Here is a 57,671-nt window from a genome sequence, read left to right as displayed (position 1 = left end):
ATCAATGTGTATTCATATTGTACTATACTGCTGTAAATACGTTGTGCGGTAATGGTTTCGCTACCAAATGCCTTTGTAAAAAGATCTTTATATTCGGTATCGTCTTGTATTTTAGCAATAACATCTAAAATAGATGAGTCCATTTCTTCATGGGTTATAATGGGTACCAATGGCTGGTCTTCAAGTTTTAGCTTGCTACCATCCCAATTGTAGAACTTCATAAACGCCATGTTTTGTACAGGAGGCACATTCCTTAACCCAATCCTGCTTTCAATGCCCACACCCTGTACGTTGTTGTCCGAAAAAGCAGTGCGCTGAATATGGCAACTGGCACAGGCAATACTGTTGTCTGCACTAAAGCGTGTATCGTTAAAAAGTTTTTTACCAAGTACCACACCATATTGGGTAGGGAGGTTATTACTTACCGCATTGTTCAGTTCAGGAAATCCCTGTGGGATAGCTAATTCTATCACTGGGTTTGTGTAAGTAATAGGCTTGTATTCATCGTTACTGCACGAAACTAAGCCGAATAAACAACTAACTATTAAAGCAATTTTCTTCATACAAACTTTAATTGTTTATAAAAGAGCCGCCTCACTAATAAGCAAGGCTGCCCAGAGTTTATGTTAGTTTTCTACGCTGATAATGGAGAACATTCCGTTAATATCGCTTGTGCCGTTACCACCCAGGTTATCTACAAACTTAACCATCTGTACAGCAGTGTGTACATTTGGTGTAGCATTGTCGTCCATGCCTGTACCTGTAGATAGCGTAATGGTGTTACTTGCCCCGCTTAGCAGTTTATTAAAGTCGGCTTTAATATTTATTTTTGGTGCTGTATTACCTACTTTGGCATTTGTATCAAGGTTTAATGTAATATCCCTGTACGCATCTACACCCTGGGTATAGCTACCTTCAGAACCTTCTACAGTACTGCCGGTATGGATAGACATCTCCTTATTATCAGTATCATAAAAACCTTCAATTTTAGTAAAACGGTATCCGGTACCCCATTCCCACATCATCTCAGTGTCATTGGCTCCTGCTGCGGCGTAGAAGTTAGGGAACCTGGTTTGGTCAAGCGTATTAAGGTCGGTCTTTATACCTAAACCAAATTTGATTTGCTTATACGTACCCGATGGTATATTGCTTAATACATAGTTAAGTGATGCTGTATTTGCCTGGTTTATAACTGTAGCACCATTGTCCAGGTCGTTTATGTTGTACGGAATTTCGGTACCGTCGTCTTTAATAAGGCGAATGTTGCTAATAACATATTTTAGTTCAGAAAAATGGTGTACTTGCCCTGCAGCCGAAGTATTTATTGTAGCATCGGCAGAGGTAGCGTCACCCAACACAATGGTGGTATTGTTAAATGTGTTTGTAAATGCAAGCGTTACATTGTTAGCTGCCGGTGTATCATCGTTAGAACATGAGGCAAGCGTTAATGCAGAAACAGCAAGGAAAAGGCATTGTTTTAGATTTTTCATTTTTATTAATTAAGATTGTTTTAAAGATTGAATTTTAATGATGTAAAAATGTTTCGACCCATACGCGGAATGTTACCCCAATCGGCATAGGTACTGTAGTAAGCATCTAAAAGGTTTTCTGCGCCCAACTGAACGGTAGCAGAAACATCTTTTATTTTAAAGGAATAATCGGCGGACAGGTTGCATATTGCATACGCAGGGGTTTGGTCCTCGCCATATTCCGGGCTGAAGTTTATTTGGGCAAAATCTCCATTTACCGAAGCCTGTACACTAAACTTCTTATACATATAATGCAGGGAAGTCTGGTAACTAAGCGGACGGATAAAAGGCAGGTTACCGCCTTTGTTATCCTGGGCGCGGGCATACGTAAGCACGCCTTTCCAGTGCAGGTGCTCTAATATGCTGTAGGTACTGTTTAACGAAAAGTTGAACAGTGTGGCATAATCAAGAGAGGTATAGCCTTTTACGCCTACCGACTGGTAGTTCATAGGACTACCAAGGCTTAGGATACGGCCGATGATATATTTTTTAATGTAGAAATAGTTCGCTTTGGCCTGCAGGCTGAACTTCTCATTTTTGAATCCTGCCGAGGCATTTACCTCATGCGAAATTTCATTCTTCAGGTTAGGATTGCCAATGTAATCATAACGGTCGAAGCTGTTATATATATAATACCCGTAACCTTCAGATACCGATGGAGCCCTATGCCCATAACCTGCACCCGCTGAGAAATTAAATTTGTTCAGTGTAAGGAGATAGCTACCATGAAGCCCGGGTAATACCCTGGTTTTTTCCTGTGGGGCACCCGGATGGAAAATATGGTTGAACTCTACATACTTTGAGTAATTGTAATTCACAGCTAACGAACCCCCAAAGTTTAGCTGGCTGCGGTCGGATATATCATAGCTGTTGTTCATTGACAGCCCACCAAAACGCGTGGTTACCCAGGGCCAACTGTATGCAAACATGGTTTGCTTACTACGGTCTTGCGGATACATACGCATTTCTGCGATAGACAAGTTATCATATGCATTCAGTTGTATTTCCGAAGCATATCTGTCGCTGTTTAAGTTGGCTTTGCTTACCAGTCCGTAGGTGGTGCTCCAGCCCGGCATATCCATGTGTACCAGGTTTTCGGGGCGCTTAGTATCGTCCATATAATGCTCTATGGCATTAAAATACGCTTTGGTATCCCAGGCTTTTACCAGTCCTTCCTGAAATAACTTTTTATATGTAACCGAAGTAATGATGGCTCTTGAAAGCCATAAATCCATAGGTAGGGCAGGGAAGCCCACATTTTTGGCCATATCAAAAATAGCATCGGCGCGTAACGATGACAATTCACCGGTTTTGTAAGCCAGCCCCAGTGAACTGTTGAATTTACTGTACTGAGAATGCTTTACTTCCCTGTTGTTTCCGGCGGTATAGTTATCTGCTTTCCTATACGATGCACTACCTTCAGCCACAAATCGCTCTCCTGAATAGGAAACATTACCCAGGTTAAAACGCTGTTTGTTGTTCAGCTCGAAACCGCTTTGATAAGCACCGTTCCATTTTTTTGCCAAGCCAAAAGGTGTGCTCTTCCTTTTAAGGTCGATACTACCTCCTACAGTAGCACCGTGCATGCTGCCAGCCTGACCTGATTTTACATCGATAGTCGAAAGGTTATTTACTTCTACATAGGACGTGATAGGATCCATCTTATCAGTACAGGCACCAAAAACATGCATACCGTCTATGGTTAGGGTAGAACGCTCACTACTCATGTTGTTTAGCAAGGGTTCCCAGGCATATGCCCCCCGTTTTATAAAACTGATATTAGAGGAAGATGCCAGGAATTCATCAACAGAAACCGCCATTTTCATGTCCGTTTCAATTTTTTTCTTTACCTCGGCATTTACATTTACCTCCTGTAACTCCTTGATGCTGTCGTTTTGAGCCATAGCACTTATCCCAGAGAATAGCAGTATTATAGTAAGTACTTTCATGTTCTTTAGAATAATATGTCTATGTACAGCTCGCTTTTTACGCCATCTACACCGGGAGTAAATGTTGTAGGTACAGTTGTGCCCTTTACTATAAAACCGTTTTGGTTCACCAGAATGAAATTCAGCGTCCAGTTACCGGTCATGGTATAGTTTACTACTCCATAATACAGTCCGTCATCATGTTGCGTCAGGTCCTGGTTGTTAGGCGAAGTATGGTTTCCCATCGAAGGTTCGGGCATACGTGGATCCAGCTTTAGGGTATATCCGGCCACTTCCTCATACGAAAACTGTGTTTCATCAGGAAATGTACCCGCCGGGCTGTCAGGTTCAGTATACTTATAAATTCCGGCTACGAGTTCGTTCTCGGAAACGCTGGGCTTTTGTGGTGCTACTAACGCTATTACATACTGTGCACCATCGTTACCGGTAAAAGTGGTCATGTTCAGGTTTTTATTTGCCTGTTCCGCTACGGTAATATCTTTATTAACAGTAGTAACCTGATTGTTATTTGTAATACCCAAATACAGTTTCCAGGTATTTGTACTGCTGCTAACATCAGTAAATACTACATAACCTTTATAATAACCGTTTTCGGCATCGTATGCCATATTGTATTTGTGCGGACACGATGAGGCATCACCTGATTCGTTAGTAAGAATAGGTAAGAAAGTAATATCTGCACCATTCTGTTCTTCGTTGGTTTGAGTATTAGTCACAGTTATGTGTACCTCATTATACCCTTTATAAAAAGTACCGTTTAGTGCTTCTATACTTATATGGTATGCACCGCTGTTTAATGAGGCTGCTTCTTTAAACTCGTAGTATTCAGGTACTACCGTGTTTATTTCTGCCTCATAATCTGTTTTATCAAGCGTGCAGGATGTAATGGCAATAAAAATTACCATTACAAGACTATAAGAAAATTTCATTGTAAATGAATGTGTTTGGGCTGCAACACTGCACGGGTAACCATTTACTCCATAACAACACAACATACCTGTGGTTATTGATAAACGAGTATCAATACCAGGTTGTTTGCTATAAGGAATATAGGATATTACGGTGCGTGTAGTAAATGTATTAAGCACATAGTGTTACATACTTACGGCTGTCTACCGTTAACTATGAACATTTTGTACACAATACAATTACAACAGCTTATTTGCTTTTATACTATAATAAACTATTGGGATACCCTTTACTGAGTCCCAACAATCAGCAATAAAAGTAATTAAGCTGCTCCCGGCGGTCTGAAAGAAACTGGGCTGAAGATATAATGATAAAGATTGTTGTAAACGGTAGCGGTTGCAGTGTTGTAATACACAACCGGAGTAAGTGAAAGTGAAAGCGGACTGTCTACTATGGCAAGAATTTCAAACTGGGTACCTGATCCTTTTTTTTCTGATGAAGGATTTTCTTCGGCAGCTTTTTTGGCAAGCTCTTTCATAAGGTGGCACTTACCGTTACAGTGCATCTTAGGCTTGTCCTTGTTTACGCAGAGTTCGTTAGCTATGTAGTTATAATTAAATACATATTCCCCCAGGGGTAATATGGGCCTTACCAATAAAAACAGCGCTATGATTACTGCGATTTTTTTCACGAAACAAAAATACTCAGCTAAAACGATACTGAGAAGTAAAAGTGTACATTTTTTTAATGAATGGAAAATTCTGACGTATCTTTGCTACACTTTTTTAGGGTTTTTTCCGTTCGGAAACAATGTCGTTAAGTACAGGTGAGCCGAAAGGAGATTTCTTTTAGGAGTATTTATGTTCCCCATAGTATTTCACCCCAGGCTAAGTAACACATTTCACAGTATTTGAATCTAAATAAAAATGACATTAGAAGAAAGAATAGAAAATTCTGAAACCCATATTTTTAAGGCGATATTCCCTAATACCACTAATCATTACGATACGCTTTTTGGCGGCAACGCTATGCAGCTTATGGATGAGGTGGCTTTTATAACGGCTACACGTTTTAGCAGGCAGCGTGTGGTAACGGTAAGCAGCGATCGTATCGATTTTAAGAAACCCATACCGGGCGGTACGTTTGCAGAGCTTATAGGAAGGGTTATACATGTAGGAAACACCAGCCTTAAGGTCCATGTAGAAATATATGTGGAAGATATGTACTCTGAAAGCCGTGAGAAAGCAATCACAGGCAATTTTACATTTGTGGCAATTGGCGAAAACAAAGAACCTGTAGCTATTATTAAGTAACACAACAATGACAAATCTAAATAAAGCAGCCATAACGGCTGTAGGCGGGTATGTGCCTGAAACCATACTGGATAATGCACAGCTTGAAAAAATGGTGGACACATCTAACGAATGGATAGTGGCACGCACCGGCATAAATGAAAGAAGGATTTTAAGTAATCCTGAAAAGGCTACCTCTGATATGGCTGCCGAAGCGGTAAAGAACCTTTTGGCTTCTTCCGGAATAAATCCTGCCGAAATAGAATGTTTAATCCTTGCTACCTCTACACCCGATAAATTACTGGCTCCTACAGCCCCGGTAGTATGTGATAAGGCAGGACTTACAAACGCATGGGGATTTGATCTTAATGCAGCTTGTAGCGGATTTTTGTATGCGCTTTCTGTAGGCAGCTCACTTATAGAATCGGGCAGGCATAAAAAGGTACTGGTTATAGGTGCCGATGCCATGAGCCGTATAGTAGATTATACTGACCGTAATACCTGTATCCTTTTTGGTGATGGGGCAGGGGCAGTACTGCTGGAGCCATCTGCTGATTATGGGCTTCAGGATTTTATCCTTAAAACCGATGGTGCCGGCAGCGAGTTCCTTTCTATAGCCGTAGGAGGTTCGCTAAATCCGTTCCACGAAGATACACTGCAAGAACGCCAGCACTTTGTAAGGCAGGACGGTAAAACGGTATTTAAAAATGCCATTGCGGGAATGACGGGCGTATGCACTGAAATTACTGACCGCAATACTCTTGCAGCCGAAGACATTGACTGGGTAATACCGCACCAAGCTAACATACGTATTATTAATGCGGTGGCCGATAACCTGAAAATGCCTATGGATAAGGTAAAGGTAAACATACAGCGTTATGGTAACACTACTGCGGCTACAATTCCGCTATGCCTTTGGGATTTCCAGGCCGATTTTAAACCCGGAGACAAGCTGTTGCTTACAGCCTTTGGTGCCGGATTTACCTTCGGTAGCAGCTACCTTGTATGGGGTAATTAAATATTGATAATATTCATTAAAATGCTCATATCCCTTAACAGTAGGGGATATGAGCATTTTTTTGTCCTGTTTTATTTTTAGTAGTTATATTTGATAATCAGGAGCCTGTAAGGTTCGAGCCAAACCGTTAACATCAATCTCAATCAATATGAAACAAATCATTCCTGCACTTTTAGTTGTATTTACAATTTACAGTTGCAACAATCCTAAGGCAAATATTACGGTTACTACAACGGACAACGAAAAGCTTGTTAAAGAATATTTTGATCATTTTAACCACCATCATTGGGATATGATGGCAGGGATGTATACTGAAAACGCTGATTTTAAAGATCCTTCATTAGGACAGGGAATTGTAAAGCAATCCAGGCAGCAAGTCGTAAACAAATATTCTGAGCTGAACAAGGTATTCCCGGATATCCACGACAGCATAGTTAACATATATCCTTCGGGCGAAAAGAATGTGATTGTAGAATTTGTGTCAACGGGTACGGCTCCGGACGGTTCAAAGTTTGAATTGCCTATATGTACTATTTTTACCATAGAAAATGGACTTATAAGCAAGGATTTTACCTACTATGATAATTTTGAAGATGCTGAATAACACGCATATGTTTTGTTTTTCGGTTTAATACAGACTGTTCTTATTTTTACTGAGCTACTATGTATGTTGTTTACTCCTTTTTAAATTTATATTTTTACCTCATATACAAATCACACCGCAATTATGGAGCTCAGCATACAAACCCCGGCACTTTTGTTTTCTGCCACGTCATTAATCTTGTTAGCGTATACTAACCGTTTTCTTACCATAGCGGGTATAGTACGTGGGCTAAAGGTGAGTTATGAGCAAAACCAAACCAAAAGTATATTGCTGGAAATAAATAACCTGAACCTTCGCCTTACGCTTATCAGGCATATGCAAATGTATGGTGTGTTAAGCCTTTTCTTTTCCGTATTTGCCATGATGCTGTTGTTCTATGGTATTGACAACTGGGGCGCTTATACTTTCGGGCTGAGTTTATTGCTGCTACTTGCTTCATTAGGAGTTTCGTTCTGGGAGATAAGTATTTCTGTAAAGGCACTGCGCATACACCTAAGCGACCTTATAGAAGAAGCAGAACAGCAGAAAAAGTAATTTTAAGCTATAGAGATTACTCCACAATCCACAGTAATACTGGCTTTTTTGTAGCCTTTAGTTTGGTATCGAGCGTACGCATAAAATTATTACTCACTGCCGGGCAACCCCAGCTTAGTGGCGAGTAGTTAGGGTAAATTTCAGTATCCTGTACCGCTTCCCATGAGTGTAGTACTATTACCCTGTCACGGACATTGTTATTAGACTCTTCCAGCCCCTCAAGCCAGTATTTTACATTAATACCCCACGAACTATAGTCGCGGCTGCCCACTTTATACTTTCCGCTGGAACTGCAATGGCTGTCTACCCTGTTACTGAATTTTACCTTTTCATACATACTGCTGTTTTGCTCAAAGGCATCGCAGGCGCCATGCGTTACCAGGTTTTGTGCCGTTATTTTCTTTTGGGTAAAATCATATACAAAAAAGCGGTTGCGCCCCGAATGCACATTAAGGTCTACTAAAAAATAATATTCGGTACTAAAGCCATTCGCTTTACAGTAGGCCAAGGCTTCATTATGTTTTTGAGAGTAATCTTTAGTGGCAATTACCGTTTCTTTTGGTTCAGATGCATTGCCGCAAGCCAGTAATATGGTACAGAAAAGTAAGGTCAGCCGGAACATGGTAGTAAGGTTTTATATATAAACTGCTTACTACTGTGTTTTATTGTAGCTCTTTATCTCTATCCAGTTACACTTTACGTCCGTTCTTTTTATTATTCCCGGTTTATCTATATCAGGATATGCGGCTACAAGGCTATCGTCTGGGGTATCAAAAATGTAATTTGTGCCATTAATACTGTCCGGCATAAACTCACCTCCGGTTAGGTAATCCATGCGAATGTTTATTTTGCCATTCTTTTCTTTGAGCTGTGCAACGGTGCTGCCCGGGTGTATACCGTTTTTCATTTTAAAGTCTTTATCTATAACCATTATGGCAATGATACTGTCAGAGTCCATAGCGGGCATTAGGGCAAAAAGCAGCCTGCCTTTATAGCGGTATTCATACGCAGGTCCGCCGCCATCGTATTTGTATTCATAACAGTCCACCCTTGTGGAATCCAGTCCGGTAAATTCAGTTTTATAGTCACTTATATGTGTACCGAGCTTTATCGGTCCCAATGCTCAAAGTTTAACGGCATATCCTCTTTTGCAATAGTTTCCTTTTTGCTGCAAGATGAGAGAGTTACTATTGATATTAAGATAAAAATGTACTTATTCATGAAATTGTGGTGGGTTTACTTTGTTTCAAATGTAACATTAAGTTTTAAAAAATATCAATTTTGCAACGAAAAATTAAACTTAGCAGAGTAAATTTGCCCGCTTTTTAAATTTTTAGCATTATGCAAAACAACAATGTCCTTAAAGGAGTAATACAGGTAGGCCTGGGTGCTGCAAGCTACGGTATGCTGGCTACGTTTGTAAAACTGGCTTATGGAGAAGGCTATACCACTGCCGAAGTTACAGGGTCTCAAATGCTGCTGGGTATACTTAGCGTGTGGATATTGCATATGTTTCAGAGGAGTAAAACAACTAATGCTGCAATGGCAACGGTAAATAATAAGCTGTACCTGGTGCTTTCGGGTACTTCCATGGGGTTTACCAGTGTGTTTTATTACCTTGCGGTAAAGTTTGTACCGGTTTCGGTAGGTATTGTTTTGCTTATGCAAAGCGTATGGCTTGGTGTACTGGCCGAATGGCTTCTGGATTGTAAAACACCCGAACCCAAAAAGCTGATGGCTGTACTTGTGGTTCTTGGCGGTACGGTGCTGGCTACAAACCTTATTGAGAGCAGTGCCTTTCCGGACTGGAGGGGTATAGCCTGGGGAGTGCTCGCTGCAATAAGCTATACTATAACCATGTACGCCGGCAATAAAATAGCTACCCACCTGCCCAGTACACAGCGTAGCCTGTATATGCTGCTTGGTGGTGGGGTAGTAGTATTGGTGTTTACTGCTATAACATGGCCGGGGAGTTTTAACTTTAATATTGTGTATACCTGGGGTATACCTTTAGCACTGTTTGGTACCCTGTTACCGCCATTGCTTATGAACTCCGGTTTCCCGAAGGTAAGTATGGGGCTGGGCAGTATTGTTTCGGCATTAGAGCTGCCTGTATCGGTTACTATGGCTTATTTTATTTTGCACGAAACCGTATCGGGTATACAGTGGGCAGGTATAGCGCTTATACTTGCGGCTATAGTGCTTATGAATGTATCCTTGAAAAGAGAATAATGGCTGGTAGAGTTATACTGTTACTATTAATAAATGAGGTAATATTAATGCAAGGTGAAGTAAAAACTACGTAATTGTTAGTTGTTATACATAATAATCCTTTGTCGGAAATATTAAAATTCTGATTTTTTACCCTTAAAATCTGCCTGCTTACAAAAAGAACTTTAAAAACCTGAGGGCAGCAACTACTGTTTTTAGCATTTTTTGAAAAATAATGGTACACTGCGAGGCGACTGCTTTTTTTATTAATATTGAAATAATCAATGTTTAAAAAATAAAATAAGTATTACCTGATTTAATTTTTTCACACGATGAAAAAGAGTAGCCGTCCCGAATTGGACAGGGAAGCGTTAGAGAGGATAGTAACGCTGGCCCAGGAAGAAAGAAAGCCCTTTGAGGAGATAAAAGCCCAGTACGGCCTTTCTGAAAAGGAAGTGACCGATATTATGAAATCAAGGTTGTCTCATGATGGCTTTGAACTGTGGAAAAAGAAAACGGCTGCAAAAAAGCCGAAACCAAAACCTATAAATACCCTTGAAGACGACGAACTCGATTCCAGGTATTACTTTAACCGAAGATTTTAAAATCAAAAGCAACTGTATCAACTTTCATTTCGAACGAAACGTAGTGAAGCCGAGAAATCTAAAGATTATATTCTGAGATTTCTCACTACCGGTCGAAACGGAAGTTGACACAGTCCGTTTTTATACCCCAAGCCTGACGGCTTATTTTATGTACTTCTCATAGTTGTAAATGGTTATTTCGGCACCTATATCAAACAACAGGCTGTACAGCCCGAAGAACGTACGGTTTACATAAATAAAATGCCTGCTACCCCTATTACCGTTCATTTTACGAAGTACTTTGTCATTAGCAAATTTTTCGCTTAACCCCGCTATTGCGTTACTGAAAGCCGGATTACCAAAATCAAATTGCTGGTGCCTGTAGGGCTCTACAAATACGTCCAGCAATTCCCTGAACAGATTAAAGAAATAGTCTTCCTCATCAGGTGTATCGTCATTTCGTAGCACTTGTAATTCATGAAGCAGGTCTTTAAACTGTACGGTGTTAGCTATCGTGGCAGGCTGTATTATTTTGTAATACGGCACATAAAAGTCTGAAGGCAGCTGTTTCATACAACCAAAATCTATGGCTATAAGATTAGCACCCTCATCTACAAGAAAATTACCCGGATGCGGATCGGCATGAAATTTATGCAACCCGTGTATCTGGTACATATAAAAATCAAAAAGCGCCTGACCCACTTTATTGCGTTCCTCCTGCGTATGTTCCTCCTTACACCATTCAGATAAATGCTTGCCCTGCATCCAGTCCATGGTTATAATCTTTTCGCAGCTCAGCTCCGGGTAGTATTTAGGAAAACGGATATTTTCCAGCTTGGCACATTCTATGCGCACTGCTTCACTCTGCATAAGTTCTAATGAATAATCGGTTTCCTCCATGAGTTTTCCTTCCACTTCATCAAAATATTCGTCGCTTGTGCCTTGCAGGTTAAACATGCGTATGGCTATGGGTTTTACCATGGCTATATCGGTGCCTATGCTTTCGCGTACGCCGGGGTATTGTATTTTTACGGCAAGCTCCTTACCGTTTTTATTAGCCTTATGTACTTGGCCAATGCTGGCGGCATTAATACTTTCGGGGTTAAAGGCATCAAATAGCTCGTGTGGCTCTTTACCGAAATACTTCCTGAATGTTTTTGTAACTAACGGGCCGGATAGCGGCGGTACCGAAAACTGGCTAAGCGAAAACTTTTCTACATAGCTTTGCGGCAGCAAGTTTTTTTCCATGCTCAGCATTTGTGCTACCTTTAGGGCACTACCTTTCAGTTCCTTGAGGCTGTCGTATATGTCGGCTGCGTTGTTTTCGTGTAATGATTCCTTGCTGGTGTCGGGGGTAACCATTTTTTGCCCGTAATATTTCAGGTAATTGCCCCCTATTTTTACACCTGTGGTTACAAGCTTACTTACCCGCTCAATCTTATTGGTGGGTATACTGTCTAATCGTTTCATAAGATGGGCTTTAAGCGGTAAACTTTTCTTTCCAGAGGAATTTCCCCAGATCTACAAGGCTGCTCAGGGGTGAGTTATAAACCAGGTCATTTGAGGCTTTAACTGATTTTTCAATGAATACATCAGTCTTTTCAAAGCTTGGCGACGTATCTGTCATCCAGAATTTAAAGATACTCAGGAACTGTATCCAGGCACCTTCTTTAAGTGCTTCTTTCTGGGCTTTTTCGGCTTTAGGGTGTTGCAGGTCTATGGGGTTTTCTAAGATTGTGCCGGCATATTCTGTAAATGCCTTACGTAGCTCACGTAGCTTAAGGATATTTTTTAGTATGTTACTTCCTTCGGCCAGGCTGTATACCACAAAACTACGGTTAGCGGTAGCAATTTCAAAAAAAGTGAAGTATATGGCTGACAGCTTTTCTACACCGCTGTAGGCAGCATACGAAGGCGACTGCTCCTGGAGTTCCAGCGCGTGGGTAAACATCTCTACAAAATAAGATTGCTCCAGCACTTCAAATGATGGGAAGTGTTTATAGAACTCGGCCTCGCTATAGCCATTGTCTTTAGAAAATTTATACACCGTTGCAGGCTTGCTGCCATGGGTAAGGCAGTAGTCGGCATATTGCTCTATGATTTCAGCACGGGTAGGCAGGGTTGGTTGTTTTAGTTTCTTGGTTGCCATAACATTACTCATTTAATCATTAAATACAAATTTAACAAGTATGGCGCTAAGCAACAGATAGACGTCTGTTAATAATCGTTCAAAAAAAATGAAAGAATTATACAGCCTAATAGCTAAATAACATTGGGTAGACCCTGTGCAAATTTGCAATCATTGATGATTACATTACTCCACATGGTATTAAAGCACTGAAAAGTAACGTTCCGGTTTACAGTTTAGGCTACTTTTCTTTTACGATGGGTTTTAATTGCGGTGGCATAGCCAATAAATGGCAACGAAACAGTAGCTATAAGGCATACCTGGGCAGCAAGCACATCGCCTTCGATATTAAAAACAACATAATTAAGCAGCAGGGTAGGAGCCTCCAGATAATAACAGGCAAGCCTGGCATCACGAGGTGCCAGTTTTAGTTGTTTCCAGAAAAGGCTGATTACAACGGCTGCTAACATTAGCCCCATCATAATCCCTCCGGGATAGTACAAACCGTCTTTAATTAGTAAAACTGCCCTGAACATTAATACTCCGGTTAAAAGTGCATGGAGCAGCATCTCTATTTTTCGGGCAATTTTTTTCATAGTAGTAAGGTGTGAGGCTGTAAAATTAGTGAATTGATTTCTTACAAAAAACGAACAAATGTTAAGTTTTGGTACAAAAAAAGCCTCCCGAAAAACGAGAGGCACTTCAAAATAAATATCTAAAAATAAAGAACTGTTATAGTATAAAGCGTAGTACCTGCCCGTCTTTACTTAGCAGTTGTACCGGCATACGCTGGCCTTGCTGCTTACGCGAAAGTATTTCAATAACGGTATCTATATCGGTAGCCTTAGTGTTGTTTATACTAAGTATGATGCCGTCTTTCAGTTCGTTGTAGTACGGCAAAAAGTCGCCGTCAGTAATTTCCTTAATACGTATGCCGTAGTTAATTTTCAGCGTTTTCTTTTCGGCAGCGCTCAGGTCTTCCAGCTCCAGGCCTTCGTAGGTAAAACTGTTGATTTCGTTTTTGGTAAGCTTCACCGGCAGGTTTATGTTTTTACCATCGCGGTTAACCAGTACCTGTACCACGTCGTTTGGCCTTTTGGTAACAATAGCTGCATTAAGGTCGCTAAAGCCATGTATGTCATGGCTGTCTATTTTCTTAATAATATCGCCTTTGCGTATACCTGCTTTTTCAGCACCGCTTTTGCTTACCACGCTGTTTACATAAAAGCCTTGCGTATCGTTTACTCCTAACTCTTTGCTGAAGGCACTGTTCAGTTCGCTACCCTGTATGCCCAGGGCGCCACGCTGTACATTACCATACTCCATAAGGTCTTCTACAATTTTGCGGGTAATATTACTTGGTACTGCAAACGAGTATCCTACATACGATCCTGTTGTAGACGAAATCATGGTGTTTATACCCACCAGCTCGCCACGGGTATTGACAAGGGCACCACCACTGTTGCCGGGGTTTACGGCGGCATCAGTTTGTATAAACGATTGTATGCCTTCCTTACTCAGGTTCCTTGCCTTAGCCGATACGATACCGGCAGTTACGGTACTATTTAGGTTATAAGGGTTCCCTACAGCAAGTACCCATTCGCCTACCTTAATATCATCGCTATTTCCAAAGGTAGAATACGGAAGTTTTTCGTCAGCGTCTATTTTAAGTAGGGCTATATCCATTTTACTGTCAGTACCTACCAGCTTAGCCTTGTAGGTTTTGTTGTTGTTCAGGGTTACTTCCAGTTCGTTAGCATCCTGAATTACGTGGTTGTTTGTTACAATGTAGCCATCTTCGGTAATAATAACACCGCTACCGGTGCCTACCTGTGCCTGTGGCTGTCCGTTACCACGGTACCCAAACATATAGTCCATCATACTTACAGGAGCCTGCCTGTAAATGGTGTTTTTTACGTGTACTACAGTATGCACGGCTTTATCGGCAGCCGAAGTAAAGTCGATGTTTTCGGCACCGGAGCCATAAGCTACGGTATGGTTGTTTGATGTTTGTGGAGCTGCTATAGAAAGTGGTGAACGGAATGAATTGCCTTCAAATACCAGTTTATAAGCTCCAAGGGTAATGGCGCCGCTTAAAAGCGAAACCACAAGCATGCTTGAAAAATTTTTCATAAACAAAAAGTATTCAATTTTAATGTTAAACTATCAGTTAAAGTGCTGCGATAGCTATTACCTGAATGTCGTTTATATTCGTACTTTTGTGCTACAATATCTGCTTTAAATGGAATCCACTTTTTACAAATACCAGGGTACGGGTAACGACTTCGTGATGATAGATAACCGCGATGAAACCTTTCCCAAAAATAATACCAAACTTGTAGCGCAACTGTGCGATCGCAGGTTTGGCATCGGGGCCGATGGCCTCATTCTTTTAGAGAACGACGGAAGTACTGATTTTCGTATGGTATATTATAATTCAGACGGTAATACCAGCACTATGTGCGGTAATGGAGGACGCTGCATAGTGGCTTTTGCTAATTTCCTGGGGATTATAGACAATGAAACTGAGTTTCTTGCAGCCGACGGACGCCACCATGCTACCATTAGCGATGATGGAACCGTATCACTACACATGAAAGACGTAAATACGGTTTCAGTGTACGAAAATTATGTGTTTCTTGATACAGGTTCGCCGCATCACGTAGAAATTGTAGATGATTTGCCAAATATAGATGTAAAGCATATAGGGGCAAGCATACGCTATAGTGGCCTATATGGCACTGCGGGAGCTAACGTAAACTTTGTAAACCAGGAAGGTGCTGACAGATTTTCGGTACGTACCTACGAAAGGGGAGTAGAAGATGAAACCTATTCATGTGGTACCGGTGTTACTGCTGTGGCTATAGCCATGAAGGTTTTAGGTAAGACGGACGCTGATACCATTCACTTACAAACACCTGGCGGACAACTGAAAGTGTCTTTTGTGCAAGAAGGCAAGCAGTTTAAGGAAGTGTACCTTACCGGCCCTGCCGACTATGTGTTTAAAGGCGATGTAGAATGGTAACCCTTACCGGAAATACCATATACCTGCGCGCACTGGAACCTGAGGACCTGGAGTTTATTTACCGTATAGAAAACAATGAAAACCTATGGGAGGTAAGCTATACGCAAACCCCCTACAGCCGTTTCCTTATACGGCAATATCTGGAAAATGCCCATCAGGATATTTATGAGGCCAAACAGTTGCGCCTTGCCATTTGCCTTAAAGACAGTTTTGAAGCCGTGGGTTTAATAGACCTGTTTGATTATGACCCTGCTAATGCGCGTGCGGGCGTAGGCCTTATTGTTGCCGATGAAACCCAACGCGGCAAAGGCCTGGGAACCGAAGCGCTGGGGCTGGTAATACAGTACGTTTTCAGTACGTTACGCCTTCACCAGCTCTATGCAAATATAGATACTGAGAATATTGCAAGTAAAACGCTTTTTACTAATTTTGACTTCAATTTGATAGGGGTTAAGCAGCAATGGAACAGGCGCGGAAAAGCCTGGGCTGATGAGGCTTTGTACCAATTGATAAACAAACAATAACTGTAACCTTTTGAAAACAAGAAAAATTATCGGGATTTTTTCGCTTGTAGTAATACTGGGCGGAACCATAGCATGTTATATCTTTTATAAAAAGATTTTAGCTTCAAATACAAAGTTTGAAGACAAAGAGATGGCTGTATTTTTACCTACAGGTAGCTCCTTTGAGGATGTAAAAAAAGTAATGAGCCCGCTAACTGAAAACCCGGAAAGTTTTGAGTGGGTAGCCGGACTTAAAAAATACGACCAGAATGTAAAATCGGGCAAGTTTATCATTACCAAAGGGATGAGCAATAACGATATTATTGTAGCGCTGCGAAATCCCGTAACCGTAAAAGTTTCTTTCAATAATCAGGAAACCATACAAAACCTGGCTGGCCGCCTTTCGCACCAGCTGGAGCCGGACAGCCTGGCCATACTTACAGCTTTTACCGATAAAACATTTCTTGATGAAAATGGTTTAACGGAAGACAATGTGCTGAGTATATTTATACCAAACTCTTATGAGTTTTACTGGAACACCACTGCCACTAAGGTACGCGATAAAATGATTAAGGAATACCGTAAATTCTGGAATCCTGAGCGTACTGCTAAAGCCGAAGCACTGGGGCTTACACCGCTACAGGTATCGGCATTGGCTTCTATAGTGCATAAAGAAACCGTTAAAACAGATGAAAGACCACGCGTGGCAGGTGTGTACCTTAACCGCCTAGCCAAGGGCATGAAACTTGAGGCAGATCCTACTGTGATTTATGCTATAAAGAAAAGTTCAGGCGATTTTAACCAAGTTATAAAAAGGGTGCTTTACAAAGATCTTGTAATAGATTCTCCATACAATACCTATAAAAATAACGGACTTCCGCCAGGGCCAATAGCCATGCCCGATGTTACGGCTATAGACGCTGTACTTAACGCTGAAAAACATAATTATATTTACTTCTGTGCCAGTGTAACCAATTTCGGTTACCATGAGTTTGCTGTAACTCCGGCACAACATGAGGTGAACCGTCAAAAGTATGTTGCCTGGGTTGAAAAGATGGGTATAAAGAGGTAAAATCCTACAAAATATTTTATTAAATGCCCCTTGTTATACCAGCAAGGGGCATTTTTTTCATTACAAAATACCACTTTTTCATTACAATGCTTCATCCCGAAAAAGCTTCGTTGAATGTTACGGGAGTCCCTGTGTTTAAGGGTGTTTACGACGTTTTTAGGCCTTTTTTTCGGCTCTTAAAGTTAAGTTAAAGTAAAATTTGTGTATAACTATCTGTTTATCAGGCTTAGGTTTTTTCGTATATTTGTCCCCTGTGAAATTCATAAGGTGACAGATTATGAGAAATAATACTGCATGATAAAACGACAATGGATCTACTTTTCCGGACTTGCACTGTTCATCGTAACTATAAGTACCGGTTTTAAGACCAAAGAAGAAAAACAGTTCGGAAGGATAGAAGGTTTTCACCTGGCCGAAGACGAAATCACTCACTACTCAGTTCCTACAATTGATGAAACCGCTAAGGTAAATTTTAATTTTCCCTCTACAGGAAAATCGTATGTAGGCTTTAAACAGGCAATAGCCATTAAAGAGAGCCAAGGCATGTACACGCTGGTAAACCGTTATGGTTACATGGGCAAGTACCAGTTTGGCAAATCTGCCCTACGTTCGGTAGGTATTACAAACACTAAAGGGTTTCTTACTAACCCGGGCTTGCAGGAGCGTGCTTTCCGTGCGCTGCTGAGCAAAAACAAATGGGAACTCCGTAAAGAAATTAACCGCTACGAGGGTAAGGTAATGAAAGGCATTACCATTACAGAATCGGGCATACTGGCAGCAGCTCACCTTGCGGGAGCAAACTCTGTAAAGTTATTTCTTAACAGCAACGGTAAAAATGGTTACCGCGACGGTTTTGGCACTTCATTGCGCAGTTACATTAAAAAGTTTGGCGGGTATGATACTTCAGGTATTGTAGCGCATCCCAGCCCACAAGTGCAACTTTAATCTTTAAGTACAGCATTTATTTTTCCCTCGGCTTCAGCTAATAATGCCTGTTGCCCGGAAATCATATCTTTGGCCTGCATCAGGATAATACGATTATTTGTATTCTTGATTCGGGCCATGTTTTTGTCTGATAAGTTATGAACATGATTCTTCTGGAGGGTTTTAAGATATTCCTTAAATGTGTATCCTTCATGAAAAATGTCAGATGCTGCATTCTTAGACAATATATGGTTGCTAAGCCTTTCTTGTAGCTTTAAAGATTGAGCCCTTGTGCTTTGTAATTGTTCTATAATTTCCTGTTTTCTTGATGTGTGCTTCCGACTTTTGTTAAGCAGAGAAAACAGCAGATACAATAACAGTAGCACGGCTAATATGCCTGCTATGTAAAACTCTGGTAACATGTAAGTGATTTAAGAATACGTCAAATTTAGGGAATAATCCTTAATGGTTTTAACGTTTTTTAACACTTAACGAATAAAAAACGATTTTGTAAAATAAGGGTGTTTATTTTAATGAAATGACAATATTAGGGAGAAGTTTATTTAAAAAATAGTCTTCAGTTACAATTGAACATGGTTTTTAATGGGGGGAGGTGATAGTTTTTTCGATGTTTTTGTGCTCTATTCCCTTTTGTTAAGACGGTATAGAAAGAAATAGCCAGTACACCCTGATATTACAGAAGCTACAAGTATAGCCGCTTTGGCCTCATTTTGCAGCTCGGTATTGTTTATAGATAACAGCGCTATGAATACACTCATTGTAAAACCTATTCCTCCTAATATACCTGCACCGGTAAGGTGAAGCCAGCCGGTTTCTTCGGGTAATTTTGCCAGTTTTAGTTTTACAGCAGCCCATGAAATTCCTAATATCCCAATAGGCTTGCCAAACATAAGTCCTAATATAATCCCTAACCCCATGTTATTTACAAGCCCACCTGTCATACCTTCCATAAAGGTAATATTAGTATTAGCCAATGCAAATATGGGCATAATGATAAAGTTTACAGGATTGCCAAGCAAGTGCTCCAATCGTTCTAAGGGCGATTCGGTATCATCTGGGGTAGTTGGCAGGGTAAAAGCAGTTAATACTCCGGCTATGGTAGCATGTATGCCTGAATGATGGATGAAATACCACATAAACACTCCCGGGATTATATATAGCCATATGCTTTTTAACTTCATTTGATTAAAGAGCAGTTGTAGGGCAAATACCCCTGCTGCATATAGCAGGTATTCTGTATGTAATTCTTTTGTGTAAAAGAAAGCTATTACCAGTATGGCCATAAGATCATCGGCAATAGCAAGCGCGGCAAGGAAAATTTTAAGCTGATGAGGCACTTTATTACCTAAGAGTGATAAGATGCCTAGTGCAAAAGCAATATCAGTAGCCATAGGAATGCCCCATCCGGCCGAAGTTTCGGGGGTGTTGAGGTTTATAACACCGTATATAATGGCTGGTAATATAGCGCCGCCCAGTGCTGCTAAAACCGGTAAGGCCGCCTGACTTAGTTCAGAGAGTTCGCCTTCAACAACTTCACGCTTTATTTCGAGGCCTACTAACAGGAAAAACACAGCCATAAGGCCGTCGTTAATCCAAGAGTTTACAGAATAGTTAAGGTGTACGTTTTGGCTTTCAAACCCTATCTGAAAATCGAGTAGTTTTTGGAAATTATCGGCTAAACCGGTATTGGCTATAATTAATGATATTACAACGCTGATAAGCAGTAGTATACCACCAGCCGATGAGGATGCGAAAAATTTACGAAATGCGTGTAGATTGATAAGTTTTGCCATATTTACAAATATAGCCCATTACTAATCTTTTTGCACGCTTTTTAACAGCTTTATGGTTTCATAACCCTGTATTCCGGGTCTTCGGATATGTTTACTTCAATTATTCCGGAAGCATTACAAAGCAGTTCTTTACAGTCCGGGCTAAGGTGTTTCAGGCGCACGGTTTTGTTTATCGCGGCGTATTTTTTTGTAAGGCTGCTCAGTGCTTCTATGGCCGACATATCTGCAACGCGGCTTTCCCTGAAATCTATGATTATTTCGTTAGAGTCGTTGTTGATATCAAACAGGTCGTTAAAGGCGGTTATTGAGCCGAAGAATAACGGTCCATATATTTGGTAGTGCGTAGTTCCATCAGTGCCTATTTGTTTCTTTGCCCTTATGTGTTTGGCGCTTTCCCATGCAAATACCAGTGCACTGATGATTACACCAATAAGTACTGCCAGTGCCAGGTTGTGTAAAAATATGGTAACAGCAGCCACAAGTATGCCGGTTATAATATCTGATTTGGGCATTTTGGTAATAATCCTGAAGCTTGCCCATTCAAAGGTTCCTATGGCTACCATCATCATTACCCCGGTAAGCGCCGCCATAGGCAGTTTGCCAATTATCGGTGCGCCAAAAAGTATAATTACTAATATTGTTAATGCCCCTATAATCCCTGCCAGTCTTGCACGAGATCCTGCATTAAGGTTTACCATGGTTTGAGCAATCATGGGGCACCCACCCATACCGTTAAAAAATCCATTGGCTATATTTGCGGTTCCCTGTGCCAGGCATTCGCGGTTGCTGTTGCCGCGCGTACCGGTAATTTCGTCTACAAGGTTAAGAGTTAAAAGGCCTTCGGTAAGGCCTACTGCAGCCATAACCAGTGAGTATGGGAAAATAACTTTTAGAGCTTCAAGGTTAAAAGGGATATCCGGAATATGAAAAGGAGGGAAACCGCCTTTTACTGAGGCTATGTCTTCTACAGTTCTTGTTTCTATACCGAAAATAAGTACCACTGCAAATACTACTATTATAGCTACTAATGATGCAGGTACAGCTTTAGTTATCTTAGGGAAGCCAATAACGACTGCTATTGTTAAGGCTACAAGACCCAGCATGGTATACAGTGCTGTGCCGGCAAGCCATGTGGTTTCTCCGTTTATTACGGTCTTAAACTGTTCCAGCTGCGACATGAAGATGATTACCGCGAGGCCGTTTACAAAACCGTACATAACGGGCTGTGGTACCAGGCGGATGAATTTTCCCAGTTTAAACACGCCAACAAGTATTTGTATTACCCCGGCCAATGCTACGGCACCAAAAACGTATTCCAGCCCATGCGATTTCATTAAAGCTATAAGTACTACAACAGTAGCGCCTGCACCACCGGAAACCAACCCCGGGCGTCCGCCTAGTATAGCGGTAATAAGCCCCATAATAAAGGCGGCATACAAGCCTGTAAGCGGAGGGAACCCTGCCAGTATGGCAAAGGAAAGCGACTCGGGTATCATGGTCATGGCTACGGTAAGCCCCGCCAGTATCTCATTTTTATAGTTTATCTTTTGGGAAAAATCGAAGAATTTCATTTTACGAAGATAGTGGCAAAGTTGCTAAGTAGCAAAGTTTAATGGATAGGAGTAAAGCCTAATCTAAATCTATCCTCTAAAAACAGAAATGCTCTTTTAAAACCTATGCACAATAAAAATAGCCGGCCTGTTGTGTAAATCAGGCTTTTCTTTTTTCCACTGGGCTACGGTTTTGGTCTTAATGTATTCCGTATCAAGAGTAATATCAGCAGCTACGCACAGGTGGGTGTTAGGTTGTAGCATAGCTAAAAGATCTTCCATCAGCTTGTTGTTGCGGTACGGTGTTTCTATAAACAGTTGCGACTGTCCGCGCTCCTGCGATGTTTTCTCAAAATACTTCAGGGCGTTTTTCTTTTCGCCTTTATCTATAGGAAGGTAACCGTTAAAGGCAAAGCTTTGTCCGTTCATGCCACTGCCCATCATAGCCAGCAGGATAGAAGAGGGGCCTACAAGCGGCACTACCTGTATTCCTTTTTCGTGTGCCAGCTTTACAACAGCTGCACCGGGGTCGGCTACACCTGGGCAACCGGCTTCACTCATTAACCCTACGTTTTTACCTTCCATGCAGGGTTGTAAAAATCCTGCGTGTTCAGATGTTTCGGTACGTTTATTAAGTAACGAAAGCTTCAGGTCGGGCTGTTTTTTGGTAGGGAGTATTGCCTTTATAAAGCGGCGTGCTGTTTTTTCGTTCTCAACTATATAGTGGTCTATGAACTCAATAGAGCGTGCTACCGTTTCGGGTAGTACATTTTTTGGGTCGGCATCTTCACCAAGAGGAACGGGTAGTAAATACAGCTTACCGGTAGGCATTACTTATGGTTTTTAAGAATTTTTGTAGCGGCAACAGTACAAGCTTCGTCGAGCATGTCGTATACATCTTCAAAGCCTTGTGGGCCGCCATAGTATGGGTCGGGTACTTCTACGCCCAGTTCAGGATGAAGCTCGTCCATAATCATTTTTACTTTATGCTTTTGGATGGCGGGAGCAAGTTGAAGTACATCACTCAGGTTGCTTCGATCCATTACATATATATAGTCAAAAGTATCAAAGTCAGATTTTTTAAGCTTTCGTGCCCTTTGTTTGCTAATGTCCAGTCCGCGTCCTTTGGCTGTGCTTACCGAACGCTTATCAGGGCCTTCGCCTGCATGCCAGCCGCCGGTACCGGCACTGTCTACTATAAATTTATCCGATGGAAGCTTACTTTGCATAATACCCTCAGCCAGAGGTGAACGGCATATATTACCCAGGCAAACCATCAGTATCTTTACAGCCATTAAACCGAAAGTTTTTTGTTGATGTCGTCTACAAATTTACGGAACTGCTTATCGGTAGTAACCAGGTTATCTACGGTTTTGCAGGCATGTAGCACGGTAGCGTGGTCGCGATCGCCTATTTGTGATCCAATGTTTGCCAGTGAAGACTTAGTGTACTTTTTGGCAAAGAACATGGCCAGCTGCCTTGCCTGTACCACATGGCGCTTACGTGTTTTAGACTTCAGCGTATCTACATCAAGCTGGAAATAATCGGATACTACTTTTTGGATATAGTCGATAGATATTTCGCGCTTTATGTTCTTTACAAACTTTTCAACTACCATCTTGGCAAGCTCAAGGGTTACCTCGCGGTGGTTGAATGACGACTGTGCTATAAGTGAGATAATAGCGCCTTCAAGTTCGCGCACATTACTCTTAATGTTACGGGCCACATATTCTATAATTTCCTGAGGCATTTCTACACCGTCGCGGTACAGAATGTGGTTCAGGATAGATATACGAGTTTCATAATCAGGCTGGTGCAACTCTGCTGAAAGCCCCCACTTAAAGCGAGAAAGCAGTCGCTGTTCTATATCCTGCATGTCTACAGGTGCCTTGTCTGAGGTAAGGATAACCTGCTTGCCGTTTTGGTGCAGGTGGTTAAAGATGTGGAAAAACACATCCTGTGTACCGGTTTTACCAGACAGGAACTGTACGTCGTCTATAATAAGTACGTCTATCAGTTGATAGAAGTGAATAAAGTCATTACGGGTGTTGCGCTTTACCGAGTCTATATATTGCTGGGTGAATATTTCAGCCGAAATATACAGTACGGTTTTTTCAGGGTACTTCTCTTTTATCTCAATACCTATAGCGTGTGCAAGGTGGGTTTTGCCCAAACCTACACCGCCAAATATAAGCAGCGGGTTAAATGAAGTACCTCCCGGTTTGTTAGCTACAGCCATACCTGCCGAACGGGCAAGACGGTTAGAGTCACCCTCAAAAAAGTTATCAAAACTGTAATTAGCGTTCAGTTGCGATTCTATTTTAAGGTTGCGTATTCCCGGTATAACAAACGGGTTTTTAAGCTCGGGATTTTTATTTTGTACAGGTACATCTACCTCCTGTGGTTTTACAGGGGCGCGATGTGCACTTGGTAACTGTTCTGTAAAGGGTTGTTTGTTGCCGTAAGTGTTTTCCATTTTAATTTTATAGAGTAACTTAGCGGCCTGTCCCAGTTCTTTAGTAAGGGCTACCTTCAGGAGTTTTACATAGTGTTCTTCCAGCCATTCATAAAAGAATTTGCTCGGTACCTGTATGTACAGTGCATTGTCTGAAAGTTCTACTGCTCTTATCGGCTCGAACCAGGTTTTGTATGCCTGCTCCTGAATATTGTCCTTTATGAACGACAGACAGTTGTCCCATACCGATTGCGCAGTTTTTGTCATATCCTGAATTTTAGGTGTTTATAATTGTTGCTTTTACTAATGCGGAATGCACAGGTTCATTCCTTTTCGGGAGAACAAATATGAACACAAAATTCCTCAAAAAAAAACTTTAGGCATATTGATTTTAATAAAAAAAAATTGTAAGCATCTGTAACGAAAATTTAGATAAAAATTAACATTAAAAAAATATGAAATTTCACGAATTTACTGTACGGGTAAGATACGCTGAAACCGACCAGATGGGAGTGGTTTATCATGGTAATTATGCGCAATATTTTGAAATGGGGCGTGTGGAATGGCTTCGTAATCTTGGGGTTAGCTATAAGTCTATGGAAGAGGCAGGGGTAATGCTGCCTGTGGTGTCGTTAACAATGAACTACAAAAAACCAGCCCTTTATGACGATCTTTTAAGGGTGCGTACCATACTAAAAAAACAGGAAGGAGTTAAGATAGAATTTGACTACGAAATATACAATGAAAACAATGAGTTATTAACAACTGGCTACTCAATGTTAGTATTTGTAGACATGAAAACCAAGCGCCCCACAAGCCCACCAGAATATGTAAGAGAAAAGCTCGTTTTTTAGTTTAAGGTTTCAGGTTTAAAGTTTTTTTTAAAGTTGTTTGAACATACAGAACGGTCAAAAACCTGAAACTTTAAACCTGAAACTATTTGATAGAAATCGTATAAAGACTTTCAAATGCCTCGAGTACCATCGGGGCATTTTTTTTGCGTGTAGCCACTACCATTTCGCAGTCCATTTCCATTTTTTGCGAAACCACTTCCAGGTTCTTTTCCTTAATTACCCGCATTACGCGGTTCATGTCCTGGTAGCCAAATTTAAGGGTGTAGTGTACGTCTATGGTTTTTTCTATAATTTCGCTGGCTTCGAGCGCCAGCTGTGCTGAAAGGCGGTATGCCGATATAAGTCCGCCTACGCCCAGCTTTACTCCACCAAAATACCGCACTGATACCACCAGTACGTTAGTTACCCCAAAACTTTGTATTTGTCCGTAAATGGGTTGGCCTGCAGTATTGCTTGGTTCGCCATCGTCGTTAGCGCGGTAGTAAACGTTCGGCTCGGTACCCAGCTGAAACGCATAGCACCAGTGGCGCGCCTGCGGATGTTGTTTTTTAATATCGGCCAGTATGGTTTTTACCTCGGCTTCATCGCGTACAGGAAAAGCATAGCCAAAGAACTTGCTGCCTTTTTCTTTAAAAAGGGTTTCTTCGCCGGGGGCGGCCAGTGTATTGTACGTGTCTTTTTCCATGCCGGGAGCAAAGGTAGGGCAAGTATTTGTAAACGAAAAATTGTGTAATATTGTGGTAAAGCCAACTGATTTTTATGAAGACACTTCTCCATGTTGTTTTACTCTTGTTTTCTGTCTTTGCGTTAGCACAAGATGAACATTCATGTGTACATATCAATAAAATCATTAGAATTCCTGATTCACTTAATGAATTGGAAATTAGAATATATAAGCGTTATTCTATAACTAATGGTACTGAAGTCTTCAGGATGTATCAGGTAAATAAAGATCTTTGGAGAGCGGAGTTTTATGAGTATTACAGTGCTGTGCCTTCTGCAAACGTAAAAGAACATTTTACAAAAAGAGAATTGCAAGCGTTAGAGGATATTGAGTTAACATGGTACAAAATTTTAGTCCAAAATATTCTTTATTTACCGAGTGAAGATGCTATAGCATATAAATTCCAGCCGAAATCAATAGAGTGTGATGAACGTAGTGACAGTTATACTTATTGGATCAGACGCGGAAGTTTTTTAGATGGAACATCATTTAAAATTTCAATACGGGATATGGATAAAAAAAATATTATTGTTTACAGCAACCCTGATTCTTACCTGAAACGTTATCCTGGTGTAGATGAGCTGATTTCCGTACATGAATTACTGGAAATAATCTGCAATAATTTTGGGGTGTGGAAGGAGTAGAGGGCTAGAATTATTTTACCCGTCCTGATATAACACGGGGATTTCTGCTGTTATGAAGTACACCAAAAATAATTACTTGCTTAAGGTTTTCATCGGTAATAAAGAAAATGCTGTAAGGGAAACGTTTTACAACAGTTTGTCTCAGTTCTTTAAAATAGATTTGATAATGTTCTGGATTATTTGAAAGACGTTCAATTTCTGAATTTATTTCCGTTTTAAATTCATCGCCCAAAAACTCGCGCTGGGTGTTATACCATTTGCCTGCATTTATAAGGTCGTTGTAAGCAGCGGGCAATAGCTTTATTTTATATGCCATTACCAGTTATCCTTTAAAGCATCCCACTCCAGCAGGTCGTCCGGATTTTTTTGGTAATCATCAAGTCTCTGGTTTAGTATCTCTTTGTGAAAAGGCAGGGTGTTTTTTCCGGATTTTAGTATCTGTTCCAGTTTATCCATAACAACCTCACTTTCTACCTGTAAGAGCGCTTCTATTAAATGATATTTCCTTGCTGCCAAATCCATTGCCATCTGTTTTATACAAAGATAGCTATAAAATGCAAATTTTGGTATTCATACAGTTTAAAAGCTATAATGAATTTTGTACCTTAGTTTTTCCAAATAAACTCAAACAAAAAATCTGAAAACAACAATTATGAAATTACCTATCCTAACATCAGCGTTAGCACTACTACTATTAGCTTCATGCGGGCAAACCGAAAAACCTAAAGAAATGTACTGCGGCATAGGTATGAGTGGCTTTGAGGTGATAGATGCCAAGACCATGGCGGCCAACTTTAAATACAGTGAAGAAGATAAAACCCTGCTGGGCGAAGTAACAAAGGCAGTTACGGCAATAGATACTACCAAGAAAATTGATGTGTATTTCTTTAACCATAAGCCTGCAGAAATAGGGATTTATGTAGTGGCACCCGATGATAAGGCGCTTGTAGAAAAAATAAGCTGCGATATATTAAAAAGCAGCATAGTCGGCCTGCCTGAAAACCGTAAGGTGGTATTTTATACTAACGACCACAATAACCTTGTGGCTGCCGTAAAAACCAAACCTGCCGAGGCTAAATAATATGTACCTTAAAATACTAAAGAAAACCCTGCGATACAGCCTTGCCTTTATAGGTTTGCTTATTGCAGGGCTTTTTTTATGGCTGAATTTTGGAGTATATACCTTTACTAATAGTGTTGAGCGCGATGAGATAATTTCACAGGTAAAAAATGCACCCGCATTGCCCGAAAGTTTTCTCGAAATTTACGGTAAAGTCAATCAAGAGCAAATGAATAGGAGTGTTTATAGCTGGTTTTTAAACTGGGCTAATGGGCATAACTATTCCCAGCCCCATATCGATGCTTCAGCAGAGTGGGCGATGGATCACAGGAAGGGATATATGCAAAATATTGCTGCAATGGCTTTTTTTCTTAATAGAAATGTCTCTAAAGAAGAGTGTGTACAATTTTTATTTGCACGGAAGAATTTCTATCATAACTGTATAGGTGTAGAACAGGCGGCATTATTTTATTATAAAAAGCCGCTCAATTCACTTAGCGATGATGAAATGATAGGCTTAATAGCCATGTATCCTTATCCTAGTTTGTACAATCCGCTTGGTAGCAACAGGAGATTTCATGATAGGTTTGAGTCGTTAAACAAGAAGTATATCCAAGCAACTAAACATTAGCCAATAACCACCTCGAAAATTCCTCGACACTGCTGAACATCACATCCGGCTGCATGGCGGCCAGTTGTTCAGGTTCGGCGGTTTCTGCCCAGGCGGCACCTGCAATGGGTATGCCCGCTTCGCGACAGGCAGTAACGTCGCTCGGGGCATCGCCTACATAAATCACTTCGCTTTTATCAAGGTCGGCCCACTGATTAAGAATTGCCTTAATTCCCTGTGGCTTACTGGAGCCTTCGGGTTTGCCGGTTTCCAGGAGTTCAAAGTAGGGACGCAACCCAAACTTTTCTAACGAAATCAAAGCGCTCTTACGTCCTTTACCCGTTACCATTGCCGTACGTATATCTTTTTGTTTTAGTTGTTCCAAAAGCGGGATGATGCCCTCAAACGGGGCTTCGCATATATTGTGGAGGGCGGTGTAATGGGTAAGATAATCGGCTACGCCCTGTTCGTAATAATCAGGGGCAAGTGCCATGATGGTGCCTTCTTCACTTGGTCCAAAAGTAGCTATGATCTCTTCATCGCTTACGCTGCGGTTTATATGTGGCTCAATTGCCTTACGGAATGCTGTTATGCAAAGCGGCAATGTATTGGCTACGGTACCGTCAAGGTCGAATATTACGGCTTTTAGTTTTTGCATTTTTTAGTTTTCGTCAGTTAAAAGTGTTTCAGCTCTGTAAATTTCGTCTATAGATTTTCCATCACTGTTTTTCCACTCTGTCCAGCCGTTTGCTCTTCGACCCAGAACAGCTGCGGCGGCAGCACTTGGAGATCCAAAAACGTAGTCTTCATTGAAAACATAAGTGTTTCCGGATAGGTTGATTACATTACTGTCAATCAGTTTTTTTCTCATACCTTCAATCCATGAACCAGCTGTTTTTGTAAGTTCTGCATTAGCTTTAGAACCTTTAAAGACCACAAAACCAGAATCGGAGAGTTCACCTTCAGCAATAGCTTCTTTGCCTTTACAAAATAATACTTCTTTGGATGATGATGAATTACTTCTTATTTCATCAAAAATGGGAAAACCTAAGGTTGTTAGTAATACTTTTATGGTTTCAAAATTGTCTAATAAATCGGCCTCCATACTTTCTGAAATATGCTCTTTAGGAGGAGAAGTAAGATTCTCGAGATCGTAGCGCCCAATTTCTTTAGCCGTTTTTACACTAATATATTCTAAGAACTTTACATGCGATTTAGTGAAAATGTCTGATTTAGAAGTTACCGCTACTGCATAATTCCAGAATTCCTTTTTCCGATTATGATCTTTCAGCCTGATAAAACAATCATCAGTTTCTCCTACGTAAGCAATTGGTTTAGCTTTGTCTTCATTTATGCCAAACAAGAAATAAACACCATATTTATGTATTTCAGGTCTTACTCCGCATTCATTAAGTTTATTTCGAGGAATTAGAGTCGCAACAATAAGTCGGTTTGTGAGATCGGCAATTTTAATGCTTCCTGGATTTCCGTCCGGTAAAAATATTTGTATTGTTTGTGGTCTGTTTGTCATTTTGAAAAAACTATGTTCAAATATAAAACAAAAAACCGCAGCATTACTGCCACGGTTTGTATCTAAGGTATTGAATTTGTTACTCTACTTTTAATCCAAGTCCTTCAATGTACCCCTTATTCTGGAAACAGTTTTTGTACTCGCAGTTTTCCAGGAAACCGTTCAGGGCTTGTTGTATCTTAATGCGGTCGGGCATGTTATTGCGTATTTTTTCAAAGCTGCCACGGTCGGCTTCGGCATATTTAGTTATTAACGGGTAGTCTTCCGGCTGGGTGAAGTTCATAATACCGCGGGTGTTGTCCATCTTTTTATATGGCCAATATGCCCAGTGAATGTTATTCTTGTTTAGCAATGGGGTAAATTCTTTTATCCACTCATCGGTATTTTCACCGGTTTCTCCTATGTATATAGGTACGTTGTATTTTTCGCGGAAGTCTACATACTTCTTTATGGCGTCCTGGTTAATATCAAACCAATACTTATGGAACTCATACACTATATTATCATCCAGTATGCTTTCAAATACCCCGAAATCGCCTGCCCAAACCGAGCCATTCAAAAAAATGCTATGCTTTTTGTCTACTTTACGAACATCGGCAACCAGCCTTTTGTACAGCATAAAAAGGCGGTGGTTATAATCAGGTATCTCCTTAAGGAAATAGTGTGCCAATGGCTCATTGGCAAGGTCGTAGCCTATAATTATAGGGTCGTTTTTATAGTGTTGTGCTATGCGTACCCATATATCGCTCATTTCATCCTGACTTGTTTTGCTGAAGTACAACCACGGATAGCCTGCACTGTCGTCTATATTATCGCCGGTTTGTCCGCCGGGTGCGCAGTGCATATCCAGCAATACATACATGTTTTCGGCACGGCACCATTCTACCACGCGGTCTATGTAAGTAAAACCGGCATTGCGGGTGCCCATATACAAGTCGTTTGTAAACAGCTTGTAATGAAACGGCAGGCGGATGTGGTTACAGCCTATGCGTTTTAGGTACTTAATGTCGTCGTGGGTAATGTAGCGGTCCAGGTACTTTTGCCAAAAAGCAGTGGTGCTATCGGGGCCTACGAGCTGAGTAAGCAGCTCGTCTATTTTTGCCGGGGCGCTTACCTGTCCGGTTTTAAACATGTAGCCCTCGGGTACCAGCCAGTTGCCCAGGTTTGTGCCTTTCAGCATAATGGGTTTTCCGTCGGGGGTTAGGATTTCTTTGCCGCCGGTGTGCGGTACTTTAGTACTGTTACCAAAGGATTTGGATTTAGTTTGCGCCGGGCAGGTGTATGCCAATAGCAGCGCTAAGGCCGGGATTAGGCCTTTACGAAATAGTTGTTTCATTAGAACAGATGTTATGTTTTGGAAGGCTAAAGATACAACTATTACGTTTAAGGTGCGTGTGCCAATAAAAAATCCCCTGTTAATTAAAACAGGGGACTACTAATATTGCATTGTTGGATGCTTAGAAAACTATTTTCTTGCTAATAGTTCCCTTATCTGTATACGACTTTACTATAAGCACCTGGCTTGCTGTTCCCTGGGCATCTATAGTATAAGCAGAACCATTGATTGTGGGGCTTTCAATAATTTTGCGGCCGTTAACATCGTATATTTCTACCTGGTTTAGCTTCATATTACCTGCATTTATACCTATGCTGTTTCCTGATTTGTAAACTATAAGTGCGTTATTTTCTGGGATAACTTCACTCACAGATAGGGCATTTTCGGTATATAAAACCTCAAAGCGGTCATTAAATGTTCCTGCTTCGGTAGTAAATACGTAATCGTTTGCGGAAAGGTTTCGTAAAACACCTTCTATTTTATCATACACATATATTTTTTGACCTTCGGCAAAAGCGCCATTTGTAAAAGCTACATGTAATGTATAGGTGCCTGCTTCAGATGCAGTGTAGCCCATAGGAACTATGTCGGTAATTGTAAAATCTGGCCGTGCCTGTACCGCAAGGCTTTTATCTTCTGCAATAGTAAAGAAGTTGCCTTCTCCTGTTTCAAATCGGGTAACATCTCTATGGGCGTCTATACCCATACTAGCTGTAGGGCTGTATACCACAGCTAGGCGTAAGGTTTTACTTGGACCTATAAGGTCTAATCCGTATTTTGAAATTTCATCGGTTGTACTTTTAAAGAACTGGGCATTGTGGCTACCACGGCGCATACTGTTTGTAAAGGTAACATTAGCCGATGAAAGGGCATCATCTGTTTTTATGAAAAAGCCTTGCCCCGGATTTATAACCCAGTCTGCCGGGTCTGTTTCATTGTTAAAATATGAATCCCATATTGCACCTCCGTATTGTGCTTCTCCTGCATTACCACCTGTAGCGGGATTGCTTATAAAAACATCGCGTGTAAGTATGGCATAGCTGGTGGCATTCTGGTTGTTTTTCTTCCTCCAGAAATACAAGCCGGTGTCTGTTTCCATTTTACTTCCATTTGCATCAAAAAATGCCTGCACGTTTATTGGCGAAGGGTAGGGGTTACCTATGGCTGTAAACCTGTTTCCCTGAATAGAAAGGGCTTTCGTTATAGTACCATTATTTGGTACCCCGATAAAGTTTGCGGTAAAGATAATAGATGTGGTTCCGGCATTATAGCCTGGTGTGCTATCTACATTTGGCATTCTTATCAAGAAGGATTTTGCGGCTGAGAACGTTGTGGTATTTTGGTTTACCGGCCAATATAAATCGGAATAGGTAGTGCCGTCAAGATCATATTTATATTCATAAAAACGCCCATTTGCTGTTGCCGGAGAAAAATTATACAATGTTTGTGTACCGGTTACCGGTGATGACCACAGTGTATAATCGAGTCTGAAAAGCTGCGAACTTTTTCTTATTGCGGTAATTTCACCGGTATTCGCCACGTTATTTACCTGTACAAGATGGGCATTGCTTTGCAGAGTAAAGCTGCCGCTGTTTACTTTTAGTTCATTTTGCAGCGTTACAGTGTATTCTGAAGGGATAGATACAACTGCACCATTGTTTACTTCAAGTGCACAACCATTAAGGTTAGCTGCCTCACTATAGTTAGCATTTATATAAAGGCGGCTATCGCTTGTAGGACTGCCGCCTACCCACGCATTGCCGTTCCAGGATGTTGTATGTATGGTTAGTGTAGCTGTAGCATATACTTCGGCATAAGAGTTTAGTTTTACTACAGCTCTGAAATAGGTAGTTTGTGTTAATGTTCCTATTTCTGCACTTGTAAGTGTAGCTGTCGTATTAGCTATATTGCTCACCGTAGCAAATGAAGGGCTGGTACTGCGATCCCACCGCACAATGTTTCCCGTATATCCGCTCAGGGTAAGGTCTCCTGACAGATATCCGTAGCAAACCGGCCCTCCACCGCTTACGGTTCCAGCTACAGGAGGTTGTTCTATAGTTACCGATGCTGAACCGGTTTTTTGTATTCCGTATTTATCGGTTACAGTTACGGTATAATTGTAAGTTCCGGGGGTAGACGAGGGGGCTGTTACTGAGGCTACAGAACCCAGCCCACTGCTCCATGAGTAGGTATACGGGGAATTGCACCCACTCACAGAAGCTGCAAGTGTAACCGTTTGGCTCACCTGGTAGCTACCACCACCCGAAATGCTTACGGTATAATTTCCTTTCACTACACCATACAGGTCTATGGCTTGTATAAGTGCGCCTAAACTGGCCAAACCGTATGTGGTTATTACAATTCGGTCTACAGCGGCGCCCGGTTGTATAGGGAGTGATATTATTTGTCCGTTTGTAATGGATGTGCTTAAGTTTAGCGAAGCAAAAGAAGCATCATTCAGGTATTTATTGTATACTTCCGTAGCCCCATTGTATGCAACAATTTGCGTATTTGCCAAAATTCCTAAGCTGAGGAGTGCACTATTCATCCCGAACTTCACGAAATAATAATCTGAAGCCGATGAAGGTCCTTCAAAATATACAATTTGCGACATAGATGTGCCTGCACCAAGCTGACCAAGACTTATAGTACTGTAGTTCGTAGCATCGGCGTCTATGGCATACCAGGAGTTAAACACACCTGCTGTACCAAGTGATACTAAACCTGTAGCGGTATAAGAGGTGTAGTTGCCTATAGCACAACTGGCGGTACCACTTACATAAAAAGCGTCATAAACATCGAGCCAGCGGCTACCGGCAAGACCATTTAGTTTGTTAGTTATTTTAATAATGTTATAGTTAGCATTTGGGGTTATAACTATATAATAATTGCCTGCACTGTCGCGTACTATACGTAGCCGTTGTTGGTCAAAATTACTTGATACAGCCAGTACTGTTGTAGCATCATTCCTTACAGATACTTCTAAATACTGCTGGCCAAATACTATGCCTAATGCTGAATTAAGCAGGCTACCCACGGCACCACCTACCAGTGCCTGTAGCTGGCCGCTGTCTTCCATGTTGATTTTAACGTAAGTGGGGGTGTTTGCCGAAGCGGCTGAAGAGTACTTTAATTCAATAGATCCTTCAAATGAAATTGCTAAATTTTGAGTAGTGAGCCTTGCGGCGGTGGTGAGGTTTTGGTCAGTAGCGTTTGTGGCGCTGCTAACGTTGGCTTGAGAGTTCACTGTAGTAGCATAAACTTTGGTTTGAGCGTGTGCTAATACACTTAAAAGTAAGAAACCGATCAGTAAAATGGGCTTCCTACAACTGCGGTGGCTGTAAAAGAACATCATAATCTTAAATCATTACTTTACTAAGTTACAACCCTGAAACACCCAAAGTCAATGGTGTTTTTGTTAAAATTACGTTAAAAACAATAAAAAATTTGTTTTTTACACTAGTTTGTTATGTTTTACATATTTTTTTATGTGTTTATTTGATAAGTGAATAAATTGAATAATTATTTAATAAATGGTTAGAAAAAATATAGGGAAAACCCTATTGTTAAATCTGCGTGAATTTTATATATTATCGGTTATAAAAAATCCCCGCACTTTATTGGTGCGGGGATTTTATAGATTTTATTTTCTGCGTAAAAGCCTAGAAAATAATTTTTTTCGACACGGTTCCTGTAGCGGTATTTACCTTAACAATAATTACCTGATTTTCTACAGCAAGCTTATCTGAGCTAAAATTTGTAGCGTTAATATTACTTTCGCTATACAGTTTACTGCCACGTATGTCAAATACTTCTACATTGTTTATTAGAGTATTACCTGCATTGATTGTTATAGCGTTTTTGTCTTTAAATACCATAACATTATTAGCTACAGGTATATCTGTTCCCAGAGACGTAGTACTATACATTATTTCAAACCTGTTGTTGTACACACCTGCACTTGTAGTAAAGGTATATGGGTTGTCCATATTGTGTATTATACCTTCCTGGTTGTCTTTTAGGTATATTTTTTGTCCATTTTCAAATACACCGTCTTTATTGGCAAGCGTTAGCGTATAAGTGCCCGCTTCAGGTATATTAAATCCGGCCGGAACCACGTCAGTATTTTCAAACGATGGCCTAGTTTGTATACTCAGGTTTCTTTGGTCTGCAAAAGTATAGATAGATATATAATCTTCACCAGCAAATGAAAATGCATCATAAGAATAGTCTATTCCTGTAGTAGCACCTGCAAGATAAGCTACACTCATTTGGCTTGTAGTACCACTTTCATTGCTTAAATCCAGCCAGAAACGAGACAGGTCGGTCATGGATTCAGACTGCTTAAAGAACGATACACCACTACCAAAGGCGCTTCTCCTCATAGCGTTTGTAAACTTAAGTTGGGGGTTAGTTGCATTATTGTTAGCTTTTATTATAAAGCCCTGTCCCGGTGCTATACGCCAGTTAGCTACAGCCATGTTAAAGAATCCGGAGTTTACCCCTCCACCATTTGTCGTAGAGCCGTTTTGGCTGTTAAAAGTGTAGGATGACGCTGTTATAATAGCATAAGTAGAAGTGGCAGAATTATTACGCTTCCTCCAAAAATAAATACCGGTACCCGCTTCCAGCACATTGCTGTTTTCTGTAAAGAAATCAACAACGCTTATAGGAGACGGATAAGGGTTACCTGTAGCATTAAAGCGGTTACCTTCTGTAACCAGTGGTTTAATAATGGTGCCGTTATTTGGTACACCGTTAAAGGTACCTTCATAAATATAGTCGCCAGTACCTGCTGTATATTCAGCCGGGGTAGTAACACCACCGTTTGTAGTACCTGCTACATCGGCAGTAATAGCGTTAGGCATACGGATAAGGTAACCTTTTGCAAGGCCAAAAGTAGTTGTCGATGCCGTTTGGGGTACATACAAACCTTGAGTGGTATCGTAGTCATAATAACGGTTTGAATAGGTGTTTGGAGAAAAATCAGCAAGGGTTTGTGTACCTGTTACAGGAGACGACCACATGGTATAATCAAGCCTGTAAAGCGCATTACTGTTTTTAATCACCACTATGTTACCCGAGTTAGTAGCCTCATTAGTTTGTACTAATGCTCCGTTGTTTTGTACCGTAAAGCTACCGTTGTTAGTAATAGCGTTAGCTACAGTAACAGTAGTATTTGGTGCTACAACCATACTCTGTCCGTTTTGTACGGTAAGTGCACCTATGGTTAGGTTACCGTTTGCAGTAGTATTGTAGCTGCCTGCTATGGTACCGCTATCGGCTACTGTAGGGGTAATGCCCGATGTTACTGCACCGTAAGTCCATGCAGTACCGTTCCAGGTAAGAGCCCTACCTGTTGTAACGGTTATTACGTTACTGTTTGCGCTTGTAGCACTTGCTGCGGTGTTATGCGCCCTTACACGGTAATAATACGTAGTGTTTTCGGTAAGGCCGGTTACAGATTTAGTAATATCAGCTACGGTAATATCATTATAAGCTGATAGTATAGTAGAATAGGTTACTTTAAGGTTGTCAAGATAAAAACGTTTATTAGCAAGCGGGGCGTCTGTATTAGAGGCTGAATTATATGCCTGAATCCTAATTTTAGAGTTAACTGTGCCGTTTGTTATTGTATAAGTTTGGGTAGCAAAGTTTGCAGGGGCAGTTACTGTACTTCCAACTTGAACGAAGTTAGTTCCATCAGCAGCATGTAGTACTTGTATTGCTGTACCACTGTCGTAGTATTTTAAATCAAAGTTAAGAGTTGCAACACCATTGTTTAGAGATAAGTTTAAGGTTGGAGTAGTTAATACCCCCCTATTAGCACCAGATCCCATTTTGGCATATCCTACATCTCCGGGATTATCATATACCTGACTACCTGTCCATCCTGTTGAATTAAAGAAGCTGTCAAGGCTTGCAGCAGAAATAGCCGAACCTGTAGCTGCCGCTGCCGTGAAGTTTGAAAAATCCTCACTAAGCTGAGTTCCGCCAAATGTAGAAGTAGTAGCCACATCCAGCCTGTAATCATTAGCTGCGGTAGATGCATTCCAGTTAGCGTTAAATGTAGTAAGCGATATTGGGTTTGCCGTTGTAGCTACCGGAGCAGCAAGTATACCTGTACCGGTAAGGGCTACAGTTGCAGTAGCACCGCCGCCGCTAATAGCTATACTACCACTTGAAGCTGCATAACTGGTAGGGTTATATTTTACATATATGGTAGTATTACCAAGGGTATAGCCGGTGTATGGCAATGATAACGTTGTACTCCATGCCGAACCGTCTGTAGATACCTGGAAAGGAGCAGCAGTAGTAAGGCTTATGTTACCTGTTGCGGTGTTTAGTGAAGATCCGCTAACTGTAATTTGTTGCGCAGTACTGCTTGTGCCACTTTCTACGTTGCTAAAAGCAATAGTAGCAGGAGTAGCAGTTATTGCAGGGGTAGGAGCAGTTACATTTACACTAAACGTGTAGCTGCTTGGCGGACTTGTTGTAGCATTATAATAATCGTAAATCCTTACATAGTAAGTAGTATTTCCACTAAGAGCAACAGTAAGCACTTCAGTAGAACCTCCAGATGTGCTATCCTCACAAGTTACTGAAGTAAGTCCTGTGCAGCTGCCGCTTAACACCTGTACAACAAGGTCAAGTCCTGATGAACTGCTAGATGTAGGTGTAGCAGTAATAACATAGTTGCCCGGTGCAGTTGTAGTAAATGAATACCAAACATCGTCATCTTCTGTACCGCCGCAAGTATTGGTAACACCACTTGTGCTTGCGTAGCGTACGGTTTGGCTCGTTGCCGTGGTGCCTAATGTAAGTGCGGTAGCACCAGAGCAGTTGTCGTTTGCCGGGGCTACGGTACCGGTTAATGATACAGTAACCGGAGTAGAAACACCACCACCGCTTATAGATACAGAACCTGTATAGCTTGTTGTAGCAAGGCCTGATTTTAGGCGTACATAAACTGTAGTAGCGTTTAGGGTAGTACCGGTATAGCTAAGGCTAACGCTGCTACCGTAACCTGTAGATGCACTAAGTGATACCTCGTAGTTAGTAGGGGCAGTTGCTGTTACGGTACTTCCATTAAGGTTGCTTCCGTTTACGCTGAATGATTGTGCCGCAGATGGGCCGTTACCCGCTATATAGGTAAAACCGGTTAATGAAGTAGGTGTAGCTGCAAGAGCAGGTGTAACAACAGGGCCATACCATGCGCTAAACGTTTCTACACCGGTAGTAGTACCCGCAGAGGCTACCGGAATTACGCTATAACGAATGTATTTACCCGACTGTGTGCTGGTAAGTGTAAAGGTAGGAGCAGTAGCACCCGAAATGGCAGCTGCACTTGTGCCATTAATGTCTGTGGCGGTATACCACTTATACGTAGATGTACCCTCAGGGTTACTTTCATAATCGGCATAGGTGTAAGAGCCTGTAAGCGTAGTGCCTACTATGTAGTTAGCACCGCTAACCGTAACGTTTGATGCTGTAGGAGCCTGGTTAGTAACGCTTCCGCTTACCGTAACCGATGCAGTGGCACTACCACCGCTTATGCTTACAGTTTCGTTGTTATAGGGGCCATCGGCAAGGCCAGCCTTAAGCTTTACATACACGTTAGTGCTGCTTAGCGTGGCAGCAGTATATGATATTGTAGCCGTAGTGCCAAAGTTTGTATTGTCAGTAGATACTACATAATCAGCCGGGGCGGTTACTGTAATAGTACCCGGGGCACCCGTAAGGTTTGCACCCGACAGGGCAAACGACTGGCTTGCAGATGGGCCGTTGTTGTTAACGTATGTAAAGCCTGTAAGGCTTGATGGTGTAGGAGTTAAAGAAGGGTTAGGGTTAACTACCGGCCCATACCAGCTACTAAAAGTTTCTGTACCTGTAGTTGTACCCGCAGATGCAACAGGTACTACGCTAAAGCGGATGTATTTGTTTGCCTGTGTGCTTGTAAGTGGAAAAGTGGTTGCAGTAGCACCCGAAATAACGGCAGCACCTGTACCGGCATTGTCTGTTGCAGTATACCATTTAAAGGTAGAAGTACCTTCAGGGTTACTTTCGGCATCAGCATAAGTATAACTACCGGTTAGGGTAGTACCTACATTGTAATCAGCACCCGATACAACTACGCTTGAAGCTGTAGGGGCTGCATTTGTTGCTGTTGCTGTAACAGATATTTTTAAGTCATCAATTCTCCAGTTTGCAGTGTTAACGGCAGCACTTCCAGTACCTGAATGTCCATATATCCTTATGGTCACTGCGCTGCTACTTGTAAGGCTTACAGCACTCGTTTTGTAAACCCAAGTTGAATTGGTTGAAATTGTTCCTGTCGCAAGATCGGTTGACAAAGCAGCAGCATTTTTAATCGTATAAGCAGCAGGACCTGTACTTGTAGAGCGCGCACCAAATTCAATCTGAGTGACTGTTAAGGAATATCCTGTTGCAGGGGTTAAGGTAAATTGAAAATACGTACTACTTGATGTATTTAATGTACCTGTATAAGCAGCTGCACCAGCATTATTTCCGCCAGATGCACCTGTGTACCCGGTGGAAGCACTTGTACTTCCTGTTATTGTTGTAGTACCGTTATTGTTTCCTTGTGTTAATGCAGAGGTCGTAATGTTAGCTGCATTAGTTGATGGGCTTGCACTAGCGAAGTCCCAATTAACTGTCTGCCCCCATGCGGTGTTCACCCCCAGGCATAGCATAGCCAGGAGGAACAATCTGTAAAAATTGCTCTGTAATAGTTTTAGCATAAATTAAGCGTTAAAAATCTAATTTAACAAAAGTGTATTTTTGGCGCAGCAAATATAACTATTTTTTTATCACAAAAAACACTCTTACAGACAATTATATAACTATTAGCGTTATTAAATCGTTAAGCAGGTGTTATTGTAAATAACGTAAAAAAAAGCCCCCCTTATTGTTATAAGAGGGGTATTACCGCCCATACTATCCATTTCCATATTTCGGGCGGCGACATTTTCGGGGATCGCGCAATCTATTTTCTGGGGGTGTTGTACATGTATATACGTAAAGGTGTGCCGGGCGGTTTTGTTTTTATAAAAAAAAAATAAAAAAATCCCCGGGCGCTTCACCCGGGGACTATGTAAGAAAATTACGCACTGTCTTAAAAAAACAGTTTTTTTGTTACCCTGCCTTTATCGGTATCTATTTGTACCAGTAGTACTTGCTGCGCTACGTTCAGGTTTTCGGTAGTGCCGTGCAGGGCATTTATTTTTTGGGTGTACAGCAGCCTGCCGTTCAGGTCGTATACGGTAACGTTGTTTATTATGGTGTTTGTGGCAGTAACCTGCAAGGCATTGTGGTCTTTGTATAGTGTTACCGCAGGGGCATCGGTTACGGTAGCGGTACTTAGCGCCTGGGTAGTGTACACTACCTCAAAACGGTTGTTAAACTCACCCTGTTCACTGCTAAAGGTATAATCATATTCACTCAGGTTACGCAGTATGCCTTCGGTTGTATCGCGTAGGTAAATGTTTTGGTCACCGTTAAAAACTCCTTCGGTATGGTCCAGGCTTATGGTATACTGCCCGGCTGCGGTGGCTACAAAGCCCAGCGGCACCACATCGGCCACCTCAAACCCAGGGCGTGCCTGCACAGCCAGGGTATTGTTTTCGGCAAGGCTGTACAGGGTTATGTTGTTTCCGTCAGTCAGGCTGCGTCCGTCATAGCCGTAGTCTATTCCGGTTGTGGCTTCGTCCATGTATGCAATGGCCATTTGGCTAAAGCCGTTATTAGCATCGGTAAGGTTCAGCCAAAGTTTGTCTGCCTGCTGTTGCTGTGCCATTTTCATAAATGCCTGCCCAATTGTTGGTATCGGTTTTCGCATACTGTTGTTAAAGGTAAGCACTGGGCTGCCCGTAACACCGCTTTTGGTTTGTACTATAAAGCCCTGTCCCGGTGCCAGGAGCCAATTGGTATTTGTACCACTAAAAAACGGAACTGCATTTTGTCCGCCGGTACTGTTGGTAGCATTTTGTCCACCGCCGTTTGCGGTAAAGGCTGCAAGGGTAAGCGTGGCATACGTTGTAGAGGTGGCGCCGTTTCGCTTGCGCCAAATGTACAGCGCGCTGCTTTGGTTCAGGACATCTGTGTTTTGGGTAAAAAACTCGTATACGCTTATAGGAGAGGGGTAAGGATTTCCTACTGAGGTATAACGGTTTGCATTTACAGACAGCGGGATAGTTATTGTACCATTGTTTGGCATGCCTGTAAATGTGCCGATAAAAGTTACTGATGTGGTTCCTTGATTATATCCTGCGGTTTCCAGAGCATTAGGCATGCGTATAAGGTAGCCTTTTGCCGGTGTAAAGTTTGTAGTCGAAGGATTTACAGGCCAGTAGCCTTCAAAATTTTCTTCAGCCCCGTATTTATATTCATAAAAACGGGTGGTCACTGTCGCCGGACTGAATTCCAGCAGGTTTTGCCCCACTACCGGCGATGACCACATGGTGTAATCCAGCCTGTAAAGCGAGTTGCTGTTTTTGTGCAGCACTATTTGCCCGGTGTTAGTTACGTTATTGGTTTGAACCAATGCGGCATTGTTTTGTATCTCGAAATGCGATGCATCGCCATTATTAAAAAATTGGTTGTCTACGGTAAGGTTCTTGCCTGTTTCTACAATTAATGATGCTGTGCTTTGCAGGGTAAGGTTGTTGGCTACGCTTACGTTTCCGTCCAGTGTTTTTTGCCCCGCCCCCGAAAGGGTAAGGTAACCGTATTTCTGGCTATTGCTTAGTACGGCTATAGTTTGTGTAGTTCCGTAGTATTCTACAGTACTGCCGCTGCTAAAGCTGTGCGTGCCGTATCCCGAAGGCAGGGTAGCAGTACCACCTATTTTTAGGGTGCCGCTGCCCGAAAGTGTAAGTGTTCCAGCCGAAGCTGAGTTAGCGCTATAAGTACCCAAATCCAGCGTTCCTCCTGATATGGTAAGGTTTACGGGGCTAATGCCAGCGCTGAGGTTTACCGTACCCGAAGCTACCGTTAAGGCGTTTAATGCGCTTACCGTACTGCTCCCCGGAAATGATGAGGTACCCGAAAGTTGTAGTATCAGTGTGCCGTTATCAGTCAGTGTGCCGCTGTTAGTATAGCTGCCCGTTATGGTAAGTATTGCCCCGCTGTCTATAACAAGTGTAGCACCATTGTTTACGGTAAGTGTAGCCAAAGTTTGGTTTTGTGTAATACGCAGTGTGCCGCCAGATTGTACTGTTACCGTTGCTGTAGAGGGTAATGCACCTGCTGCGTTGTTTAGTTGCAGGGTTCCGGCTTCTACAACCGTGTTACCGGTATAGGTATTGGCGCCTGAAAGTATTACGGTGCTGTTTTGTTTAAGGTACAGGCTACCTGCGCCGTTTATAATACCTGAAATACTAAGGGTTTTGGCGTTGTTACCGTATACATTAATAGTATTGCCAAAGGTATTTACGTTACCATTAAGGGTAAGGTCGCCGCTAACGGGGTTTATTTCGGTAGTAGTATCCAGTGAAAGCTGTACATTAAAGGTATGGTTTACGGTAGAGTAGTTTTCTATTTTGGCTCCCGCATTTTTAAAGAAGATTTTTTTACCATTATCAGTATTTATGGTACGCGACCACGACGCCGAACTTTCAAAATAAATACGATTCACACTGAAATCATCGTTTGAATTCAGGTTCATCGTAGTTTGGTTGTTATTAGAAAAGTGCAGGTAATGGTAAGAGATGCAGTCAGGCCTTTTACGGTTACCACCCCAGTTAGCATAATACCATTGTCCGTCGCTGCCACCATCGCAGGAGCTGCCCCATTCCCAGTTGCCATTAGGTGCTTCGCTACGCCAGTACACATCGGTTTGTGCAAGCGCACTGTATCCAAAAAGTATATAAAATAGTAGTAGTAATTTTTTCATACTGAAATAATTAGTTTTGGTAGTATTCAAAATTTGGTTATGTAAAACTACACCTATTTTAATATTAATGAAATATTCAAACGATTGCGAAGTATTCTACAACGTTTGCGTGTTGATAAGTTTTTATTTTAAGCTTTATTTTTTAAGGATTTGATATTTATGGAATTAAGGATTGGCAGGTGTGCGAATTATAATTTATTTAAAGGTTTAGTAGCCATATAAAATACAAAAGCCCTTAAAAAAGGGCTTTAAATTATATTTCGTCGTCTTCGCTGTCTATGTCATAGCCCAGCGGTTCTTCGCTTTCGTCTTTGTCAAATTCAAAGAAACTAAAAATACTGCCACCGTATTTTTTATCAAACGAGAAATTCATCAGGTGCTCCATTTTAGTGTACTTGCTATGCTCTACAATCATCATGCCGTCTTCGTTCAGCAACTCGTTTTCAAACACCAGCGATACAATTTCTTCAAACTGCTCTTGCGTAAAGTTGTACGGTGGATCGGCCACTATAATATCGTATACCGAACGGTGGCTTTGCAGAAACTTATACACATCGCTTTTAATAGCGGTAATAGGCAGGTCAAAGCCCGCAGCTGTTTTTTTTATGAACTTTATACAACCAAAGTCAGCATCTACCGAAGTAATAGCTGCTGCTCCGCGTGACCCAAACTCATAGCTTAGGTTACCCGTACCGCTAAACAGGTCGAGTACCTTAAGCCCGTCAAAGTCAAAACGGTTATTCAGTATGTTGAACAACGATTCCTTACTCATATCGGTAGTAGGCCTTACGGGCAGGTTGTTTGGTGCACTTATGCGGTGACCTTTAAATTTGCCGGAAATAATCCTCATGCGTTCAGTAGAATAAAGTTTGTTAAAGCGTCTTTTTGGTTAGTTTGCCACTTGGCAGCCAGTGCTGTGGCATCGTATAGGGCTACATTACGCATATAAGTATACGCTAATGTATATAGCGGACTTTCTATGTCAATATTGCCCAGCAGTGCTACTTTTATAGTCTCTGGGTTCAGTTCAAGTTGTTCAATGGTAAACAGCAGATAGTATAAAAAATCTTCCGCCGATGCATACTCAAACGAGTTGAACAATAAAAGTTTTTGTCCGTAGGATACCACAATCTCAAAATGCGTGGGCTGTATGTGTACAAATACCTGCTTTTCAAATGAATTTTTAGAAGCATCGAGCAGTTTTTCTACCAGTATACTGTTAGCGTTGCGGTATTCAAAGGCTCCCAGGCGGTCTACCAGGTAGTTGTTTATGTTCATTAGCGGCACATACACATTGGTAATGTCATAACTTGCCAGGTTGTCCCAGGCATAGGCATCACCTTCAAATACGCGAGTGTTGTATTGCAGGTAACTGCCGGCAAAGTTTTCATCAAACAGCGCGGTAGGTACCAGTGCGTTAAAAGCGTTATCGTGTAGTACAATGGCTTCATCAAACCCCAGCCTGAGTTCAGGGTATTGTACAAAGGTGCGCCAAAGCTCGTCTTCCAGCGGAACGGTTTTGCTAAACGGTATATGGCTTACCTGTTTAATCTCGCTGTTCAGTGTATCAAGCACACAAAACGATACCCCTGCGGCAGAGGCCTGTAGTACGAGTTTTTTAAAATGCTTACCGGTTATGGTGTTCATATTTGTGTAGTGTGCTTGGCGCAAATTTACATTCTTTTTTGGTTTAGCCTGCGGGTTGGGTAAAATGATGTTATCTTTGAGGGGCAAAAAATAACAATTCCTTAAAAGTGACCCCCGTACAGTTTTACCGCATCTTACACGATAATTTCCCGTTTACACCTACTGAGCGGCAGAATATCTTTTTGCAGCAGGTAGCGTGGTTTGTGGTAAACGGCGGCCGCGACGACCTTTTTGTACTAAAAGGTTATGCCGGTACAGGTAAAACAACCATTATAGCTAATCTTGTAAACAACCTTAACGCTGCCCAAAAAAAGTACGTACTGCTGGCGCCTACAGGTCGTGCAGCCAAAGTAATTTCGGGGTATGCGGGCAGGCAGGCATTTACCATACACAAGCGTATTTATTTCCCTAAGAAGGGGAGTGGCGGACAGGTAGGTTTTGTAATGCAGCAAAATAAATATAAGGACACTATATTTATTGTAGATGAGGCTTCGATGATATCGGATACCGGTTCTGATAGTAATATGTATGTAAACGGCTCTCTGCTGGACGACCTGATGAGCTATGTATACAGCGGGCAGAATTGCCGCATGATACTCGTGGGTGATACAGCACAGTTGCCTCCTGTTAATTCCGATCTTAGCCCTGCGCTCGATGAGCGTGTGCTGGGGCAGGCGTATTTTAAGGAAGTGCAGCACATAGAACTTGATGAGGTAATGCGCCAGGCTGAGAAATCAGGTATACTTTACAACGCTACCGAACTACGCGAACTGCTTAAGGAAGATTTTTTTGATGAATTCCGGTTTAAGTTGCGCGGGTTTAAAGATATTATCCGGCTGACGGATGGCTACGACATTCAGGATGCTATACATACTGCCTATAGCAATTATAGTATAGAAGACACGGCATTTATAGTGCGCAGTAACAAACGTGCCAATGCCTACAACCAACAAATACGCGCCCGCATACTGGACAGGGAAAGCGAACTGTCTACCGGAGATTTACTCATGGTGGTAAAGAACAACTATTTTTGGCTGGATGAAAAAAGCGAAGCCGGCTTTATAGCCAACGGTGATATTATAGAGGTACTGGAAATTTTCAGGATAGAGGAGCTGTACGGGTTTAAGTTTGCCCGTGTAAAGGTGCGCCTTGTAGATTACCCTAACCACCTGCCGCTGGAAACCGTACTGCTACTGGATACGCTGACGAGTGAATCGCCATCGCTTACCTATGAAGAAAGTAACCGTTTGTACCAGCAGGTGCAGGAAGACTACCAGCACGAACCCCAGTACCGCCGCTTTTTAATGACGAAAGCCAATCCGCATTTCAATGCCTTGCAGGTAAAGTTCAGTTACGCCATAACCTGCCACAAAAGCCAGGGTGGGCAGTGGAATACGGTGTTTGTAGAGCAACCCTACCTGCCCGACGGTATAGACCGCGATTATATACGCTGGCTGTATACTGCCATAACACGTAGCCGCGAAAAGGTGTATCTGATAGGGTTTAAGGATGAATTTTTTGAGGAGGATTGATTTGTGTTTGGTTGTTCCATTCCGACCGAAGCACAGCTTAGTGGAGGAATCTCTTTTTTTTTATAATAGCATTTGAGATGTCTCAATTCCGCTGCGCTTCATTCGACATGGAACAACGAAGCGATCCAAATTTTTGTCATAAACTCACAGTCTGATGAAACAGTATAGGATTAAGTTTTTTAAGTTTGACTAATAATTAAGCAGAGTAAGCATTCCCATTTTTTGGAGGGGAATGCGAAACCGAAAAATAGAATATGAAAATAATAGCCGTAATACCCGCACGATATGCCAGTACCCGTTTCCATGCCAAGCTAATGCAGGATTTGGGTGGCAAAACCGTTATTACCCGCACGTATGAGGCAGCGCTGAATACCGGCCTGTTTCATGATGTGTTTGTGGTTACCGACTCTGATATTATTTATAACGAGATAACCGCTAACGGTGGCAAGGCCATTATGAGCATTAAGGAACACGAAAGCGGCTCAGACCGTATAGCCGAAGCCGTGGAACACATGGATGTAGACATAGTGGTAAACGTACAGGGCGACGAACCGTTCATCAACAAAGAGCCACTTGCCGATGTACTGGAGGTGTTTAAAGCCGATATGGCGCATGAGGTAGACCTGGCATCGGTAATGTATGAGATAACCGATTGGGATGAGATAGAAAACCCAAACAACGTTAAGGTAATAGTAGACCAAAAAGGTTTTGCACTGTACTTTTCGCGTTCGGTAATTCCGTACCCAAGGGATAAGGAAGCCGGAGTGCGTTACTTTAAGCACGTGGGTATTTATGCTTTCCGTAAGCATGCGCTGCTTGACTTTTACAAGTTGCCCATGCAAAAATTGGAAGCGAGTGAAAAGCTGGAGCAATTAAGGTATTTAGAATACGGTAAACGCATCCGTATGGTAGAAACCAACCACGTGGGGGTAGGTATAGATACCCCTGAGGATTTGGAAAAAGCAAAGAAACTATTGGGAATATAAAGACTTAATGCCGTACTATACGGCATTATTCTTTTAATAGCTTTTGTATTTCGGCGTCCAGTTCCTCTTCCATGGTGTCGCTGTACCCGCCCTCATGGTGTTTAATAATACCATTTTTATCTATAAGGTACAAACTTGGGTAGCCTGATATTAAATAACTTTCAGAAATTTGCTCTGTAGCAGACGCTAACGTATAAGTTATCTCTGCACGCTTTCTGTAAGCATCAAGCTTTTGTTTTGCTTTGGTATATTCGTCTACAGGATTAAGGCCTATAACCACAATTTGGTCTTTGTATTTTTGTTGCAGTGCGCTTAGTTTAGGTGCTGCTTCCTGGCAGGGCATACAAGCCATATAATAAAAATCAAGCAATACTATTTTCCCCTTATAGTCTTTAAGCGAAATGGGTTTTCCGTCATAAAGCTTTGCAGTAAAAGCCGGAGCTTCGGTTCCCGGTTCTAGGAACAGCTCATCGTAGCTTTCTTCTTCGTATTCTACTATTTTATATCGGTAGCTGTATTTGCTAAAGTTGGCTATAAGTTGCTGCTGGTTTACAGTGTTAAAGCTTATGTTGCTCAGCAGCCATTCGTTGTATTGATACTGGTCTTTCAGGTGCGCTAAAAAAGTAATCCTTTCTACCAGCTTTTTTTCTTTGTTTATGTAAGCTGTCAGCTTTCGGTTGAGGTCATTGCCATCCGGTAAAGGATAAATAACCTTTAAGTATGGTTTGCCTGAGATGATAGTATCGGAAATCTTTTTGTTTAATGTAATCATCTTTCCTGAGTTAAGAAAGAATGTTTTTATCATTTCCCCACTATAATAGCTATCCATCTGGTTATAATCCCCCTCGGCAAGGTTATAATGCATAATTGTTTGATCCTCATCAGTAATAATATACGTAGAGTTGTTATTGTAATAGCAGTGCACATCATATTTAGCACCCCTGGCACAGTCGCTTACATCTACCCATATTGATGCTTTGTATACTGTATCTTTAGGCTGCCGTAGTATTTTACAATTGCCTTTAAATCGTATTATGGAGTCGTTGTCAAAATGTTTTATACCATAGTTTATGTCATAATCTACAGATGCTGCCTTTTCATATTTTAAAGCAACTTCCTTTAGCAGTACTTCATTCGATTGAGCACTACAGATAAGAGTAATACAAAATAACAGCAGAGAGGTTATATATTTCATGTAAGTTTTGGTTGTTGATAAAGTAAAAATATAAAAAAAAGGACACTTTGTGTAAAGTGTCCTTTCCTTAGTTTAGTTTCCTGATTTTTTTTATATAAATATATTAAGTAAATAATATACAAGTGCTGCTACTAAGGCCGATACCGGTATGGTAAGCACCCATGCGTATAGCAGGTTTATGGTTACACCCCAGCGTACCGCCGATACCCTTTTGGTTACACCTACACCAATTATAGAGCCAGTAATTGTGTGTGTAGTAGATACCGGGATTTTAAAGTGTTCTGTAGAGAATAGGGTAAGGGCACCAGCTGATTCGGCAACTACACCTTCAAAGGCGTTAACCTTAGTAATCTTAGATCCCATAGTCTTTACAATCTTCCAGCCACCGCTTAGCGTACCCAGTCCTATTACGGTATAACACGCCAGAGGAATCCACTCCGGCATCTGGCTTTTAATACCTTTTTCTTCATTAGGTAGTACTACCTGAAGCCACTCAGGCATAGTACTTACATCGTGATGCATGGTGTTAAGGTAAACCGCAACAGCAGCTGCTATAATTCCCATAACCTTTTGTGAGTCGTTACCACCGTGCCCAAGGCTGAATGATGCCGAAGACAGCAGTTGCATGCGTTTAAGTACGGTTTCGGCTTTAGCGGCAGAAAACGAACTGAACACAAGGTTAAATATGGCAAGGCTGTAGAATATTATGGCTACCAGCATCCACTTTATGTTTGCGGGTTCCAGTACAACCGACCAGAAATGACTTTCAAAGCGTGGTTTCTTAATGTGGTCGTATCCTTCCCATACTGAATACAGGAATATAAATGCCACTATCATAAGTAATACGGTAACAATCTTCGGGCCTATGTTTTTGCGCGAAGAATACATCATCCATATAGAGATGAAGTAGGAGATAATCATACCCACTATAGGTGCAAGGGCAATAAATGCGATAACAATAAGTACGCCGCTTGGTAGCAGTTCTCCTGCTTTAGGGGCTTTGTACCAGCTTACTATCTTCCATCCATAGTGCTCCGGGTCTGTAACATTACCTGAAAAACCGTGTGCTAGTGCCGCGCCTGCAAAACCACCTATAAGCGTGTGCGATGAAGACGATGGTATACCTTTCCACCATGTAAACAGGTTCCAGATTATTGCGGCAATAATACCCGCAAGGATAACGGTAAGGTTAATGCTGCCTGTGTGTGCGGTTTTGGCTACCGTATCGGCTACACCAAATCCAAATACCCAATAAGCAAGGAAGTTAAAAAATGCCGCCCAAAGCACCGCCTGGAAAGGTGTAAGTACCTTTGTGGCTACTATGGTAGCAATAGAGTTTGCCGCATCGTGAAAACCATTAATATAGTCAAAACCAAGGGCAAGTATTATAATTACAATAAGTAATGTAAACATAATTGTGGGGTAAAAGGGGTTGTGTTATGAATGCTTCACGGCTATGGACTCCAGCACGTTTGCCACTCCTTTGCACTTGTCTATAGCTGTTTCCAGCGAAGAAAGCACCTCTTTATACTTAATGATGTTTTTGGCATCGGTTTCGTTTTCAAAAATGTCGGCTACAGCTTTATCAAACACGCTGTCGCTTTTTGCTTCAAGTTTGTAAAGCTTCTTACATGCATCGGCTATGTTGTTTAGCTTTTTCATATCTTTAAGATCACCTACGGCAAGCTGTATAAGCTGTGTAGCTTCAAGAGTAATTTCAGTCATCTTGCGCATGCTCTTAGATATCTTTTCTACCTGGTACAGTTTCATACGGTTAGATGCACCATAGATGTAGCCGGCCACGTTGTCTATAGCACTAATAAGTGCGTGAATGTCTTCGCGGTCAAACGGGGTAATAAAGTTACGGCTAAGCTCCAGGTTTGTATTGTGTGTTATCTGTTCTATGACAGCTTCAAGTTCTTCTATTTTCTTGTAATAAGCGTCCCTTTCCGGTTTTGGAGCGTTGATGGCCTCATGAAGGGTTTGAGCCAATATTACTAGATTTTGGGTTGCCTGCTCAAATAGCGGGAAAAATTTCTTGTCTTTTGGTACAAGGAACTGGAAAATGTTGTTTATAGACATTTACTTTTAGTTTTATGCGGCAAATGTATGAACCTAATGTTAAGGAATTATTAACCCGTATTAAACCTAACGTTATGAATGTTAACAAGAGGTTAAGTCTTTGTTTTTGAAAAATTGTAGATATTTTTAGGTAAATAAAAACAAATTCGTATTTTAGTGATGTAAAAATTATTTGTTTTTAAAAATACTCAAATTTTATGGATATAAACTTCAATAAGAACGAAGACCATAATAAACTTTTGCTGTCAGATTTGAGGCAAAAACTTAATAAAGTGTACCTGGGTGGCGGTGAAAAGCGTATTGAAAAGCTTCATGCCGAAGGTAAAATGACGGCTCGCGAACGTATAGAATATCTCCTTGACAAAAATACTAAAAGTATTGAAATAGCAGCATTGGCAGGAGATGGTATGTATCAAGAGCACGGCGGCTGCCCCGGGGGTGGTGTAGTGGTAAAAATAGGATACGTTTCTGGTAAGCAATGTGTGGTTGTGGCTAACGATGCTACGGTTAAGGCCGGTGCGTGGTTTCCTATAACCGGGAAAAAGAACCTGCGTGCCCAGGAAATAGCTATGGAAAACCGTTTGCCCATTATATATCTTGTAGACAGCGCGGGCGTGTACCTGCCTATGCAAGATGAAATTTTTCCGGATAAGGAACACTTTGGGCGTATATTCCGTAACAATGCCATTATGAGTAGTATGGGTATTACGCAGATAGCTGCTGTTATGGGAAGCTGTGTTGCCGGAGGTGCGTACTTGCCTATTATGAGTGACGAAGCACTGATAGTGGATAAAACCGGCAGTATTTTCCTTGCAGGTAGTTACCTTGTAAAAGCAGCCATAGGCGAAACAATAGATAACGAAACGTTAGGTGGGGCTACTACGCATTGCGAAATATCCGGAGTAACTGATTACAAAGCCAAAGATGACAAGGATGCGTTAGATCGTATTCGTAGCATAGTTAGTAAAATAGGCGATTATACTACGGCCGGATTTAACAGAATTAAAGGGGTTAAGCCTGCATTTGATATAAATGAGCTTTATGGCGTGCTGCCACGTACCCGTACCGAGCAGTATGATATGATGGAAATCATCAAGCGATTGGTAGACAACTCCGAGTTTGATGAATACAAGGCAGGCTACGGCCAAACTATTATTACCGGTTATGCCCGTATAGACGGTTGGGCTGTAGGTATCGTAGCGAACCAACGCAAAGTGGTAAAAAGCAAAAAAGACGAAATGCAGTTTGGCGGAGTGATTTATTCTGATAGTGCTGATAAGGCTACGCGTTTTATAGCCAACTGTAACCAGAAGAAAATTCCGTTGGTGTTTCTGCAGGATGTTACCGGTTTTATGGTGGGAAGCAAAAGCGAACACGGCGGTATTATTAAAGACGGTGCCAAAATGGTAAACGCTGTAAGTAACTCGGTTGTTCCTAAGTTTACTATAGTGGTAGGTAACAGCTACGGCGCGGGTAACTACGCTATGTGTGGTAAAGCATACGACCCAAGGCTTATAGCTGCCTGGCCAAGTGCAGAACTTGCAGTAATGGGAGGTGCTCAGGCAGCAAAAGTACTGTTGCAGATAGAAGCAAGTTCGCTTAAGGCAAAAGGTGAGGAGTTGACTCCGGAGAAAGAAGCCGAGCTGTTTAATAAAATAAAAGCGAAGTATGATGCACAGGTATCTCCATACTATGCTGCAGCCCGCCTGTGGACCGATGGTGTTATAGATCCTGTAGATACCCGTACCTGGGTAAGTATGGGTATAGAGGCGGCTAACCACGCGCCTATAGAAAAGCAATTTAACCTGGGTGTAATTCAGGTGTAATGAATTAACGGAGTTATTATTAAATAAAAAAGGACTAAAGTGGTAATTTCCATTTTAGTCCTTTTTGCTTAAGTTGTTCAGCAGAATACTTAAATTATCTTTTTTATTACTCTTAGCTTATGGCTATGTCGCTTGGTGTCTACGTTATAAATGCCCAGGTGATCCAGGCGGTCTATACGTACTTTGCCATGCGCATGTATTATGTAGTTGTCTTCCATAATTATACCTACGTGGATAATCCGGCCTTCTTCGTTATCAAAAAACGCAAGGTCTCCGGGTTCACTTTCTTCTATAAAGCTTAGGGCTTCTCCCTGGGTAGCTTGCTGGCTGGCATCGCGCAGCAGCTTATAACCATTCAGTTTATAAACCATTTGTACCATGCCCGAACAGTCTATGCCAAACGGAGTTTTACCTCCCCACAGGTAAGGCGCATTAAGGTACATATATGCCGTGTCCAGTATTTGGCTTTTTCCTTTAATGCCTGATACGCGTAATCCGTCAAATGCAAATTGCTCAGGGTTTAGGTTTGCATCGTCCAGTGCTGTAAGCGCTGCTCCCATAGGTATGGGAAGCAACTGGTTATTTGCAGAGGCCAGGTATTCTATTAAGTCGCCGTTCATTACCGGGTCGGTTTCCTGTAGATGGTTGTAGGCAACTTCACTAATCGTAAGATATTGCTTGTTGTCTATCCAGCCGTTGTAACCGTCATACCCAAGTTCTATACGGCTCCATTTTTCGGTTTGTTCCAGTATTTTGAAATGTTCGCCAAACAATACCTGCGAGGTTAGCTCACTGCGGTCACTGGGTTCCAGCCTTAAGGGTACAATAGCAAGGTTACAAATACCAAACATCCTCTGAATTTATTATTTTCTATTTTTTATTTTCTATTGAAATTGCTGTAGCGGTTTTTCGCGTTGCTACAAATATAGCAGTTAATTCGGAAGCTTCTTAACATGCTCTACCCATAAACGAGGGAATTATTAAAAAAATATCCACAATAAAAAATCCGAGATATAGTACAACCATATCCCGGATTTATATGAATGCTGCTTTGCAGTGTATTATGCTCTTTCTATAACAATAGCCGAAGCTCCACCACCGCCATTACAAATAGCAGCTGCACCGGTTTTGGCGTTGTTTTGTTCCAGTACGTTTATCAGTGTTACCAGTATACGCGCTCCTGATGCTCCAAGAGGATGCCCCAGTGATACAGCACCACCGTTTACGTTTATTTTGTTGCCGTCAAGGCCAAGGATTTTCGCATTGGCAAGGCCAACTACTGAGAAAGCTTCGTTAAACTCAAAGAAATCTACATCGTCTTTGGTTATGCCAGCTTTGTTAAGTGCCTTAGGTAATGCTTTAGCCGGAGCTGTAGTAAACCATTTTGGCTCCTGCTCGGCATCGGCGTAACCTTTTATGTAAGCAAGCGGTTTCAGTCCAAGGCTGTTCGCTTTTTCTTCACTCATAAGTACTAGTGCAGCGGCACCGTCGTTTATGGTAGAGGCATTGGCAGCAGTAACGGTACCATCTTTGGTAAACACAGCGTTAAGCGACGGAATCTTATCTAACTTTACGTTAGTGTATTCTTCGTCTTTGCTTACAATGATTGGTTCACCACGGCGCTGCGGTACAGCAACAGGGACAATTTCATTGTCAAACTTACCTGCATCCCATGCAGCAGCAGAGCGCTTGTATGAGTTAATAGCAAATTCATCCTGTTCTTCGCGGGTTATTTTATATTCGGTAGCGCACAGGTCGGCGCAAACTCCCATGGCATTATTGTCGTAAGCATCGGTTAGTCCGTCTTTTTGCAGACCGTCTAACATGGTTGCCGGACCAAATTTGTAACCATTCCTCATGTGTACATAATGCGGAATCTGGCTCATGCTTTCCATACCGCCGGCTACTACAATTTCTGCATCGCCCAGCATTATAGCCTGTGCAGCCTGGGTTACGGCTTTCATACCACTTGCACACACTTTGTTTACCGTAGTGGCTATTACACTATCCGGTAATCCGGCAAGCCTCGAAGCCTGCCTTGCGGGTGCCTGGCCTACACCGGCCTGTACCACATTGCCCATAAGCACTTCGTCTACCAGTGCAGGGTCAAGGTTTATTTTTTCTAGGGCACCTTTTATGGCTGCCGCGCCAAGTTGCGGAGCTGTTAGGGTAGATAGCCCGCCAAGGAAACTGCCGATAGGCGTACGTACCGCCGATACTATTACAACTTTTTTATCCATGGTTTTAAATGTCTTTACATTTATGTTGTTTGTATTGCGAATTTAATGATTTCTTTGGCTTAAAAAAATACTTTATTGAAAAATAATTATAAAATGGCTTGTCTTGTTAAAAATCGGAGAAAATTGAGGCATTATGATGAGAGTACTGTTTTATAAGCTAATATTGCAATTCAAATTTGTTTTTTGTTATGAATATAGTTGCAGTATTAATGGGGGTTGCTGCCCTTGTTTTTTTAGTGAATAAAGTATACCGTACGCCGGGCAAAGTAGTTTTTACAGAATCTGATAATGCTAACGATGCACCGCTGATTAATATAAATGAAGAGGTTCTTGCCGGGCTTAAGCTTGCAGCCGGAGATCAACTGGTATTTCAGGAAACTGCTACGGCGGGTGAAGTGTTTGTAAAAGCTAAAAATGCAGCCGGTGTGTACCAAACCATTGGCTCGTTAAGTGATATAGAGTTGTATAAAAAAGTACAACAGAAACGTGCCCGTGGCAAAGTAGCTTCGGCTGAAGGAAATACTGTCGTAGTTTCGTACAGCTTTTCGTAAAAAAATAAGCAGTATTAAATAGCAAAACTCCCTCATTTGAGGGAGTTTTTTGTTTGTATGTGGAGGCTCGAATTAACCTACCAGTGTAGCTGATAGTGTTTTTTCGGCATTAAGCACTTTAGATACCGGGCAAATTTCTTTTGCCTTTGCAGCAGTTTCCTGGAAATCCTGCTCTGTCATACCCGGAACGTTAGCTTCAAGTTTCAGGTGAATTTTAGTAATGGTACCGTCTTCAAAAGTTACCTGTGCTTCAGTAGTAAGGTCTTCAGGTGTAAAACCTTTTTCTGAGATTAAGAAGCTTAGCTGCATGGTAAAGCAACCGGAGTGCGCAGCGGCTATAAGCTCTTCTGGGTTAGTGCCTATACCGTCGGCAAAACGGGTTTTAAATGAAAGCTGGGTGTTGTTTAGCACGGTGCTTTGAGTTGTAACGCTACCTGCGCCTTCCATACCTGTACCTTTCCAGTTTGTGCTTGCGGTTCTTGTGAATTTCATGGTGATAATTTTTTAAAGTGATTATTTATTTGTTGTTGTTTTTAAAGATAGGGCTTAATCAGTAAAGTTATTTAATCTGTGAACTGTGCCTTGTTAAGCCTTTGTTATTTTTATTAGTATCAATCTGTTCTTGCATTTTGATGATACAAATGTACGGTGCTGGTAAAATGTGAATCAAATTAATAATTTTTTATCTTTATAAAATAATTTTATAATCATGACAATTCAGCAACTCCGTTATATAGTAGCGCTCGATGAACACCGCCATTTTGCAAGGGCTGCCGAAGAGAGTATGGTAACCCAGCCAGGACTTACCATACAGTTAAAAAATCTTGAAGAAGAGATAGGAATTAAAATTTTCGACCGTACAAAGGTGCCGTTAAAGCCTACAGCGGCTGGTGAGGAGATTATTTTGCGTGCCCGTAAGGTGCTTCGGGAAGCCGATGCTATACGTGATTTTGTGGTAAATAAGAAAAACGACCTGGATGGTACGGTAACACTTGGTGTTATCAGTACGCTGTCGCCGTATCTTATACCGCATTTTATTAAAGCGATGAGTGCCAGTGTGCCAAACATGAAGTTTATTATTCGGGAGAGCAATACGGGGCAATTGATGGCTGATCTGGAGACAGGTGCTATAGACATAGCGCTTATGGCTACGCCTACCGGTAATGGAGTGCTGAGAGAATATCCGGTTTTTCAGGAGCCGTTTGTGGCGTATTTAAATGAGGGGCATCCTATGGCGGAGGCTAAACATTATAAACTACAGCCACAGGACAGTCCTGAGTTATTGCTGCTTGAACATGAATACTGTTTTAATGCCCAGTTACTGGATATTTGCGGAATTAAAGATGGTGGTTTTAGCAAGGAGCGTTTTAAGTACGAGATAAATTCTATAGAGACGCTGAAAAACCTTGTTAGGGCAGGGTTGGGGTTTGCGTTGGTGCCGCAGCTTTCGGTACTTAATGAGCCTGAGTCGTTTATGTTTAAACCGTTTGAAGAGCCTGTGCCGGTACGCGAGATAAGCCTTGTAGTGGCTGATACCTTTACACGTAAGCTGCTACTGGAAAAAATGAGTGAGGCTATATGGAACTGCCTGCCCGAAAGCATAAGGCAAAACAAAGCCCATAAAAAAATCAGGTGGAATGATTCTCCTTACTTTATTGAAAAAGTTGCGGAGGCGATGAAGGGCTTGTAGTTTAGCCACGAATTACGCGAATTTTCATAAATTGATATGCGTTGTTCTATGTCGACGATAGGAGACATCTCTCTAATTAAATATTTGAGATTTCTCCGCTACGCTACGGTCGAAATGGAAGAAAGTAAGCGCCTTTTGAATTTGTGAAAATTAGTGTAATTCGTGGCTGAAAAGTACTAAAACATATCTTCAAACTGTGCATACAATTGGCCATCAGTAAGTGTGGCGCCCTGTTCCATAAGGCTGAAAATTTCTGCATTACGGTCTTCGCCAAAGTCCTTTTTACCACGTGTAACCTTTACCTCATCGTGAAAAATGTTTTCATTCAGCCACATCAGGCCGCTTTCGGTAGTAAGGTCGGCGGTAGGGGTGTGGGCATGTATAATAATGCTCTCCATGCTTTCCTTGCCCATTTTAAACAAAAATATATGATTCGGGCTGTAGTGTTCCAGCCACTGAGCTTTATCCAGCACGGCTTCCCATATAAGGTCGCTAAATACGTCGAGTTCCTGTTCTGCTACTTCCGGTTTTTCAACTTTCAGGGTGTCCCATTCATTACGGTCTATCTGTTGCGATGCCAGAAAACGGCTAAACTCCGGGTGTAGTTCTTCCAGTTGTTCTTTAGTAAGGCGGATGTATTTCATTGTTAAAATTTTGCCGCGAATTTCGCTAATTATCGCTAATTAAGGAAATGTATGACTGTATAATTTATTAGAAATGAATTGTGTGCGTTCTTAAAACTTGTGCCAAATAGCCTAAATAAAAAAGCCTTCCGGTTAGGGAAGGCTTAGTGTATCACTTATGCTAATTAGTTAGCGGCAGCAACCGGTTGCTCAGCAACGATTTCGTAAGGAAGTTCCACGATTACTTCGCGGTGTAGCCTTACAGAAGCAGTGTACTTACCTGTACGCTTAACAATACCGCTGGTGATGAATTTCTTGTCGATAGCCTGTCCGTTAGCCGCAAGGATCTCAGCAAGATCAGCGTTAGTAACAGAACCGAAAAGTTTTTCGCCACCTGCTTTAGCAGTAATTTTTATTTCGATAGCTTTGATAGCCTCAGCAGTAGCTTTAGCATCGCTTACAAGTTTTTGCTCTTTGAAAGCCCTTTGTTTAAGGTTCTCAGCAAGAACTTTTTTAGCAGAAGGA

General features: G+C 41.6%; 55 protein-coding genes (2 of these 55 only partly in view). 19 read left to right on the top strand and 36 right to left on the bottom strand.

The genetic code is table 11. From position 1 onward, the window contains the following. From ACLI1A_RS05865 to ACLI1A_RS05845, 5 genes are all read right to left on the bottom strand, one after another. Positions 1–563, bottom strand: the 5' portion of a protein-coding gene (locus ACLI1A_RS05865; RefSeq protein WP_411407074.1) for a cytochrome-c peroxidase. The gene continues 454 nt to the left of window position 1, outside the view; the window shows 563 of its 1,017 coding nt (coding positions 1–563); its start codon is at positions 561–563; its stop codon lies beyond the left edge, outside the window. Between the two features lie 63 nt (positions 564–626). Continuing rightward, on the bottom strand, positions 627–1,490 hold the full coding sequence (locus ACLI1A_RS05860) for an MbnP family protein (protein ID WP_411407072.1): 864 nt from the start codon (positions 1,488–1,490) through the stop codon (positions 627–629). A gap of 20 nt (positions 1,491–1,510) precedes the next feature. Next, complete coding sequence (locus tag ACLI1A_RS05855; RefSeq protein WP_411407070.1) at positions 1,511–3,478, bottom strand: TonB-dependent receptor plug domain-containing protein; 1,968 nt, start codon at positions 3,476–3,478, stop codon at positions 1,511–1,513. 5 nt (positions 3,479–3,483) lie between these two features. Then, the gene (locus ACLI1A_RS05850; RefSeq protein WP_411407068.1) at positions 3,484–4,407 is read right to left on the bottom strand and encodes a hypothetical protein; all 924 of its coding nucleotides are present in this window, start codon (positions 4,405–4,407) and stop codon (positions 3,484–3,486) included. A 302-nt stretch (positions 4,408–4,709) separates the two neighbouring features. Continuing rightward, positions 4,710–5,078 carry a hypothetical protein gene (locus ACLI1A_RS05845; RefSeq protein WP_411407066.1) on the bottom strand — a complete coding sequence of 123 codons (369 nt, stop codon included), beginning with the start codon at positions 5,076–5,078 and terminating at the stop codon, positions 4,710–4,712. Positions 5,079–5,313: 235 nt separating this feature from the next. Between ACLI1A_RS05845 and ACLI1A_RS05840 the strand changes: the two genes are divergently transcribed. The 4 genes from ACLI1A_RS05840 (at position 5,314) to ACLI1A_RS05825 (ending at position 7,835) form a co-directional block, all read left to right on the top strand. Continuing rightward, positions 5,314–5,700: an acyl-CoA thioesterase gene (locus tag ACLI1A_RS05840; RefSeq protein WP_411407064.1), complete on the top strand. Its 387-nt coding sequence runs from the start codon at positions 5,314–5,316 to the stop codon at positions 5,698–5,700. Between the two features lie 7 nt (positions 5,701–5,707). Continuing rightward, a complete protein-coding gene (locus tag ACLI1A_RS05835; RefSeq protein ID WP_411407062.1) occupies positions 5,708–6,697 on the top strand; it encodes a beta-ketoacyl-ACP synthase III in 990 nt (329 codons plus the stop codon). A gap of 148 nt (positions 6,698–6,845) precedes the next feature. Then, entirely contained in the window at positions 6,846–7,301 is a 456-nt protein-coding gene (locus ACLI1A_RS05830) for a nuclear transport factor 2 family protein (RefSeq protein ID WP_411407060.1), read from the top strand. Positions 7,302–7,424: 123 nt separating this feature from the next. Beyond that, entirely contained in the window at positions 7,425–7,835 is a 411-nt protein-coding gene (locus ACLI1A_RS05825) for a DUF2721 domain-containing protein (protein ID WP_411407058.1), read from the top strand. A 16-nt stretch (positions 7,836–7,851) separates the two neighbouring features. Here ACLI1A_RS05825 and ACLI1A_RS05820 read toward each other — a convergent pair whose 3' ends face one another. Beyond that, positions 7,852–8,457 carry a murein L,D-transpeptidase catalytic domain-containing protein gene (locus ACLI1A_RS05820; protein ID WP_411407056.1) on the bottom strand — a complete coding sequence of 202 codons (606 nt, stop codon included), beginning with the start codon at positions 8,455–8,457 and terminating at the stop codon, positions 7,852–7,854. 30 nt (positions 8,458–8,487) lie between these two features. After that, on the bottom strand, positions 8,488–8,955 hold the full coding sequence (locus tag ACLI1A_RS05815) for a hypothetical protein (RefSeq protein ID WP_411407054.1): 468 nt from the start codon (positions 8,953–8,955) through the stop codon (positions 8,488–8,490). Between the two features lie 221 nt (positions 8,956–9,176). On the opposite strand from ACLI1A_RS05815, the gene ACLI1A_RS05810 reads away from it, so the two are divergent. Continuing rightward, entirely contained in the window at positions 9,177–10,067 is an 891-nt protein-coding gene (locus tag ACLI1A_RS05810) for an EamA family transporter (protein ID WP_411407052.1), read from the top strand. A 311-nt stretch (positions 10,068–10,378) separates the two neighbouring features. Continuing rightward, positions 10,379–10,651 (top strand): DUF2805 domain-containing protein, encoded by a 273-nt coding sequence (locus ACLI1A_RS05805; protein ID WP_411407050.1) that lies wholly within the window; start codon positions 10,379–10,381, stop codon positions 10,649–10,651. 141 nt (positions 10,652–10,792) lie between these two features. Here ACLI1A_RS05805 and ACLI1A_RS05800 read toward each other — a convergent pair whose 3' ends face one another. The 4 genes from ACLI1A_RS05800 to ACLI1A_RS05785 all read right to left on the bottom strand — a co-directional run bounded on the left by ACLI1A_RS05800 (position 10,793) and on the right by ACLI1A_RS05785 (position 14,891). Continuing rightward, positions 10,793–12,100, bottom strand: coding sequence for an ABC1 kinase family protein (locus ACLI1A_RS05800; protein ID WP_411407048.1), 1,308 nt, complete (start codon positions 12,098–12,100; stop codon positions 10,793–10,795). 10 nt (positions 12,101–12,110) lie between these two features. Further along, the gene (locus ACLI1A_RS05795) at positions 12,111–12,779 is read right to left on the bottom strand and encodes a TetR family transcriptional regulator C-terminal domain-containing protein (RefSeq protein ID WP_411407046.1); all 669 of its coding nucleotides are present in this window, start codon (positions 12,777–12,779) and stop codon (positions 12,111–12,113) included. A 215-nt stretch (positions 12,780–12,994) separates the two neighbouring features. Then, positions 12,995–13,354, bottom strand: a complete 360-nt coding sequence (locus ACLI1A_RS05790; RefSeq protein WP_411407044.1) for a hypothetical protein — start codon at positions 13,352–13,354, stop codon at positions 12,995–12,997. A gap of 136 nt (positions 13,355–13,490) precedes the next feature. Continuing rightward, a complete protein-coding gene (locus ACLI1A_RS05785) occupies positions 13,491–14,891 on the bottom strand; it encodes a trypsin-like peptidase domain-containing protein (RefSeq protein WP_411407042.1) in 1,401 nt (466 codons plus the stop codon). 109 nt (positions 14,892–15,000) lie between these two features. On the opposite strand from ACLI1A_RS05785, the gene dapF reads away from it, so the two are divergent. From dapF to ACLI1A_RS05765, 4 genes are all read left to right on the top strand, one after another. Then, entirely contained in the window at positions 15,001–15,783 is a 783-nt protein-coding gene (gene dapF, locus ACLI1A_RS05780) for a diaminopimelate epimerase (RefSeq protein WP_411407040.1), read from the top strand. Continuing rightward, positions 15,777–16,307 carry a GNAT family N-acetyltransferase gene (locus ACLI1A_RS05775; protein WP_411407038.1) on the top strand — a complete coding sequence of 177 codons (531 nt, stop codon included), beginning with the start codon at positions 15,777–15,779 and terminating at the stop codon, positions 16,305–16,307. The genes dapF and ACLI1A_RS05775 overlap by 7 nt, the downstream gene beginning before the upstream one ends. A gap of 10 nt (positions 16,308–16,317) precedes the next feature. Next, positions 16,318–17,358: an endolytic transglycosylase MltG gene (mltG, locus tag ACLI1A_RS05770; RefSeq protein ID WP_411407036.1), complete on the top strand. Its 1,041-nt coding sequence runs from the start codon at positions 16,318–16,320 to the stop codon at positions 17,356–17,358. Between the two features lie 294 nt (positions 17,359–17,652). Beyond that, the gene (locus ACLI1A_RS05765; RefSeq protein WP_411407034.1) at positions 17,653–18,303 is read left to right on the top strand and encodes a peptidoglycan-binding protein LysM; all 651 of its coding nucleotides are present in this window, start codon (positions 17,653–17,655) and stop codon (positions 18,301–18,303) included. Here the strand turns inward: ACLI1A_RS05765 and ACLI1A_RS05760 are convergent. From ACLI1A_RS05760 to dnaA, 6 genes are all read right to left on the bottom strand, one after another. After that, positions 18,300–18,704 carry a hypothetical protein gene (locus ACLI1A_RS05760; RefSeq protein ID WP_411407032.1) on the bottom strand — a complete coding sequence of 135 codons (405 nt, stop codon included), beginning with the start codon at positions 18,702–18,704 and terminating at the stop codon, positions 18,300–18,302. The genes ACLI1A_RS05765 and ACLI1A_RS05760 overlap by 4 nt on opposite strands. A gap of 219 nt (positions 18,705–18,923) precedes the next feature. After that, positions 18,924–20,096, bottom strand: a complete 1,173-nt coding sequence (gene nhaA / locus ACLI1A_RS05755; RefSeq protein ID WP_411407030.1) for a Na+/H+ antiporter NhaA — start codon at positions 20,094–20,096, stop codon at positions 18,924–18,926. A 50-nt stretch (positions 20,097–20,146) separates the two neighbouring features. Continuing rightward, complete coding sequence (locus tag ACLI1A_RS05750) at positions 20,147–21,667, bottom strand: SulP family inorganic anion transporter (protein WP_411407028.1); 1,521 nt, start codon at positions 21,665–21,667, stop codon at positions 20,147–20,149. 96 nt (positions 21,668–21,763) lie between these two features. After that, positions 21,764–22,477 carry an SAM-dependent methyltransferase gene (locus ACLI1A_RS05745; protein WP_411407026.1) on the bottom strand — a complete coding sequence of 238 codons (714 nt, stop codon included), beginning with the start codon at positions 22,475–22,477 and terminating at the stop codon, positions 21,764–21,766. Then, a complete protein-coding gene (locus tag ACLI1A_RS05740) occupies positions 22,477–22,941 on the bottom strand; it encodes a low molecular weight protein-tyrosine-phosphatase (RefSeq protein WP_411407024.1) in 465 nt (154 codons plus the stop codon). The genes ACLI1A_RS05745 and ACLI1A_RS05740 overlap by 1 nt, the downstream gene beginning before the upstream one ends. Continuing rightward, on the bottom strand, positions 22,941–24,368 hold the full coding sequence (dnaA, locus tag ACLI1A_RS05735) for a chromosomal replication initiator protein DnaA (RefSeq protein ID WP_411407022.1): 1,428 nt from the start codon (positions 24,366–24,368) through the stop codon (positions 22,941–22,943). The genes ACLI1A_RS05740 and dnaA overlap by 1 nt, the downstream gene beginning before the upstream one ends. Before the next feature lie 188 nt (positions 24,369–24,556). On the opposite strand from dnaA, the gene ACLI1A_RS05730 reads away from it, so the two are divergent. After that, entirely contained in the window at positions 24,557–24,955 is a 399-nt protein-coding gene (locus ACLI1A_RS05730) for an acyl-CoA thioesterase (protein ID WP_411407020.1), read from the top strand. A gap of 82 nt (positions 24,956–25,037) precedes the next feature. Here ACLI1A_RS05730 and ACLI1A_RS05725 read toward each other — a convergent pair whose 3' ends face one another. Continuing rightward, a complete protein-coding gene (locus tag ACLI1A_RS05725) occupies positions 25,038–25,640 on the bottom strand; it encodes an IMPACT family protein (RefSeq protein ID WP_411407018.1) in 603 nt (200 codons plus the stop codon). A 74-nt stretch (positions 25,641–25,714) separates the two neighbouring features. Between ACLI1A_RS05725 and ACLI1A_RS05720 the strand changes: the two genes are divergently transcribed. Further along, complete coding sequence (locus tag ACLI1A_RS05720; RefSeq protein ID WP_411407016.1) at positions 25,715–26,323, top strand: hypothetical protein; 609 nt, start codon at positions 25,715–25,717, stop codon at positions 26,321–26,323. A gap of 10 nt (positions 26,324–26,333) precedes the next feature. Here ACLI1A_RS05720 and ACLI1A_RS05715 read toward each other — a convergent pair whose 3' ends face one another. Beyond that, complete coding sequence (locus tag ACLI1A_RS05715; protein ID WP_411407014.1) at positions 26,334–26,639, bottom strand: type II toxin-antitoxin system RelE/ParE family toxin; 306 nt, start codon at positions 26,637–26,639, stop codon at positions 26,334–26,336. Then, positions 26,639–26,845 (bottom strand): hypothetical protein, encoded by a 207-nt coding sequence (locus ACLI1A_RS05710; RefSeq protein WP_411407012.1) that lies wholly within the window; start codon positions 26,843–26,845, stop codon positions 26,639–26,641. The genes ACLI1A_RS05715 and ACLI1A_RS05710 overlap by 1 nt, the downstream gene beginning before the upstream one ends. Positions 26,846–26,975: 130 nt before the next feature. Between ACLI1A_RS05710 and ACLI1A_RS05705 the strand changes: the two genes are divergently transcribed. Together ACLI1A_RS05705 and ACLI1A_RS05700 are read left to right on the top strand one after the other, a co-directional pair. Further along, positions 26,976–27,404: a hypothetical protein gene (locus tag ACLI1A_RS05705; RefSeq protein ID WP_411407010.1), complete on the top strand. Its 429-nt coding sequence runs from the start codon at positions 26,976–26,978 to the stop codon at positions 27,402–27,404. A gap of 1 nt (position 27,405) precedes the next feature. Then, the gene (locus ACLI1A_RS05700) at positions 27,406–28,014 is read left to right on the top strand and encodes a transglycosylase domain-containing protein (RefSeq protein WP_411407008.1); all 609 of its coding nucleotides are present in this window, start codon (positions 27,406–27,408) and stop codon (positions 28,012–28,014) included. Here the strand turns inward: ACLI1A_RS05700 and ACLI1A_RS05695 are convergent. The 8 genes from ACLI1A_RS05695 to ACLI1A_RS05660 all read right to left on the bottom strand — a co-directional run bounded on the left by ACLI1A_RS05695 (position 28,004) and on the right by ACLI1A_RS05660 (position 44,421). After that, positions 28,004–28,651 (bottom strand): HAD family hydrolase, encoded by a 648-nt coding sequence (locus ACLI1A_RS05695; RefSeq protein WP_411407006.1) that lies wholly within the window; start codon positions 28,649–28,651, stop codon positions 28,004–28,006. The two genes, ACLI1A_RS05700 and ACLI1A_RS05695, sit on opposite strands and share 11 nt — an antisense overlap. A 3-nt stretch (positions 28,652–28,654) precedes the next feature. Then, positions 28,655–29,524: a GIY-YIG nuclease family protein gene (locus ACLI1A_RS05690; protein WP_411407004.1), complete on the bottom strand. Its 870-nt coding sequence runs from the start codon at positions 29,522–29,524 to the stop codon at positions 28,655–28,657. Positions 29,525–29,603: 79 nt separating this feature from the next. Beyond that, positions 29,604–30,860 carry a glycoside hydrolase family 5 protein gene (locus ACLI1A_RS05685; protein ID WP_411407002.1) on the bottom strand — a complete coding sequence of 419 codons (1,257 nt, stop codon included), beginning with the start codon at positions 30,858–30,860 and terminating at the stop codon, positions 29,604–29,606. 121 nt (positions 30,861–30,981) lie between these two features. After that, entirely contained in the window at positions 30,982–34,107 is a 3,126-nt protein-coding gene (locus tag ACLI1A_RS05680; protein WP_411407000.1) for a hypothetical protein, read from the bottom strand. 415 nt (positions 34,108–34,522) lie between these two features. Continuing rightward, the gene (locus ACLI1A_RS05675) at positions 34,523–39,622 is read right to left on the bottom strand and encodes a T9SS sorting signal type C domain-containing protein (protein ID WP_411406998.1); all 5,100 of its coding nucleotides are present in this window, start codon (positions 39,620–39,622) and stop codon (positions 34,523–34,525) included. A 374-nt stretch (positions 39,623–39,996) separates the two neighbouring features. Then, positions 39,997–42,774: an autotransporter-associated beta strand repeat-containing protein gene (locus ACLI1A_RS05670; protein ID WP_411406996.1), complete on the bottom strand. Its 2,778-nt coding sequence runs from the start codon at positions 42,772–42,774 to the stop codon at positions 39,997–39,999. A gap of 253 nt (positions 42,775–43,027) precedes the next feature. Beyond that, complete coding sequence (gene rsmD, locus ACLI1A_RS05665) at positions 43,028–43,624, bottom strand: 16S rRNA (guanine(966)-N(2))-methyltransferase RsmD (RefSeq protein WP_411406994.1); 597 nt, start codon at positions 43,622–43,624, stop codon at positions 43,028–43,030. Next, complete coding sequence (locus ACLI1A_RS05660) at positions 43,621–44,421, bottom strand: DUF3822 family protein (RefSeq protein ID WP_411406992.1); 801 nt, start codon at positions 44,419–44,421, stop codon at positions 43,621–43,623. The genes rsmD and ACLI1A_RS05660 overlap by 4 nt, the downstream gene beginning before the upstream one ends. Before the next feature lie 107 nt (positions 44,422–44,528). Between ACLI1A_RS05660 and ACLI1A_RS05655 the strand changes: the two genes are divergently transcribed. Both ACLI1A_RS05655 and kdsB read left to right on the top strand, forming a co-directional pair. After that, positions 44,529–45,953 carry an ATP-dependent RecD-like DNA helicase gene (locus ACLI1A_RS05655; RefSeq protein ID WP_411406990.1) on the top strand — a complete coding sequence of 475 codons (1,425 nt, stop codon included), beginning with the start codon at positions 44,529–44,531 and terminating at the stop codon, positions 45,951–45,953. 254 nt (positions 45,954–46,207) lie between these two features. Continuing rightward, the gene (gene kdsB, locus ACLI1A_RS05650) at positions 46,208–46,939 is read left to right on the top strand and encodes a 3-deoxy-manno-octulosonate cytidylyltransferase (protein ID WP_411406988.1); all 732 of its coding nucleotides are present in this window, start codon (positions 46,208–46,210) and stop codon (positions 46,937–46,939) included. A gap of 25 nt (positions 46,940–46,964) precedes the next feature. Here the strand turns inward: kdsB and ACLI1A_RS05645 are convergent, their stop codons facing one another. The 3 genes from ACLI1A_RS05645 to ACLI1A_RS05635 form a co-directional block, all read right to left on the bottom strand. Further along, the gene (locus ACLI1A_RS05645; protein WP_411406986.1) at positions 46,965–48,134 is read right to left on the bottom strand and encodes a TlpA family protein disulfide reductase; all 1,170 of its coding nucleotides are present in this window, start codon (positions 48,132–48,134) and stop codon (positions 46,965–46,967) included. Between the two features lie 90 nt (positions 48,135–48,224). Next, positions 48,225–49,547: an anion permease gene (locus ACLI1A_RS05640; protein WP_411406984.1), complete on the bottom strand. Its 1,323-nt coding sequence runs from the start codon at positions 49,545–49,547 to the stop codon at positions 48,225–48,227. Positions 49,548–49,571: 24 nt separating this feature from the next. Continuing rightward, positions 49,572–50,216: a DUF47 domain-containing protein gene (locus tag ACLI1A_RS05635; RefSeq protein WP_411406982.1), complete on the bottom strand. Its 645-nt coding sequence runs from the start codon at positions 50,214–50,216 to the stop codon at positions 49,572–49,574. A gap of 197 nt (positions 50,217–50,413) precedes the next feature. On the opposite strand from ACLI1A_RS05635, the gene ACLI1A_RS05630 reads away from it, so the two are divergent. Further along, positions 50,414–52,042 (top strand): acyl-CoA carboxylase subunit beta, encoded by a 1,629-nt coding sequence (locus tag ACLI1A_RS05630; protein WP_411406980.1) that lies wholly within the window; start codon positions 50,414–50,416, stop codon positions 52,040–52,042. Between the two features lie 89 nt (positions 52,043–52,131). Here the strand turns inward: ACLI1A_RS05630 and ACLI1A_RS05625 are convergent, their stop codons facing one another. Further along, positions 52,132–52,893, bottom strand: coding sequence for an NlpC/P60 family protein (locus ACLI1A_RS05625; RefSeq protein ID WP_411406978.1), 762 nt, complete (start codon positions 52,891–52,893; stop codon positions 52,132–52,134). A 210-nt stretch (positions 52,894–53,103) separates the two neighbouring features. Next, complete coding sequence (locus ACLI1A_RS05620; RefSeq protein ID WP_411406976.1) at positions 53,104–54,282, bottom strand: acetyl-CoA C-acyltransferase; 1,179 nt, start codon at positions 54,280–54,282, stop codon at positions 53,104–53,106. A gap of 188 nt (positions 54,283–54,470) precedes the next feature. Between ACLI1A_RS05620 and ACLI1A_RS05615 the strand changes: the two genes are divergently transcribed. Continuing rightward, positions 54,471–54,833 carry a hypothetical protein gene (locus ACLI1A_RS05615; protein WP_411406974.1) on the top strand — a complete coding sequence of 121 codons (363 nt, stop codon included), beginning with the start codon at positions 54,471–54,473 and terminating at the stop codon, positions 54,831–54,833. Between the two features lie 72 nt (positions 54,834–54,905). Here ACLI1A_RS05615 and ACLI1A_RS05610 read toward each other — a convergent pair whose 3' ends face one another. Beyond that, positions 54,906–55,325, bottom strand: a complete 420-nt coding sequence (locus ACLI1A_RS05610) for an OsmC family protein (protein WP_411406972.1) — start codon at positions 55,323–55,325, stop codon at positions 54,906–54,908. Between the two features lie 217 nt (positions 55,326–55,542). Here ACLI1A_RS05610 and ACLI1A_RS05605 point away from each other — a divergent pair, with 217 nt between their 5' ends. Beyond that, positions 55,543–56,523, top strand: a complete 981-nt coding sequence (locus ACLI1A_RS05605) for a hydrogen peroxide-inducible genes activator (protein WP_411406970.1) — start codon at positions 55,543–55,545, stop codon at positions 56,521–56,523. A gap of 176 nt (positions 56,524–56,699) precedes the next feature. On the opposite strand, the gene ACLI1A_RS05600 is transcribed toward ACLI1A_RS05605, so the two are convergent. Then, positions 56,700–57,167 carry a DUF6495 family protein gene (locus ACLI1A_RS05600; RefSeq protein WP_411406968.1) on the bottom strand — a complete coding sequence of 156 codons (468 nt, stop codon included), beginning with the start codon at positions 57,165–57,167 and terminating at the stop codon, positions 56,700–56,702. A gap of 164 nt (positions 57,168–57,331) precedes the next feature. Beyond that, positions 57,332–57,671 carry the 3' portion of a 50S ribosomal protein L9 gene (gene rplI, locus ACLI1A_RS05595; RefSeq protein ID WP_411406966.1) on the bottom strand. 119 nt of this gene lie beyond the right edge of the window, so only the last 340 of its 459 coding nucleotides appear in the window; its start codon lies beyond the right edge, outside the window; the stop codon is at positions 57,332–57,334.

Origin of the sequence: Flavobacterium sp. RHBU_3, assembly GCF_046613565.1 — a bacterium.
Classification (GTDB): Bacteria; Bacteroidota; Bacteroidia; order Flavobacteriales; family Flavobacteriaceae; genus Flavobacterium.
The sequence above is the reverse complement of the archived record's forward strand: the minus strand, read 5'-3'. Positions and strand labels throughout refer to the sequence as shown.

Bases quoted from the DNA above. Each gene is read 5' to 3' on its own strand.
- ACLI1A_RS05860 (WP_411407072.1), bottom strand. From the start codon at position 1,490: ATGAAAAATCTAAAACAATGCCTTTTCCTTGCTGTTTCTGCATTAACG.
- ACLI1A_RS05855 (WP_411407070.1), bottom strand. From the start codon at position 3,478: ATGAAAGTACTTACTATAATACTGCTATTCTCTGGGATAAGTGCTATG.
- ACLI1A_RS05850 (WP_411407068.1), bottom strand. From the start codon at position 4,407: ATGAAATTTTCTTATAGTCTTGTAATGGTAATTTTTATTGCCATTACA.
- ACLI1A_RS05840 (WP_411407064.1), top strand. From the start codon at position 5,314: ATGACATTAGAAGAAAGAATAGAAAATTCTGAAACCCATATTTTTAAG.
- ACLI1A_RS05835 (WP_411407062.1), top strand. From the start codon at position 5,708: ATGACAAATCTAAATAAAGCAGCCATAACGGCTGTAGGCGGGTATGTG.
- ACLI1A_RS05830 (WP_411407060.1), top strand. From the start codon at position 6,846: ATGAAACAAATCATTCCTGCACTTTTAGTTGTATTTACAATTTACAGT.
- ACLI1A_RS05825 (WP_411407058.1), top strand. From the start codon at position 7,425: ATGGAGCTCAGCATACAAACCCCGGCACTTTTGTTTTCTGCCACGTCA.
- ACLI1A_RS05820 (WP_411407056.1), bottom strand. From the start codon at position 8,457: ATGTTCCGGCTGACCTTACTTTTCTGTACCATATTACTGGCTTGCGGC.
- ACLI1A_RS05810 (WP_411407052.1), top strand. From the start codon at position 9,177: ATGCAAAACAACAATGTCCTTAAAGGAGTAATACAGGTAGGCCTGGGT.
- ACLI1A_RS05805 (WP_411407050.1), top strand. From the start codon at position 10,379: ATGAAAAAGAGTAGCCGTCCCGAATTGGACAGGGAAGCGTTAGAGAGG.
- ACLI1A_RS05800 (WP_411407048.1), bottom strand. From the start codon at position 12,100: ATGAAACGATTAGACAGTATACCCACCAATAAGATTGAGCGGGTAAGT.
- ACLI1A_RS05795 (WP_411407046.1), bottom strand. From the start codon at position 12,779: ATGGCAACCAAGAAACTAAAACAACCAACCCTGCCTACCCGTGCTGAA.
- ACLI1A_RS05790 (WP_411407044.1), bottom strand. From the start codon at position 13,354: ATGAAAAAAATTGCCCGAAAAATAGAGATGCTGCTCCATGCACTTTTA.
- ACLI1A_RS05785 (WP_411407042.1), bottom strand. From the start codon at position 14,891: ATGAAAAATTTTTCAAGCATGCTTGTGGTTTCGCTTTTAAGCGGCGCC.
- dapF (WP_411407040.1), top strand. From the start codon at position 15,001: ATGGAATCCACTTTTTACAAATACCAGGGTACGGGTAACGACTTCGTG.
- ACLI1A_RS05775 (WP_411407038.1), top strand. From the start codon at position 15,777: ATGGTAACCCTTACCGGAAATACCATATACCTGCGCGCACTGGAACCT.
- ACLI1A_RS05765 (WP_411407034.1), top strand. From the start codon at position 17,653: ATGATAAAACGACAATGGATCTACTTTTCCGGACTTGCACTGTTCATC.
- ACLI1A_RS05760 (WP_411407032.1), bottom strand. From the start codon at position 18,704: ATGTTACCAGAGTTTTACATAGCAGGCATATTAGCCGTGCTACTGTTA.
- nhaA (WP_411407030.1), bottom strand. From the start codon at position 20,096: ATGGCAAAACTTATCAATCTACACGCATTTCGTAAATTTTTCGCATCC.
- ACLI1A_RS05750 (WP_411407028.1), bottom strand. From the start codon at position 21,667: ATGAAATTCTTCGATTTTTCCCAAAAGATAAACTATAAAAATGAGATA.
- ACLI1A_RS05745 (WP_411407026.1), bottom strand. From the start codon at position 22,477: ATGCCTACCGGTAAGCTGTATTTACTACCCGTTCCTCTTGGTGAAGAT.
- ACLI1A_RS05740 (WP_411407024.1), bottom strand. From the start codon at position 22,941: ATGGCTGTAAAGATACTGATGGTTTGCCTGGGTAATATATGCCGTTCA.
- dnaA (WP_411407022.1), bottom strand. From the start codon at position 24,368: ATGACAAAAACTGCGCAATCGGTATGGGACAACTGTCTGTCGTTCATA.
- ACLI1A_RS05730 (WP_411407020.1), top strand. From the start codon at position 24,557: ATGAAATTTCACGAATTTACTGTACGGGTAAGATACGCTGAAACCGAC.
- ACLI1A_RS05725 (WP_411407018.1), bottom strand. From the start codon at position 25,640: ATGGAAAAAGACACGTACAATACACTGGCCGCCCCCGGCGAAGAAACC.
- ACLI1A_RS05720 (WP_411407016.1), top strand. From the start codon at position 25,715: ATGAAGACACTTCTCCATGTTGTTTTACTCTTGTTTTCTGTCTTTGCG.
- ACLI1A_RS05715 (WP_411407014.1), bottom strand. From the start codon at position 26,639: ATGGCATATAAAATAAAGCTATTGCCCGCTGCTTACAACGACCTTATA.
- ACLI1A_RS05710 (WP_411407012.1), bottom strand. From the start codon at position 26,845: ATGGATTTGGCAGCAAGGAAATATCATTTAATAGAAGCGCTCTTACAG.
- ACLI1A_RS05705 (WP_411407010.1), top strand. From the start codon at position 26,976: ATGAAATTACCTATCCTAACATCAGCGTTAGCACTACTACTATTAGCT.
- ACLI1A_RS05700 (WP_411407008.1), top strand. From the start codon at position 27,406: ATGTACCTTAAAATACTAAAGAAAACCCTGCGATACAGCCTTGCCTTT.
- ACLI1A_RS05695 (WP_411407006.1), bottom strand. From the start codon at position 28,651: ATGCAAAAACTAAAAGCCGTAATATTCGACCTTGACGGTACCGTAGCC.
- ACLI1A_RS05690 (WP_411407004.1), bottom strand. From the start codon at position 29,524: ATGACAAACAGACCACAAACAATACAAATATTTTTACCGGACGGAAAT.
- ACLI1A_RS05685 (WP_411407002.1), bottom strand. From the start codon at position 30,860: ATGAAACAACTATTTCGTAAAGGCCTAATCCCGGCCTTAGCGCTGCTA.
- ACLI1A_RS05675 (WP_411406998.1), bottom strand. From the start codon at position 39,622: ATGCTAAAACTATTACAGAGCAATTTTTACAGATTGTTCCTCCTGGCT.
- ACLI1A_RS05670 (WP_411406996.1), bottom strand. From the start codon at position 42,774: ATGAAAAAATTACTACTACTATTTTATATACTTTTTGGATACAGTGCG.
- rsmD (WP_411406994.1), bottom strand. From the start codon at position 43,624: ATGAGGATTATTTCCGGCAAATTTAAAGGTCACCGCATAAGTGCACCA.
- ACLI1A_RS05660 (WP_411406992.1), bottom strand. From the start codon at position 44,421: ATGAACACCATAACCGGTAAGCATTTTAAAAAACTCGTACTACAGGCC.
- kdsB (WP_411406988.1), top strand. From the start codon at position 46,208: ATGAAAATAATAGCCGTAATACCCGCACGATATGCCAGTACCCGTTTC.
- ACLI1A_RS05645 (WP_411406986.1), bottom strand. From the start codon at position 48,134: ATGAAATATATAACCTCTCTGCTGTTATTTTGTATTACTCTTATCTGT.
- ACLI1A_RS05640 (WP_411406984.1), bottom strand. From the start codon at position 49,547: ATGTTTACATTACTTATTGTAATTATAATACTTGCCCTTGGTTTTGAC.
- ACLI1A_RS05635 (WP_411406982.1), bottom strand. From the start codon at position 50,216: ATGTCTATAAACAACATTTTCCAGTTCCTTGTACCAAAAGACAAGAAA.
- ACLI1A_RS05630 (WP_411406980.1), top strand. From the start codon at position 50,414: ATGGATATAAACTTCAATAAGAACGAAGACCATAATAAACTTTTGCTG.
- ACLI1A_RS05625 (WP_411406978.1), bottom strand. From the start codon at position 52,893: ATGTTTGGTATTTGTAACCTTGCTATTGTACCCTTAAGGCTGGAACCC.
- ACLI1A_RS05620 (WP_411406976.1), bottom strand. From the start codon at position 54,282: ATGGATAAAAAAGTTGTAATAGTATCGGCGGTACGTACGCCTATCGGC.
- ACLI1A_RS05615 (WP_411406974.1), top strand. From the start codon at position 54,471: ATGAATATAGTTGCAGTATTAATGGGGGTTGCTGCCCTTGTTTTTTTA.
- ACLI1A_RS05610 (WP_411406972.1), bottom strand. From the start codon at position 55,325: ATGAAATTCACAAGAACCGCAAGCACAAACTGGAAAGGTACAGGTATG.
- ACLI1A_RS05605 (WP_411406970.1), top strand. From the start codon at position 55,543: ATGACAATTCAGCAACTCCGTTATATAGTAGCGCTCGATGAACACCGC.
- ACLI1A_RS05600 (WP_411406968.1), bottom strand. From the start codon at position 57,167: ATGAAATACATCCGCCTTACTAAAGAACAACTGGAAGAACTACACCCG.